General features: G+C 52.4%; 49 protein-coding genes (2 of these 49 cut by a window edge). 39 read left to right on the top strand and 10 right to left on the bottom strand.

From position 1 onward, the window contains the following. The 13 genes from HMPREF1141_RS16005 to HMPREF1141_RS15945 all read left to right on the top strand — a co-directional run. Positions 1 to 487 carry the 3' portion of a sugar ABC transporter ATP-binding protein gene (locus tag HMPREF1141_RS16005; RefSeq protein WP_009066395.1) on the top strand. It extends 1,091 nt beyond the left edge of the window, so only the last 487 of its 1,578 coding nucleotides appear in the window; its start codon lies off the left edge, out of view; the stop codon is at positions 485 to 487. Next, positions 474 to 1,733 (top strand): sugar ABC transporter permease, encoded by a 1,260-nt coding sequence (locus HMPREF1141_RS16000; RefSeq protein WP_035317314.1) that lies wholly within the window; start codon positions 474 to 476, stop codon positions 1,731 to 1,733. The genes HMPREF1141_RS16005 and HMPREF1141_RS16000 overlap by 14 nt, the downstream gene beginning before the upstream one ends. A gap of 56 nt (positions 1,734 to 1,789) precedes the next feature. Continuing rightward, positions 1,790 to 2,914, top strand: a complete 1,125-nt coding sequence (locus HMPREF1141_RS15995) for a sugar-binding protein (RefSeq protein WP_009066435.1) — start codon at positions 1,790 to 1,792, stop codon at positions 2,912 to 2,914. A 346-nt stretch (positions 2,915 to 3,260) separates the two neighbouring features. Next, positions 3,261 to 3,596, top strand: a complete 336-nt coding sequence (locus HMPREF1141_RS15990; protein ID WP_155863684.1) for a hypothetical protein — start codon at positions 3,261 to 3,263, stop codon at positions 3,594 to 3,596. After that, on the top strand, positions 3,584 to 4,546 hold the full coding sequence (locus tag HMPREF1141_RS15985; RefSeq protein ID WP_009066360.1) for a carbohydrate kinase: 963 nt from the start codon (positions 3,584 to 3,586) through the stop codon (positions 4,544 to 4,546). Before HMPREF1141_RS15990 ends, HMPREF1141_RS15985 begins: the two co-directional genes overlap by 13 nt. 2 nt (positions 4,547 to 4,548) lie before the next feature. Then, positions 4,549 to 5,232, top strand: a complete 684-nt coding sequence (locus tag HMPREF1141_RS15980; protein WP_009066339.1) for a D-lyxose/D-mannose family sugar isomerase — start codon at positions 4,549 to 4,551, stop codon at positions 5,230 to 5,232. 582 nt (positions 5,233 to 5,814) lie between these two features. Next, positions 5,815 to 6,339, top strand: a complete 525-nt coding sequence (locus tag HMPREF1141_RS15975; protein ID WP_155863682.1) for a hypothetical protein — start codon at positions 5,815 to 5,817, stop codon at positions 6,337 to 6,339. A gap of 171 nt (positions 6,340 to 6,510) precedes the next feature. Then, the gene (locus HMPREF1141_RS15970) at positions 6,511 to 7,680 is read left to right on the top strand and encodes a GGDEF domain-containing protein (RefSeq protein ID WP_009066385.1); all 1,170 of its coding nucleotides are present in this window, start codon (positions 6,511 to 6,513) and stop codon (positions 7,678 to 7,680) included. A gap of 507 nt (positions 7,681 to 8,187) precedes the next feature. Next, positions 8,188 to 8,889, top strand: coding sequence for a TetR/AcrR family transcriptional regulator (locus tag HMPREF1141_RS16950; protein ID WP_009066399.1), 702 nt, complete (start codon positions 8,188 to 8,190; stop codon positions 8,887 to 8,889). An 18-nt stretch (positions 8,890 to 8,907) separates the two neighbouring features. Beyond that, entirely contained in the window at positions 8,908 to 9,612 is a 705-nt protein-coding gene (locus HMPREF1141_RS15960; RefSeq protein WP_009066423.1) for an ABC transporter ATP-binding protein, read from the top strand. Then, positions 9,606 to 11,990: an ABC transporter permease gene (locus HMPREF1141_RS15955; RefSeq protein ID WP_242824622.1), complete on the top strand. Its 2,385-nt coding sequence runs from the start codon at positions 9,606 to 9,608 to the stop codon at positions 11,988 to 11,990. The genes HMPREF1141_RS15960 and HMPREF1141_RS15955 overlap by 7 nt, the downstream gene beginning before the upstream one ends. A gap of 40 nt (positions 11,991 to 12,030) precedes the next feature. Next, positions 12,031 to 13,278 carry an efflux RND transporter periplasmic adaptor subunit gene (locus tag HMPREF1141_RS15950; RefSeq protein ID WP_009066305.1) on the top strand — a complete coding sequence of 416 codons (1,248 nt, stop codon included), beginning with the start codon at positions 12,031 to 12,033 and terminating at the stop codon, positions 13,276 to 13,278. Between the two features lie 61 nt (positions 13,279 to 13,339). Beyond that, positions 13,340 to 14,371: a TolC family protein gene (locus HMPREF1141_RS15945; protein WP_009066412.1), complete on the top strand. Its 1,032-nt coding sequence runs from the start codon at positions 13,340 to 13,342 to the stop codon at positions 14,369 to 14,371. 200 nt (positions 14,372 to 14,571) lie between these two features. Here the strand turns inward: HMPREF1141_RS15945 and gltA are convergent, their stop codons facing one another. The 7 genes from gltA to HMPREF1141_RS15910 form a co-directional block, all read right to left on the bottom strand. Next, complete coding sequence (gltA, locus tag HMPREF1141_RS15940; protein WP_009066358.1) at positions 14,572 to 15,981, bottom strand: NADPH-dependent glutamate synthase; 1,410 nt, start codon at positions 15,979 to 15,981, stop codon at positions 14,572 to 14,574. 1 nt (position 15,982) lies between these two features. Next, positions 15,983 to 16,825, bottom strand: coding sequence for a sulfide/dihydroorotate dehydrogenase-like FAD/NAD-binding protein (locus HMPREF1141_RS15935; RefSeq protein WP_009066456.1), 843 nt, complete (start codon positions 16,823 to 16,825; stop codon positions 15,983 to 15,985). Positions 16,826 to 16,864: 39 nt separating this feature from the next. Then, entirely contained in the window at positions 16,865 to 18,298 is a 1,434-nt protein-coding gene (locus tag HMPREF1141_RS15930) for an amino acid adenylation domain-containing protein (protein ID WP_009066458.1), read from the bottom strand. 277 nt (positions 18,299 to 18,575) lie between these two features. After that, positions 18,576 to 19,598: an electron transfer flavoprotein subunit alpha/FixB family protein gene (locus HMPREF1141_RS15925; RefSeq protein WP_009066468.1), complete on the bottom strand. Its 1,023-nt coding sequence runs from the start codon at positions 19,596 to 19,598 to the stop codon at positions 18,576 to 18,578. A 13-nt stretch (positions 19,599 to 19,611) separates the two neighbouring features. Then, a complete protein-coding gene (gene etfB, locus HMPREF1141_RS15920) occupies positions 19,612 to 20,397 on the bottom strand; it encodes an electron transfer flavoprotein subunit beta (RefSeq protein WP_009066276.1) in 786 nt (261 codons plus the stop codon). 14 nt (positions 20,398 to 20,411) lie between these two features. Then, the gene (locus tag HMPREF1141_RS15915; RefSeq protein WP_009066433.1) at positions 20,412 to 21,545 is read right to left on the bottom strand and encodes an acyl-CoA dehydrogenase family protein; all 1,134 of its coding nucleotides are present in this window, start codon (positions 21,543 to 21,545) and stop codon (positions 20,412 to 20,414) included. Positions 21,546 to 21,874: 329 nt separating this feature from the next. Continuing rightward, on the bottom strand, positions 21,875 to 22,831 hold the full coding sequence (locus tag HMPREF1141_RS15910) for a nitronate monooxygenase (RefSeq protein WP_009066334.1): 957 nt from the start codon (positions 22,829 to 22,831) through the stop codon (positions 21,875 to 21,877). A gap of 243 nt (positions 22,832 to 23,074) precedes the next feature. On the opposite strand from HMPREF1141_RS15910, the gene HMPREF1141_RS15905 reads away from it, so the two are divergent. The 16 genes from HMPREF1141_RS15905 (at position 23,075) to HMPREF1141_RS15830 (ending at position 40,876) form a co-directional block, all read left to right on the top strand. Next, on the top strand, positions 23,075 to 23,866 hold the full coding sequence (locus tag HMPREF1141_RS15905; protein WP_009066316.1) for an SDR family oxidoreductase: 792 nt from the start codon (positions 23,075 to 23,077) through the stop codon (positions 23,864 to 23,866). A gap of 39 nt (positions 23,867 to 23,905) precedes the next feature. Next, positions 23,906 to 25,192, top strand: a complete 1,287-nt coding sequence (locus HMPREF1141_RS15900; RefSeq protein WP_009066377.1) for a CoA transferase — start codon at positions 23,906 to 23,908, stop codon at positions 25,190 to 25,192. Positions 25,193 to 25,217: 25 nt separating this feature from the next. After that, a complete protein-coding gene (locus HMPREF1141_RS15895) occupies positions 25,218 to 26,036 on the top strand; it encodes an SDR family NAD(P)-dependent oxidoreductase (protein ID WP_009066318.1) in 819 nt (272 codons plus the stop codon). 47 nt (positions 26,037 to 26,083) lie between these two features. Next, positions 26,084 to 27,034, top strand: a complete 951-nt coding sequence (locus HMPREF1141_RS15890) for a 3-hydroxyacyl-CoA dehydrogenase family protein (RefSeq protein WP_009066312.1) — start codon at positions 26,084 to 26,086, stop codon at positions 27,032 to 27,034. Positions 27,035 to 27,334: 300 nt separating this feature from the next. Continuing rightward, positions 27,335 to 28,729 carry a sigma-54-dependent Fis family transcriptional regulator gene (locus HMPREF1141_RS15885; protein WP_035317310.1) on the top strand — a complete coding sequence of 465 codons (1,395 nt, stop codon included), beginning with the start codon at positions 27,335 to 27,337 and terminating at the stop codon, positions 28,727 to 28,729. 418 nt (positions 28,730 to 29,147) lie between these two features. Continuing rightward, entirely contained in the window at positions 29,148 to 30,668 is a 1,521-nt protein-coding gene (locus tag HMPREF1141_RS15880) for a 4-hydroxyphenylacetate 3-hydroxylase N-terminal domain-containing protein (RefSeq protein WP_035317307.1), read from the top strand. A 74-nt stretch (positions 30,669 to 30,742) separates the two neighbouring features. Beyond that, on the top strand, positions 30,743 to 31,597 hold the full coding sequence (locus HMPREF1141_RS15875; RefSeq protein ID WP_009066393.1) for a 3-hydroxyacyl-CoA dehydrogenase NAD-binding domain-containing protein: 855 nt from the start codon (positions 30,743 to 30,745) through the stop codon (positions 31,595 to 31,597). Between the two features lie 12 nt (positions 31,598 to 31,609). Next, on the top strand, positions 31,610 to 32,398 hold the full coding sequence (locus HMPREF1141_RS15870) for an enoyl-CoA hydratase-related protein (protein WP_009066416.1): 789 nt from the start codon (positions 31,610 to 31,612) through the stop codon (positions 32,396 to 32,398). Positions 32,399 to 32,409: 11 nt separating this feature from the next. Beyond that, positions 32,410 to 33,993, top strand: a complete 1,584-nt coding sequence (locus HMPREF1141_RS15865) for an acyl CoA:acetate/3-ketoacid CoA transferase (protein WP_009066320.1) — start codon at positions 32,410 to 32,412, stop codon at positions 33,991 to 33,993. 9 nt (positions 33,994 to 34,002) lie between these two features. Further along, positions 34,003 to 34,938, top strand: a complete 936-nt coding sequence (locus HMPREF1141_RS15860; RefSeq protein WP_009066431.1) for a hypothetical protein — start codon at positions 34,003 to 34,005, stop codon at positions 34,936 to 34,938. Next, positions 34,935 to 36,110 (top strand): thiolase family protein, encoded by a 1,176-nt coding sequence (locus tag HMPREF1141_RS15855; RefSeq protein ID WP_009066438.1) that lies wholly within the window; start codon positions 34,935 to 34,937, stop codon positions 36,108 to 36,110. The genes HMPREF1141_RS15860 and HMPREF1141_RS15855 overlap by 4 nt, the downstream gene beginning before the upstream one ends. A gap of 68 nt (positions 36,111 to 36,178) precedes the next feature. Then, entirely contained in the window at positions 36,179 to 36,490 is a 312-nt protein-coding gene (locus HMPREF1141_RS15850; protein ID WP_009066337.1) for a NifU family protein, read from the top strand. A gap of 290 nt (positions 36,491 to 36,780) precedes the next feature. Then, complete coding sequence (locus HMPREF1141_RS15845; RefSeq protein WP_009066295.1) at positions 36,781 to 37,980, top strand: MFS transporter; 1,200 nt, start codon at positions 36,781 to 36,783, stop codon at positions 37,978 to 37,980. A gap of 194 nt (positions 37,981 to 38,174) precedes the next feature. Then, a complete protein-coding gene (locus tag HMPREF1141_RS15840; RefSeq protein WP_009066314.1) occupies positions 38,175 to 39,017 on the top strand; it encodes an N-acyl homoserine lactonase family protein in 843 nt (280 codons plus the stop codon). Between the two features lie 34 nt (positions 39,018 to 39,051). Next, complete coding sequence (locus tag HMPREF1141_RS15835) at positions 39,052 to 39,600, top strand: DUF1097 domain-containing protein (protein ID WP_009066389.1); 549 nt, start codon at positions 39,052 to 39,054, stop codon at positions 39,598 to 39,600. 490 nt (positions 39,601 to 40,090) lie between these two features. Then, the gene (locus tag HMPREF1141_RS15830; RefSeq protein ID WP_009066410.1) at positions 40,091 to 40,876 is read left to right on the top strand and encodes a hypothetical protein; all 786 of its coding nucleotides are present in this window, start codon (positions 40,091 to 40,093) and stop codon (positions 40,874 to 40,876) included. Positions 40,877 to 41,155: 279 nt separating this feature from the next. Here the strand turns inward: HMPREF1141_RS15830 and HMPREF1141_RS15825 are convergent, their stop codons facing one another. Next, positions 41,156 to 42,334 (bottom strand): ROK family transcriptional regulator, encoded by a 1,179-nt coding sequence (locus HMPREF1141_RS15825; RefSeq protein WP_009066328.1) that lies wholly within the window; start codon positions 42,332 to 42,334, stop codon positions 41,156 to 41,158. A gap of 313 nt (positions 42,335 to 42,647) precedes the next feature. On the opposite strand from HMPREF1141_RS15825, the gene HMPREF1141_RS15820 reads away from it, so the two are divergent. The 6 genes from HMPREF1141_RS15820 (at position 42,648) to HMPREF1141_RS15795 (ending at position 49,824) form a co-directional block, all read left to right on the top strand. Further along, complete coding sequence (locus HMPREF1141_RS15820) at positions 42,648 to 44,228, top strand: glutathione ABC transporter substrate-binding protein (RefSeq protein WP_009066322.1); 1,581 nt, start codon at positions 42,648 to 42,650, stop codon at positions 44,226 to 44,228. Between the two features lie 229 nt (positions 44,229 to 44,457). Beyond that, entirely contained in the window at positions 44,458 to 45,378 is a 921-nt protein-coding gene (locus HMPREF1141_RS15815) for an ABC transporter permease subunit (RefSeq protein WP_009066362.1), read from the top strand. 18 nt (positions 45,379 to 45,396) lie between these two features. Then, positions 45,397 to 46,299, top strand: a complete 903-nt coding sequence (locus tag HMPREF1141_RS15810) for an ABC transporter permease subunit (RefSeq protein WP_009066452.1) — start codon at positions 45,397 to 45,399, stop codon at positions 46,297 to 46,299. 79 nt (positions 46,300 to 46,378) lie between these two features. Then, positions 46,379 to 47,374 carry an ABC transporter ATP-binding protein gene (locus tag HMPREF1141_RS15805; RefSeq protein ID WP_009066470.1) on the top strand — a complete coding sequence of 332 codons (996 nt, stop codon included), beginning with the start codon at positions 46,379 to 46,381 and terminating at the stop codon, positions 47,372 to 47,374. Further along, complete coding sequence (locus tag HMPREF1141_RS15800) at positions 47,371 to 48,330, top strand: oligopeptide/dipeptide ABC transporter ATP-binding protein (protein ID WP_009066391.1); 960 nt, start codon at positions 47,371 to 47,373, stop codon at positions 48,328 to 48,330. Before HMPREF1141_RS15805 ends, HMPREF1141_RS15800 begins: the two co-directional genes overlap by 4 nt. A 66-nt stretch (positions 48,331 to 48,396) precedes the next feature. Further along, complete coding sequence (locus HMPREF1141_RS15795; protein ID WP_035317304.1) at positions 48,397 to 49,824, top strand: leucyl aminopeptidase family protein; 1,428 nt, start codon at positions 48,397 to 48,399, stop codon at positions 49,822 to 49,824. Positions 49,825 to 49,970: 146 nt separating this feature from the next. On the opposite strand, the gene HMPREF1141_RS15790 is transcribed toward HMPREF1141_RS15795, so the two are convergent. Both HMPREF1141_RS15790 and HMPREF1141_RS15785 read right to left on the bottom strand, forming a co-directional pair. Further along, entirely contained in the window at positions 49,971 to 52,499 is a 2,529-nt protein-coding gene (locus tag HMPREF1141_RS15790) for a transglutaminase domain-containing protein (RefSeq protein ID WP_009066345.1), read from the bottom strand. 29 nt (positions 52,500 to 52,528) lie between these two features. Beyond that, positions 52,529 to 53,275: a copper homeostasis protein CutC gene (locus tag HMPREF1141_RS15785; protein WP_009066301.1), complete on the bottom strand. Its 747-nt coding sequence runs from the start codon at positions 53,273 to 53,275 to the stop codon at positions 52,529 to 52,531. 354 nt (positions 53,276 to 53,629) lie between these two features. Here HMPREF1141_RS15785 and HMPREF1141_RS15780 point away from each other — a divergent pair, with 354 nt between their 5' ends. The 4 genes from HMPREF1141_RS15780 to HMPREF1141_RS15765 all read left to right on the top strand — a co-directional run. Continuing rightward, complete coding sequence (locus HMPREF1141_RS15780; protein ID WP_196795052.1) at positions 53,630 to 54,802, top strand: ROK family transcriptional regulator; 1,173 nt, start codon at positions 53,630 to 53,632, stop codon at positions 54,800 to 54,802. A gap of 131 nt (positions 54,803 to 54,933) precedes the next feature. After that, complete coding sequence (locus tag HMPREF1141_RS15775; RefSeq protein WP_009066439.1) at positions 54,934 to 55,893, top strand: ROK family protein; 960 nt, start codon at positions 54,934 to 54,936, stop codon at positions 55,891 to 55,893. 31 nt (positions 55,894 to 55,924) lie between these two features. Then, positions 55,925 to 56,686, top strand: coding sequence for a glucosamine-6-phosphate deaminase (gene nagB / locus HMPREF1141_RS15770; RefSeq protein ID WP_009066451.1), 762 nt, complete (start codon positions 55,925 to 55,927; stop codon positions 56,684 to 56,686). Continuing rightward, a protein-coding gene (locus HMPREF1141_RS15765) for an alpha-L-fucosidase (protein ID WP_009066364.1) crosses the window boundary here: on the top strand, positions 56,683 to 57,671 show its 5' portion. 304 nt of this gene lie beyond the right edge of the window; the window shows 989 of its 1,293 coding nt (coding positions 1-989); its start codon is at positions 56,683 to 56,685; its stop codon lies off the right edge, out of view. The genes nagB and HMPREF1141_RS15765 overlap by 4 nt, the downstream gene beginning before the upstream one ends.

Raw genomic sequence — 57,671 nt, 5'->3', positions numbered from 1 at the left:
CACCACCGTGTCGGCAAACCTAAGGGGCATTCTGCGCGGCAGACTCCTTGATTTGGATAAGGAATTTCAGGTTGCCGAACACTACCGCGACTCCTTAAATGTCAAGACGCACAGCGTGAACAGCGGCGTGACCACCTTGTCCGGCGGGAACCAGCAAAAGGTTGTTTTGGGCAAGTGGATGTTTACAGAGCCGGATGTTTTGATTCTTGACGAGCCTACCCGCGGGATCGACGTTGGCGCCAAGTACGAAATCTATCGCCTGATTCAGCATCTTGCGGATCAGGGGAAAGCAGTCATCATCATTTCCTCCGAGCTGCCTGAGCTGCTGGGTATATCGGACAGAATCTACACCGTCTTTGAGGGGAGCATCACAGGCGTGTTGGACCGTCAGGACGCCGATCAGGAAAAACTGATGAGAATGATGACAAATACCTCCAAATTGGAATCTAACGCGGAAAGGACAGAAATGCTTTATGAGGTATCTTAAGAAAGTACTTGGCGGCGGATTGCGGCAGTACAGCATGGTGATTGCCTTAGTGGCGCTTACCATCATCTTTAATATTGCTTCGGGAGGGAGAATGATCACCTCCTCCAACTTTCAGAACCTGATTTCCGGGAATGCGTATGTGCTGGTGCTGGCGATCGGAATGCTGATGGTGATCGTGATCGGACAGATCGATCTGTCCGTCGGTTCAGTGGCCGGATTCGCGGGAATGGTAATGGCCCTTTCCGCGCGGGATTTCGGCTTGCCGTGGTGGCTCGCGGTGCTCCTCGCACTCGCGATCGGTGCGGCCGCCGGCGCGTGGCAGGGGTTCTGGCTCGCGAAGCTCGGGATTCCCGGTTTTATTACAACACTCGGCGGCATGATGATTTTCCGCGGCGGCGTCATCTGGATTTCAAGGTCCATCTCGGTGCCGGCACCGCAGGAGCTCAAGGTGTTCGGTTCGGGATATTTGCCCGACTGGGGCCCTGCTACAGGAATAAATAACTCGACTCTGCTGCTGGGGATCATCGCGATCGTCGCTTTCGCCTTTGCGCAGCTGCGCGGGCGTACGCGTTCGGCCAACCTGACCGGAAAAACAGAGGAGCTTTGGCCGGTGGTGGTTCGGATTGTTCTGGTCGGTGTGATCATCGGTTACTTAACCTGGGTTTTCGGCACTGGCCGCCCCGGCACATCCTTCCCCGTACCGGGCCTGATTCTCGTGATTTTGATCATTATCTATCACACGATCACCCAGCGCACTAGATTTGGCCGGCATATCTATGCTGTCGGCGGCAACAAAACCTCGGCTGCATTGTCTGGCGTCAATGTCCAGAAAACCTATTTCCTCACGATGCTCAATATGTCCCTGCTTGCGGCTTTGGCCGGAATCATGTTTGTGGGCAGATCGACCGCAGCAGGTCCGTCGGATGGTACCGGATGGGAGCTCGACGCCATTGCGTCGGTCTTTATCGGCGGCGCGGCTGTTTCGGGTGGTGTCGGTACCGTTTTTGCCACAATGATCGGTGGACTGGTGATGGCCGTTCTCAACTCCGGGCTGATGCTCATGGGCGTTGGCGCTGACCGCACTCAGGTCATTAAGGGCCTGGTGCTGCTCGCTGCGGTTGCTTTCGATGTGTTCAACAAGCAGCAGGGCCGCCCCTCCATTACAGGAAGACTGTTTCCCACAAAGGAAGGCAAACTCCAGGATGGCGAACCTCAGAAAGGTACCCCTGCCAGCAGCGATTCCTGACAGACTGATGGCCGGGCCTTGCATATTAGTCGACGGACTTAAAACAGGAGGTTAATATGAAAACGAAAAAGCGTCTATCTCTGTTACTCGCAGCAGCACTTACCATGACAACAGCACTGACCGGCTGCGGCGGAACACAGCAAACTACTTCTTCCGCTGCGCCTGCACCCGCCTCTTCCACCCCCGCTGAATCCGGCGCCGCCGGATTCGCAGCAGACGCAACCATCGGCGTTGCACTGCCCTGGCTGGGCACCCAGAACTGGAAAGAAGCGGATGAGATGTTCCGGGCCCAGCTCGAAGCTGCGGGCTTCAAGGCAATCGTCCAGCACGCTGACAACAAGGTTCCCCAACAGCAGCAGCAAATCGAGTCTATGATTCAGAACGGCGCTAAAGTGATCGTCGTCGGCCCTGTCGACGGTTCTCAGCTCGGAGCGGTTCTGGAAGAAGCGAAGGCGGCCGGCATCAGCATCATCGGCTATGACCGCCTCATCGAGAACACCACCGGCATCGACGGCGTGGTGCAGTTCGGCAGCATCAAGACCGGCGAACTGCAGGGGCAGGCTCTGCTCGACGGACTGGCTGCTCAGAAGGGCAAGGGTCCTTACAACATCGAATTGTTCGGCGGCGGACCTGCCGACCCGAACGCTCCCAACTTCTTCAAAGGCGCTATGAAAGTCCTCCAGCCCAAGATCGACGACGGTACGCTGGTTGTCGTTTCCGGCCAGACCGATTTCACCCAGTGCGCTACCATGGATTGGGATAACTCTAAGGCCCAGGCCCGTATGGATTCCCTCCTCTCCGGCTTCTACTCCAATAAGGAAATCGACGGCGTTCTCTCTCCCAATGACGGAATCGCCCGCGCGATCATCACCGCATCCGAGCAGGCCGGCCAGAAGATTCCCGTTGTTTCGGGCCTTGACGCTGAGAACGAGTCTGTTGAGTGGATTTGGTCCGGCAAACAGTATTCTACCGTAGCCAAACCGACCGATGTTCTGGTAGGCAAAACGATTGAGATCATCAAGTCGCTGCAGGCTGGCAAAGGAATGCCCGCCCCCGATACAACCGTAGAAAATGGCAAGAAAGACGTCGGCGTCTATGAACTGGCTCCGATCGTTGTCACCAAGGAAAATGCAAAAGAAGTATTCGCGAATGATTCCGGCCGTATGGCTCTCCTGAAATAAGCAATCCGAAGAACCTGTATTGGCAAGTGAGAAATACCGCTAAGATGATTCTTTCAGGATACGAATACAGGTTCTGAGCTCTTGCAAAGGGGACGGCGGAGGATATTCCTTTGCCGTCCGATTTGCAGACGCGAAAATTCCTGCTGAATGGAACATTCATATGAAATTGTAGTTGATGTGAAATGACATTGCTTTGGACGCGGTGATGAAATCGCTGGAGAAAGCAGTGGGAACATAATTGAAATCAGCACTCCTTTTGTGCTAAAATAAGACAAGAATTTTCATTGGTAATTCGTATTTAAGAAGCTCGGCGGAAAATTCATCGCCAAAATGGTTGTTTCGAGCTGTGAAAGCAGGTTCTAAGCTTGGTGTTTATAATGCGGTAATCATGGCGTTCATGGAAAAGCCAGGGCAAACCAGCGACAAAATGTTCACACGCCACGCAAATATTGAGTGTAGCCTGAGAGCCATAGTCAAACAACTTAAAAATGAACATTCATTTTTCAAGCAGTGGGTTTTGTCCGAGGGCACGCAAGGCGTGCATTTGACGGTGCAGTCGGAGCAATGGCCGCTGCTTGTGGGCTTCTGTGGCGAAACCGCTGCAGACTTCAAAGAGACTGCTGCTTTTTTGAAGTTGCTCGACTACAAATTTTTTTCGGGAGTGATTGAATGTTCGATATAGTCGCGTTGGGTGAGCTACTGATTGACTTTACATACCACGGCAGAAGCGAAAACGGGATGCGCCTGTTTGAGCAGAACCCCGGCGGCGCGCCTGCGAACATGCTTTGTGCCGCTTCGAATTTAGGATCAAGCACTGCGTTTATCGGCAAGGTAGGCAGGGATATGCACGGGGATTATCTGCGCAGGGTGCTGGAAGAAAAGGGCGTCGATACCGGCGGACTGATCAGCGCGGAGGATGTGTTTACGACGCTTGCGTTTGTTGAGCTGTCTGAAACGGGCGAGCGCAAATTCTCGTTTGCACGCAAGCCCGGTGCAGACACCTGTCTTACAGCGTGCGAGGTGAAGCGTGAGTTGTTAGAGGGGTGCAGGATTTTCCATTTTGGTTCCCTCTCACTGACCGATGAGCCTTCGCGTTCTGCCACAATAGAAGCGGTGAAAGCCGCAAAAAAAGCCGGGGCAATCATCTCTTACGACCCGAACTACCGTGCGCCGCTCTGGAAAAGTGAGGACGAAGCCACCGAGATCATGCGAAGCGTCCTTCCTTTTGCGGACATTGTCAAAATCAGCGACGAGGAAGTCGGGCTGATCACGGGCGAATCTTCTCCCGAGGCTGCCGCCGGGTGCCTTTTTCAAAAAGGAATTTCCTGTGCGGTCGTCACGCTTGGCAGCAACGGCGCCTATACCGCAGTGGAAGGCGCGTCTGCGCTCGTTTCTGTTCCCGATGTTCCGGTGGTTGACACCACAGGCGCCGGGGATGCTTTCTGGGGTGGCTTCCTTTATCAGCTGGCCATGAGCGGGCTTCGCCCCAATGAGCTCGGCGAAGCACAGCTCCGGGATTTTACCGAATTTGCCAACGCGGTCGCCACACTGTGCGTTCAAAAGCGCGGGGGGATACCGGCGATGCCCACAATCAACATGGTCAGGGATTTTCTTGACCGAAAAGAGGGATGACGATGAAACGCAGCGAGATTAACAAAGTGCTGATGGAAATGGAGGCTTTCATAAAGGAATACCGCTTTGCCCTGCCGCCTTTCTGTCACTTTACGCTGGAGGACTGGAAGTCCAAAGGACATGACTACGACGAAATCCGCGACAACATGCTGGGCTGGGATATTACCGACTACGGTCTGGGCGACTTTGGCAAAGTCGGCTTTTCGCTGATTACCATCCGCAACGGCAATTTTGCCATGAAGGACAAATACGCCAAGACCTACGCCGAAAAGCTGCTCTATCTGCGGGAGGGCCAATATGCCCCTATGCACTTTCACTGGAGCAAGATGGAGGATATTATCAACCGCGGCGGCGGCAATGTTCTGATCCGCGTCTACAACTCCACCCCCGGCGAGGGGCTGGACGAGATCGGGGAAGTGCACGTCCACATGGATGGCCGGGAACTGACGGTCCCTGCGGGAACACAGGTGCGCCTGATGCCGGGCGAGAGCATCACCATACAGCCCTATTTATACCACGACTTTTCAGTGGAGGAAGGCACGGGACCGGTGCTGTTGGGCGAGGTGAGCCAATGCAACGATGACAATACCGACAACCGCTTTCTGAAGCCCATTGGCCGTTTTCCCGCCATTGAGGAAGACGAGCCGCCCTACCGTTTGCTCTGCAACGAATACCCAAAGCCGTAAGATCGAGGGAAAGATCAGTAATACAAGGGGCGCAGCATAAATGGAGCGGTCTCTTAAGAAGATCAATCCAAAAGAGTGAAACGTGGGAATTTGAATAGGAACGATACATACCGCAGCTATTGCAACAGTAGTTGCGGTTTTTCTGTTTGTATATGGTTTTGTTTTTTTAAAATATTTAAAGACATCGAAAAATGAGAATCATCATGTTATAATGAAAAAATAATTTTACAAAAAGGCCAAACTGAAGTGGAGGAACTTTTGAAAATATCCCCTTGCTTCAAGGGAAACCGGATGCCGTAGCGGTAAAAATTATAAATACTAGACATGCGGAATGCTGTAATGAAATTTCAGCCATTAGAATCTGGTTTCGAAATCAGTGCATGTATTACTCTAGATATAGCTATATGTTTGCAGCCTATGAGTCTTAAATAATATATTAATATGTTTGGTTTGACGGCATCATCAGGTTCAATCGGTATCTTTTTTGAATTCTCAGTGGATATGGAAATGCAGTACTTCTGCAACATTTTATATGAATAATTGAAGAGATATTATTATTTGGGGATTTTTGAGGTGCTACTTATGGAAAGCAAAGATTTACAAAAAGAAAAGAAAATAGTGTTTAGTGAAGAAATCGACAGTAAAATATCTGGATTTTCTTTAGTCCTTGCATTTTTATCAATTGGTATATTCCTACTTGTTTTTCCTGATTACTTTGGAAATACTCTTGCCTCTAGAATAATCCGATGGATATTTATTTGTATGGGTATACTCGGATTTGCTGTTGAATTTTCAAAATCGAAGCATACTGCAATCAAAGGATTTGACGATTTCATTCTAGGATGTGTTTTGATCGCTCTTTGGGTTTTACTGTTCCTTTGGGCTAATATATGGTGGGTAAATATTATAAGTTTCTTCATATTATTCATAGGAACTTATGGCCTATATCAAGGAGTTATGAAGATAATATATTCAGCCTCAATAGTAATTAAAGGAAAGCAGGAAAGTAAACGGGAGGTTTCTAGCAATATTATACTTTTCTTAACTAAATTGGCGAGCTTAGTATTGGTTGTGATTCAAATAATAAAAGCTGTAGGCGTTAGATAAAAACAAAAGTATAGATGACAAATCAAATGAAATATTCATTTTTACCCTGTATCACACAAAACCGCTCGTTTTACTTTTCTGGCGATTCAACTTATAGATACATGTATTACCGCAGTACACTTTAGAAACAAATTCTTTATCAAAACAAACCCAGAATTGCGGGGGATATGGATGATTCTTTCCAACATCAATATGGCGACAATTTTGATCGTTCTTGTGTTTGGCCATCTTTTAACGGGCGCGCTTATCATTGCTTATACCCATCAACAAAACAGAAGCAAAGCGGTCAATATGTTTTTGCTTTCCAAATTGCTGCAACCGGCCGCATGGGTCATGCTTGGCCTGAGAGGCATGATACCCAGCATGGTCTTAGTAGCTGTCGGCAATTCAACCTTATTTACAGGCGCGGCGCTGGAGCTGATTGCTCTTATGATCATCAAGAGAAATTACACCGAAAAAGTAAAAAGGCGTTATACTGCCCTGCTGATTTGCTGCATCGCCGTATTTATTGGGGCGACGGCTTATGGTTTTCCGGAGAACGTCAGGATCACATTTGCCTCCTCCATCACAGCGCTCTTAATGATATTTCCCGTGTATAAGCTTTTTACAGATCAGAAAGCTTCCACGCTGCAAAAGGTAATCGCCGCTCTTTACAGCCTTACCATACTGTTTTTGATATTCCGCGCAGTTGCGGCACTCACGACAGATTTGGATATGAACTTAGCATCGACAAGCATTTTCAACACCTGGCTGTTTTTGCTGCTCTACATTGTGATGCTTGCGGGAAGTACTGGGTTCATCCTTCTGGATAAAGAAAAGCAGGATCTTGAGCTGCTGAAAGCCGCCTCTTTTGACGGGCTGACAAACATACTGAACCGAAAGACTTTCATATCGCGTTCAAAAGAGCTGATTTCCCTATGCCTGAGGAAGCAGGAGAAAATCTCATTCTTACTGATTGATATTGACGACTTTAAAAAAATCAATGATAAGTATGGGCACTTTGTAGGCGATGCCGTATTACAGGATTTTGCAGATACCCTGAAAAAGCAATTGAGGGATTACGATCTGTTCGGCAGATATGGCGGAGAAGAATTTGCCATATTGCTTCCTGGGGCAGATGAAAAAGCGGTCCAAGAGGTTGCGGAGCGGCTGAGGTCGACGATAGAGAATTCGTCCGTAGATGCCGGCTCTAACATAAAGTACACGATAAGCGTAGGCTTTTTCAGCATCCTTCCGGGCGAAGAAACAGATATCGATATGCTCTATAAGCTTTGCGATCAGGCTCTTTATCTGGCAAAATCCCAGGGGAAAAATTGCTGCAGAAGCGCGGCAGAGATATGATATAAGATGACTTGAAAGATATCTTTGATTTCAATCATTCTTCTTTTACTAAAGTTTTTATGGTTACAATCTTAATAAAAGAAATACAGCGGGTAATGGAATGAATGTTCATTCCATTACCCGCTGTATTTTATAGGAAGGTTACTGAGAAAGTGAAAAAGACGATAAACAGACAGCCGCCCGGAAAGAAACGTCAGGATTCATTGGGGGGAGGAATTTCATACCACTCTATGTTTCAATTGATCTATACATAGTTCCCTTCTTTGAATATTCTCTGGCGAATCCCTGCCACAAAACGGGATAGCGCGAAAGCTCCTGATTATTAAATGATGTCTTCCTTGCATGAGGGAGTATGGGTAAGGGAACACAAGCGTTCAGTTTACGTATGCCATACCTGAAGTGATTTCATTGAAGATGTCCTGATTTAAAAAACAGAATAAATGGGATAGACATTTTTTTCCTTTTGAAATATATTTAACTAAATAGTTAATTAAGGAGCTGGAACGCATGCCCGGAAAAGAAAACAGTCAGGAAAGGCGGCAATGGATTCTCGATGCCGCTTTGGAGGTGTTCTACGAATTTGGGTTTGACGGCGCCCGAGTGGATGAAATCGCGAAAAGAGCGGGTGTGAACCAAGCTCTGATCTATTACTACTTTAAAAGCAAAGAAGAGCTTTATTTGGAGCTGATCAATCAGAACGTCGATGAGATGATTCAGGAAAAGAAAAACTCGGTCGGCGCAGCCAATACAGAAGAGTTATATAATATTGATATTTATAATGCGGACGTGATCAAAAGGCTTGTGGATCACGTAATGAGAATCGCAAAGGAAAAAGAAAAGATATTCAGCATCATTCTGGGGGAACTTTTCAGAAATTCTCGCCGCAAAAACAACAGCAGCGAAACATTTAAAATTTTGCTGCATTCCATCGACGTATCCAGGAAGGGGATGCGGGAGTTAGGGATCGACGAGACGCAGATTGAACGGCAACTTATCAAGGCCATATTTTTTGCGAGCCTGCCGGTACTCACCTATACTACCCTGGGGGATAGGCTGGCGGAGGATTATGGGCTGAAAAAGGAAATGATGCAGGAAGTTCTTACGGAGCAGATCTATCATTTTTCGAAAGAATACGTGGAATTCATCAAGGAGTACAACCAAGGGGCCAAAAGCGCCGGGAAACAGGGGCTTTCTTCTTCCGGCGGCTGATAAAGGGAGGAATCGCATTTGGAACCAATCATTTCCGTCAAGGACGTCGTAAAAGAGTATGTGATGGGGGAAGTGAAAATCCGGGCCGCAGACGGAGTTTCCTTTGAGGTGAACCGGGGGGAGCTGGTGATCGTTCTCGGGCCCAGCGGCGCCGGGAAAAGTACGGTTCTCAATATTTTGGGCGGCATGGATTTTCCCACCTCGGGGGAGGTATGGGTCAACGGAAAGGATATTTCAAAGTTCAATAAAAATGAGCTGACGATGTACCGGAGAAAGCATGTCGGCTTTGTGTTTCAGTTCTATAACCTGATGCCGAACCTTACCGCTCTGGAAAACGTTGAAATCGCCGCCCAAATCTGCGACGATCCCATGAATTCCACCACAGTGTTGACGGAAGTGGGGCTTGGGGAAAGAATGGCCAACTTTCCGGCGCAGCTTTCCGGCGGCGAGCAGCAGCGGGTTTCCATCGCAAGGGCGGTCGCCAAGAACCCCACGCTGCTTCTTTGCGACGAGCCTACCGGTGCGCTGGATTATATGACCGGAAAATCCATTTTAAAGCTGCTGCAGCATGTGAACCGCGAGTTTGAGAAAACCATAATGATCATCACCCACAACAGCGCGCTCGCCCCAATGGCGGATAAGGTGGTCAGAATCAAAAACGGGAAGGTAGAAGCGGTGGAAAGGAACGAAGCCCCGGTTCCGGTAGAAAGGATTGAATGGTAATGTGGATTTTTTTGAAAAAATTCTACCGCGATCTGGGGGAATCGAAGGGGCAGTTTCTGTCCGTTCTGGCCGTAGTCATGATCGGCGTCATGTTTTATACCGGGATGAATACCGCGCTGATGGGTGTTGAGGGAGCCGGGGAAAAATATTTTAGCGAATATCGGCTGGCGGATATCTGGAGCACCGTCATCCGCGCTCCGGAAGGGGCGGTGGATCGGATTCGGTCGATCCCCGGGGTGAAAACGGCACAGGGCAGAGTCGTGCGCGACGCGAGAATCGACATTCAGGACAGAAACGCGATCGTCAGGCTGATTTCCCTTCCCGAGCAAAGAGGGGAAATCCTCAATGATATCCTGCTGACCTCCGGCAGCTATTTCTCGCCGGAAGCCGGAAACCAGTGCATCGTATCAGAAAAATTTTTCAAGGCCAACGGTCTTGTGATGGGGCAGACGATCGAACCAATCATCAATGGCAGCCGCGTCAAGCTGCGGGTGGTGGGCACGGCGAAAAGCCCCGAATATACCTATGAGCTCCGGGAGGCTGGCGATCTGATTCCCGACCCCAAAAAATTCGGCCTGGTCTATGTGAAAAAGTCCTATCTTCAGACCGTGCTGGATATGCAGGGCACGGTTAACGACATCAATGTGCTGCTGGATCAGAACGGTGACGCAAAGGCCGTAAAGGAAAAAATGAAAGAGATGCTCAAACAGTATGGAGAGAGCAGCACAATAGAAAAAAAGGATCAGCTCAGCTACAGTATGTTCAGTTCCGATGTGGATGGACTCAAGTCGATGGGAACGAGCTTTCCCATGCTGTTTTTCATCGCGTCGGCGGTGATCATCTATATCACGATGACAAGAATGATCGAGAACCAGAGAACGCTGATGGGGGTTCTCAAAGCGCTTGGCTACAGCGATTGGGACATCATGCTCCACTACGAAACGTATCCTCTCATGGTCGGGCTCCTGGGGAGCGTGATCGGGTCGCTGATGGGGATTTTTGTGGTCGGCAGCGCCATGATGGATCTTTACAATACATACTACAATCTCCCGATCGGCGGTGCCGTGATCCACTGGGATCTGGTGCTGCCGGCCTCTTTGCTGGCCCTGTTTTTCTGCGTGGTAGCGGGCTACAACGCGTGCAGAAAAGAGCTGCGGCTGATGCCGGCCGAATCCATGAGGCCCAAAGCCCCCGCTTCCGGCAGAAAGATTCTTCTGGAAAATTGGAAGCTGTTCTGGAAGAGCATCAATTTCAGCTGGAAAATCATCATCCGGAACATTTTTCGGTATAAAAAGCGCTCCGCGATGGCCTCTGTAGGAATCATCTTTTCCACCGTGCTGATCCTGATGGCGATGGGCTTTCAGAATTCCGTCGATTACCTGATGGATATCCAGTTTCGGGAAATTCAAAAATTTGATCTAAAAGTCAGCTTTTCAAAAATATTGGATGCCAGCGCACTGAATGATGTGCGGAGCATCGACCACATCAAATCGGCAGAACCGGTTCTGGAAAGCGGGATGGAGATCACCAGCGGGTGGAGGAGAAAGGACATCGGCATCATTGCGCTGGACAGCGGGTCACAGCTGTATGGGGTTCTGGATGCCGAGGGGAGGCGGGCGGTCATTCCAAAGGAAGGGATTTTGCTGCCGAAGCGCCTGATGGATACGCTAGGAGTGAATGTTGGGGACAGGGTGTTCCTGCGCTCGTTTTACCCGGGCAAAAATGAGGAAATCGATAAACGGCCGGTGATCATCCGGGGAAACACCATGGAGCTGCTGGGACAAAGCGCGATCTGCAGCACGGAATATCTGGATTACCTGCTCCGCGAAGGGACTGTGATCAATGCGGCATATGTCCGGCTGGAGGATCTGGAGCATGAAAAAGAGGTTGTTCGGGAGTTAAAGGACAGGATGAATGTCAACACCGTGCAGTCAAAGGCGGAGATCGTTTCCAATATGGAGCAGACCATGGGTACCATGAACAGTATGATCCTCATCATGATCCTAGGTGCGGGCGTTCTGACCTTCGCGGTGATTTACAACATTACTAATATCAATATTTTTGAGCGCAGGCGCGAAATCGCGACACTTTCGGTCTTGGGCTTTACGACGGGCGAACTGAAAAGCCTGGTGTTTTATGAGAATTTCTTTCTCAGTGCTTTCGGCGTTCTCGTCGGTCTTTTGCCGGGGAAGCTGCTGACCCAAGCAGTCCTTAACATGTCGGCCACTGAAACGATGTGGTTTCCGGCGGTTTTGAATCCCTCCAGCTATTTCATCACCGCGCTGCTGGTCGGCATTTTTACACTGACGGCCAATTTACTGCTGGGGAAAAAGGTTCGGGATATCGATATGGTGGAATCGCTCAAGAGCGCGGAATAAATGGATGGGATCATCTCATTGTATAGGGGGTTGGGAAATCATGAAAAAGAAAAAATTATTACTGTTAGGGATCGGCGTTGTGGCGGCTGCAGCTTTGTCGACGCTGTATTTTTCCGATCAGGGCACCGAAGTACCTGTCGCAGTCGCTCAAAAAGCGGAGATCCGCAAATATGTGGAGGATATCGGCACCGTAAAATACAAGGAGCTTCGGAACGCCAGCGTCGAGGGGAGCGGCCTGATTCAGGAGATTCCCGTCGATGTGGGGCAGCAGGTCAAGCGGGGAGACCTGCTTTTGTCCATGGAGAAAGCGGATTTACAGCTTCAGCTCGAGAATCAGGACGCAAGGATCCAGGAAATAAAAGCTACCTTTCAGGGCAGAAGCGACGTAAAAAATTACGCGAGCAGCATTGAAAAGCTGAAGCTCGCGGTCACGGCGGCGGAGGATGCGTATGCGCTGGCGACAGACGACTATCATTATGCAAAGCTTCTTGCGGATCAGGGTGCGTTGAGCGCAAAGGAGCTGAAGGCGAAGGAAACGGCCATGAAGAGCGCGCAGGCTCAAATTGAGAGCGCCAAAATCGACCTGGAGCAGATGCAGGCGAATACCCCCGCAAGCGTAAAGGCGGTTTATAACGCGCAGCTGCAGCAGGCGGAGCTGAGCCGGGAAAGCCTATCCCGCAGTCTGGAAAAGCAGGAAATCAGATCGCCCATAGACGGGGTGATACTGGAAAAAAAGGTGGAAGTGAATACGGTCGGCGCCCCGGGAACCGTTGCGTTCGTGATTGCGAATGTAGATAAAATGGAGCTGGAGACCTATATTTTGGCAGATGATGCGGTCAATATCCAGCTGGGGGATGAGACCGAAATCATCGACAGATCAGAAAACAGGCAGACGACGACAGGCAAGGTGGCGGCAATCGCGCCGAGCGCCGTGGAGATGACCTCTTCTCTGGGCGTCAATCAGAAAAGAGTGAAGGTGACCATAGAACCGTCCGGCCCGCTCCCGCAGATGAAACAGGGGTACGAGGCGGATATCCGAATCATTACCCAAAAGAAAGACGATGTGCTGACAGTGCCGCTTGCTGCCGTATTCGACTATGAGGACAAAAGCTGCGTCTTTGCCATACAGGACGGGAAAACAGTGATCAGGGCGGTGAAAAAAGGAATTCAGGATCAGGAATCTGTGGAAATTCTGGAAGGGCTGAAGGAAGGGGAAACGGTGCTGTCGGAACCGGATGTCAGCATCAAAGAAGGGATGAAGGTAAAACCGAATCCATTTAAAACCTAAATGCTTTTGCAGAAACAGTGCCGAAAAGAAACGGCCAAAGTGATTTCGGGAGGGAAAATACATGAAAAAATGGATTGCATTTCTGCTGACAGCTGTTTTGGCAGCGAGTTTGCCGATCCCCGCTTTTGCGGAGGAAGCGACACCGGCCGCGCCGAACCCGGCGGCGGAGGTTTCCATGAATACGATTCAGACCATTATGGAGGACTACAGCCTGGAGCTGCAAAACCTGCTGAACAACCTCAAAATTGCCAAGGAGAAAAAAGAAGATCCAGATTACTACAACCTGTCGGAGGATGCCGCGAAGTACCAGTATAAATTGGCACAAAAAGAGTACGACAGTAAGGTGCAAAATACGGTGCTGAACGCAAAGCTGGCTTACCTTGCCTACTGCGCGGACAGCGAGCGCCTTACCGAGGCGCAGACGGCCGCGGACAACGCCCAAAAAGCATGGGGGACCGCATTGCAGGCGTTTTCTTTGGGCTATACTTCGCAGAAGGAGGTCGACTCTCTTCGGCAGCAGGCGGATCAGGCGAAGAGCACGCTGACCCAGCTGAGCGATCAGCTCACGCAGAAAAAAGCGGTCCTGCGCATGCTGCTGAATCTGCCGAGGGATATTCCGATGAATGTCAGTCCGCTTTCGGCCACGGATTTGGATTTTAACGAGATTGCGGCCGTTGATTATGGCGCAGACGTGATCGAGATGTGGAGAAACAGCGAGAAAATCAAGGCGGCAAGGCTGACCTATGATTATACAGAGGAAAATTACGATACGGATTATGAGCTGGACAACGCGGAGATCGCGCTCCAGCAGGTGCGGGCCTCCGAGCAGGTGACATTTCAAAAGCTGTACGATGCACTGAAAAATTCCTACACGGTTTATCAGCAGAATCTCATCAGTGTACAGCAGAAGGGAAACGAACTTGCGCTGGAACAGCAGGCCTTTTTGCTGGGTTACTCCAGCCAGAAGGCGTTGGACGGAAAGACACAGGAATTAAGGGTGCTCCGCAGTGCTCTTGCTGATAGCCTGAGCGCGATGCTTTCCAATTATTTGAGCTATACCAATATGAAAAACGGCTATTCAGCGGGAAGCTGAACTCATAAAGCCAAGGCAGGAAAAATGGAAAGGTGTCACAGGCGGCATATGATCTCCTGTGGCACCTTTTGGGCAAAAAGAAAGACATCCGGATTTGTTGGCCCGGATGTCTTTCTTTTTCTATAGAGGAGATAAGATGGCGAAATCTGTTTTGTCTCATCAACACAAAGAATACAAATGCACCCGGCAAAGCGTATCGCTCAATTCAGGCTGTTTGATTCCACGGGATTCTGCTGTATGTATTGGTCCATTGCTTCCGCCGCTTTTCTTCCGGCACCCATAGCGAGAATGACCGTGGCAGCGCCGGTAACCGCATCCCCTCCCGCGTAAACACCCTTTCGGCTTGTTTCACCCGTTTCTTCCTGAGTGATGATGCAGCCGTGCCTGTTTACCTCAAGACCATCCGTCGTTTTTCTAATTAGGGGATTTGGAGAGGTTCCCACCGCAATGATCGCAGTGTCGATGTCGAGGAAAAACTCGCTTCCCTTCTGCGCGACAGGCCGGCGGCGGCCGGATGCGTCGGGTTCCCCAAGCTCCATTTTGACACACTCCACACCCCTTAGCCAGCCGTTTTCATCCCCGATAAAACGAATCGGATTGGTCAGCAGATTGAACTGTACACCTTCTTCCATGGCGTGCTCCACTTCTTCCTGCCGGGCCGGCATTTCTTCCATACTGCGGCGGTAAATGATCGATACGGACTCCGCGCCGATTCTCAGCGCGCTTCTCGCGGCATCCATCGCGACATTGCCGCCGCCCACGACAGCCACGGATTTTCCTTTCAGAATGGGAGTCCCATAATCCGGAAGATAAGCCTTCATCAGATTGATTCTGGTCAGGTACTCGTTGGCGGAATATACTCCGTTCAGGCTTTCTCCCTCGATCTGCATAAAAGAGGGCAGCCCTGCCCCAGAACCGATGAACACCGCCCGCATTCCCTGCACAAACAGCTCATCCACAGAGATCGTTTTGCCAATGACAATATCTGTCTGAATCTTTACTCCCAATTTCTTCAGATTTTCAATCTCGTACGCCACGATCTTTTTCGGGAGCCGAAACTCGGGGATGCCGTAAATCAGTACGCCGCCCGGCTGGTGAAGCGCCTCGAATACCGTGACCTCATATCCTCTTTTTGCCAGTTCACCGGCACAGGTCAGGCCGGAAGGCCCCGCCCCCACAACAGCTACCGGAATGCCGTTCGACTCTACGGCTTCTGTTTCTTCTGAAAAGTGCTGCATGTGGTAATCTGCCGCAAACCGTTCCAAACGCCCGATCGCGACCGGTTCCCCTTTGATGCCCCGCACACATTTTGCTTCACATTGCGACTCCTGAGGGCAGACCCTGCCGCAGACAGCGGGGAGCGCGTTTGTCTCGCGAATGGTCTGATAGGCGGCCTCGTATTCGCTGCTTTTCAACTGACTGATAAATTCAGGGATCTTGACGCCGACGGGACAGCCGGCAATGCATGGCTTGTGTTTGCAGTTCAGGCATCTCTGCGCTTCTTCCAGGGCCATTTCTACGGTGTATCCCAAAGCGACCTGTTCAAAATTGTTTTTCCGGATATCCGGGGCCTGAACAGGCATCTCTGTTTTTTTTATTGTGACCGGCATCTTACTGAACTCCTTTCATCAGACGGCATTCCATCGCATGCGACCGTTCCTTTTCCTCGCCGGAATACAGCTTGCTGCGGCGGATCGCCTCGTCAAAGTCCACCAGATGCCCATCAAAGTCGGGGCCGTCCACACAAGCGAACTTCGTTTGGCCGTCCACCGCGATCCTGCATCCGCCGCACATGCCGGTGCCGTCGATCATGATCGGGTTCATGCTGACGATGGTTTTGATGTGATATGGCCCTGTGACGGCACATATCGCCTTCATCATGACCAGGGGGCCAATGGCGATCACGGCATCATACTGATTTCTTTCCTCGATCAGCCGACTGAGCACATCGGATACAAATCCTTTTGTTCCATTGGAACCATCATCTGTTGTACAGAAATATCTGGTGCTGGCCTTTTTGAACTCCTCTTCCAAAATAATGAGCTCTTTGCTGCGAAAGCCGGTCACCACATCCACATGGGCCCCCAGCCCGAACAGCTTTTTTGCCTGAGGATAAGCAATCGCGCAGCCGACACCGCCGCCGATGACCGCGACTTTTCCCAGACCCTCCAGATGAGACGCGGTGCCAAGGGGACCTACGAAATCCGCCAGATGCTCGCCCTCCTGCTTCTGTGCGAGGAGTTTGGTGGTAGCCCCTACGATCTGGAAAATGATCGTGACCGTACCCAACTCCCGATCATAATCCGCTATGGTCAACGGGATGCGTTCTCCCGTGTCGTCTACTCTCAAAATGATAAACTGCCCGGGCTGTGCTTTCTTTGCCACCAATGGAGCATCGATGACCAAAAGTACCACAGTAGGATTTAACACCTGCTTTTTGACAATTTGATGCATGGGTATTCCTCCAATGACTGTAACAGTGATTTGCGGTAATCAATTGATTTCCGGCAAAAGACTCTTGTCTGTTTTATTGTTATGATTGCGCGGGAAGCTGTCCAGCTGCAGCATTTTTAAAGGGACCATATAGTAGGGCAGATGTTTTTTCAGAAATGCTTTCAGGTCCTCTATTTCTATTTTGCAATTTGCGGTAAAATATCCACATAGGATATTGGTTCCGCCGCAATCGGTACACGCGGTAACGGCCGCTTCGGTGATCCCGGGATATTTCAGCATCGACAGCTCTACTTCATGGGATTCCACGCAATAGCCCCTGATTTTCAGCATCCAGTCTTTGCGGCATACAAATTGGAGATTACCGTCCGGAAGCTGTTTGACCAGGTCATTTGTTTTATACAGAATTCGATAGGGTCCTTCCTGAGTAAACGGATTTTGAATGAACTGCTCCGCGGTTTTTTCGGGATCGTTCAAATACCCTCTGGAAACCTGGGGGCCGGAAATACAGAGCTCTCCCGTTTCTCCTTCGGCGACCTCCTGATTGTTCTGATCCATCACATAGTACTTTAAGGAGCTTTTGATTTTTCCGATCGGGTAGCACACAGCTTCTTCCGTGATCACATAGCTGGAAACAAAGCTGCACAATTCGGAGGAGGCGTAGATGTTCCGTATCTGATACCGCCGCGGCTGAAGGTTGCGCGCCGCCTCGCTGCCCACAAGCAGGGTTTTCAGCGTCGTGTTGTCGGCGTCCAATTTTATGTATTTTGCCGCCATATGGGGCGGTAAAAAGGTGATGGTGATTTGATGCTCGATATAATATTTTGCCAATGCCCGAATGTCTTTCCGAATCTCGCCCGGAACAATGTCTACGGTGGCCCCCAGCGCCAAAGGGGTAAAAATATCATTCAGAGCGGCCACAAAGCAAAAGTTTGCAAAGGCCCCGAAAATATCATTTTCATCCATTTCCAGTTCCGCGTAGCTGTTGATTAAGGCGGCCAGATTTTTGTGCTCGATCATAACCCCTTTTGGATTTCCCGTTGAACCGGAGGTATAGATGATCACCGCCAGGTCTTCCGAGGTGTGAGGCGGCGGGACACGGTGCTCCATGGCATCCAGGCGATCCATAAAATCTTCGGTGAGGATCAGGGGACATCGACAGTGCTCCGTTATGTATTCCAATCTTTCCGCCGGGTATAAGGAATCCAAAAACACAAAGGCGGCGCCGGCTTTTAAGACGCCGATCATAGCGGCGATGGAATCAATGGAACGTCCCATTTGAATCGCTACGATATCTTCATGGCCCACGCCTTTTCCTGCAATACACTGTGCAACCAGAGTGGATTTCTCATCCAGCTCCCGATAGGTCAGGGCTTGTTCCTTCCACACAACGGCTGTTTTATTCCTGTGTCTGGTTACCGCATCTTGAAACAGCTCACAAAACATCGGATCGCTTTTGTAATAAAAAGCTCCCAATTCTAATCTTCCTTTCTGTTTCAAATTTTGCGGGTCAGGCATGTCACCCGGACATGCCCGTTTTGTTCCCCGCAGTTCACCTGAGAGCAGCATCTTGAAAAAGTGCCGGAAATATCGTTTGATATAAAGTCCTGTATCCCTTTGAGCAATCCGTTTGCAATATTTCCGTCCCTGCCAGCCTTTTGTGCGGAAAAGCGTCGTCGCCCCGGCACAAAAGAAAGGGGGGCAGAGGGCTGTCTGATTTTATTTTACATATCTGTCGGCGGCAAGAAAAGCCTTAAGCAAATTCTTTTTCCTCGTTGTATTGCGTAAAGGCCTCAATCAGCATGGGAACCACTTCGTTTACGTCGCCGACAATACCGTAATCTGCGATGTCGAAGATCGGGGCCATCGGATTTTTATTGATCGCGATGATGATATCGGATTCGGACATGCCGGCCAGATGCTGAATCGCACCGGATATTCCGCAGGCAAAATAGATGGTGGGCTTGACCGTTGTTCCCGTTTGCCCGACCTGGTTGGCGTGGTCGATCCAGCCGGCGTCCACGGCTGCTCTGGAAGCGCCTACCGTGCCGCCCAGAACCTCCGCTAGCTGCCGGAGCATGGCAAAGCCGTCCGCGCAGCCCAATCCTTTTCCGCCGGAAACGATAAAGTTGGCGTCTACTAAAGAAACCATGTCTTTTTTATGCTTTACGATCTCGATGACCTCGGTTCTGATATCGGCCGGTTCCAATTGCATGTCGACCTGAATGATGGAACCCCTGTTATCGCTGTTTCTGGCGGCCTTTTCCATGACTCCCGGCCTTACGGTGGACATCTGCGGTCTGTGATCCGGGCAGACAATGGTTGCCATCAGGTTTCCGCCGAAAGCGGGACGCGTCTGCATTAATTTTTTATCCTCCGGGTCCACTTCCAGCTTTGTGCAGTCTGCGGTCAGCCCGGTATTGACTCTGGCCGCGATTCTCGGCGCAAGGTCTCTTCCGATGTGGGTCGCGCCATAAAGCACGATTTCGGGCTTGTATTCCTTGATCGCATCGGACAGCACTTTCGCATATCCGTCGGTTGTATAATACTCCAACAACGGACTTTCCGCCAGGTATACTTTTTCGGCGCCGTATTCGATCAGCTCGCTGGCCAGCGAAGCCACATTGCTGCCGATCAGAAAAGCACAGAGCTCAGAGCCGGTCTTTTCAGCGATCTTTTTGCCTTCGCCCAACAGCTCATAAACAACGGGAGTGATCGCGCCTTGCCTTTGTTCCGCGTATACCCATACATTTCGGTACTCATTTCTGTTTTCCATACGTAAGCCTCCGCTATATAATGTGTTGTTTCTGCAGGTTGTTGATCAGGTTGGCAACCTTTTCCCTGGCTGGGCCCTCAAGCATGACGCCTTTTCCCTTCGGGGCGGGAGTAAAGGACCGAAATACCTTCGTCGGGGATGCCTTGAGACCGACAATTTCTTTCTCTACCGGGGTGTCGTCGACGCCCCATACGGGAATCTCTTTTTTGTAGGCGTCGTAAATCCCTTTTACATTCATGTACCGGGGCTGATTCAATTCTTTCACCGCAGTGAGAAGCACGGGGGTTTTGACCCGAATCACCTCGTATCCATTCTCCAGCTGCCGTTGAACAGTCACGGTGTTTCCATCAATCTCAAAGCTCTGTACGTATGTAATCTGCGGCAATCCCAGCTTTTCAGCGATTTGAGGACCTACCTGTGCGGTGTCTCCATCGATCGCCTGACGCCCGGCAAAGATGATATCAAAGCTGCCCGCTTTTTTGATCGCCGCGGAAATGGTGTTAGAGGTTGCCCAGGTATCGGCGCCGCCAAAAGCCCTGTCGCTGACGAGAACAGCTTCATCCGCCCCCATGGCAAGGCATTCCCTGAGCATGTCGTCGGCCTGGGGAGGCCCCATGGACAAAACCGTCACTTTGACGTCCTCGTATTGATCCTTGAGCCGGAGCGCCTCTTCCAGCGCGTTGGCGTCGTCCGGATTCAGAATGCTCTCCACGCCTTCCCGAATCAGAGTCCCTTTCACCGGGTCGATTTTGACCTCGTTCGTATTGGGCACCTGCTTTGCGCAAACTAATATATTCATGTCGTTCCTCCTGTTTATTTCCCTAAAATATGCCCTGAAATAACCACCTTCTGGATTTCGGACGTGCCCTCATAGATCGATACGATTCTTGCGTCGCGGTACATTCTTTCAATATCGTAATCCTTGATGAATCCATATCCACCGTGCAGCTGCAGGGCCCTGTAAGTCACATCATTACACAAATCCCCGCAGTAATATTTGGCCATGGCCGCTTCCTGGGAATAAGGCTTTCCCGAATCCTTTTTCAGGGCGGCGTCATAGACCAGCAGTCGTCCGCATTGGATTTTGGTGGCCATGTCGGCAATCTCAAACTGCGTGTTCTGCAGACGGGAAATCGGCTTTCCGAATTGGATTCTTTCCTTTGTAAACTTTACGGCCTCATCGAGCGCTCCCTGGGCGATCCCCAGCCCCTGCGAGGCAACGGTGATTCTTCCTGAATCAAGGGTGGCCATGCAGATTTTAAAGCCCTGGCCCTCTCTACCCAGAAGGTTTTCTTTGGGGACCCTGACGTTCTCGAGAACGATGTCACAGGTTTTTGAGCCCCTGATCCCCAGCTTATCCTCAACCTTGCCCCGGGAAAAACCCTCCCAGGCTGCTTCTACGATGAAAGCGCTGATTCCGCTGACGCCTTTCGCTTTGGTATCGGTTTTTGCAAATACGGTAATGAAGTCGCAGACAGGGCCATTGGTGATGAAGCATTTTCTGCCGTTTAAAATATAATCATCGCCGTCCTTTTCCGCCGTGGTCACGATCGATGCGGTGTCGGACCCCGCCCCTGGCTCTGTGATGCCAAAGGAGCCGATCATGGTTCCTTCCGCCATGCCTCTCAAGTATTTCTGCTTTTGCTGTTCATTGCCGAACAGCATCAAAGGTGTGCCGGAAAGCGAGTTCGGCATAATCTGTGACACAGAAGAAGCGCATACCCTTGCAATTTCTTCTGTTACGATCGCATTGGATCTTGTGTCGCCGCCGCATCCGCCGTACGCTTCCGGAATGGTGACGCAATGAAACTTGCACTCAATGATTTTTTTCGCAAGTTCTTCGGGATAATGGCCCGTTTGGTCAATTTCTTTTGCGTAAGGAGCAATTTCATTTACGGCAAATTCCCTGACTAATTTTCTGAGCAGCTCGTGCTTTTTTTCAAACATATCCTTTCCTCCGTCCCGAATTCGCTGATTTTTGAAGCTGTGTGTACCTTGTTTCGAGCATTGTGTTTTCCTCCGTACCTTGTTGTGATAAATTCCCCTCGGTTGGATCAATCTCTTTTATTAGCAATAGATGTGCCAAATGGAAAACACGCTGAAACAGGCCGGAATCCCTGTTTTTGGGAGGAGCTAGAAAAGGGTTGTATATTACATACACATTAAACCGGACGCATCTTTCGAAAACTATATATTAAGTATACACGAAAGTGCCCTGCCCGTATATGTAACTGTGAGACAGCGTGCCGGGTTGTCCCGCGGCAAAAAATTTGTTGTCAAGGTTTAAGCTTTTTGAGACAAGCCTCATACTGGATGATGACGGTATCGATCAATTCCTTGCAGGAAACGATGCGGTCGATCAACCCGCTCGCCTGGCCGATCGGGATCAGAATGTGGTCCGCGTCGCCTTCCCGGTAGCCGTTTCTGGTGTGGGATTTTTTTTGATTCTCAAAAATGACTTCGGGAGGAGCGTTGTTTTTTTCAAGCTCCATGATTTCAACGGCGAAGTCGTTTTTCAGGCAGCGAAAGGCATTTCTGACCGACTTGAACAGCACCACAGTGTCTGTTGCACTGGCCTGCAGGATTTTGTTTTTGATATTCGGATGGTAAGGGGATTCTTCTGTCATCGCAAAGGCGGTGCCCATCAAAATTCCCTCTGCCCCCAGCAGAAAAGCGGCGGCCATGCCCTCTCCCGTGCAGATTCCGCCCGCGGCAATCACGGGGATCTTTACGGCACGTACTGTTTCGGGTAAATTGACAAACAGCCCCACTTCTTCCATGCCGGGGTGCCCGCCCGCCGCGTACCCCACCAGTATAATGCCGTCGGCTCCCGCTGCTTCCGCTTTTTTTGCGTGCCTGGCGGTCACCGCTTTATGGAGCACCGTGACCTTTGCTTCTTTCAGCCGCTTGATATATTCCGCCGGGTTATTCCCGGCAGTTTCCACAACGGGGACCTTTTCCTCCACGATGACGTCGATGTAATTGTGGGTGAAATTTGTTTTGGATTCCGCCAGAAGAGAAATGTTTACGCCAAAGGGCTGGTTTGTCAGCTTTTTTGTCTGCCGGATCTGTTCCCGAAGGGCCTCTTTACTCCCCAGATGATTGGAAGATAAAAAGGCGAAACCGCCCGCGTTGCACACGGCGGAAACAAGCTCCGCCTCAGAAAGGCCATACAGGCCGCCGCAAAGGATCGGGTATTTGCTCCCCAGCATTTCCGTGATTTTTGTTTCCATAAAAGCACCTCCTGTTGTTTCTGTGCTTTGTATATAGCAAAAACCGTACCATGCTGAAATGGGATAGGAACCAGACCGTTTTTTCACAAAATAAGGGAGCCGAAAACAAGTGCTTCCGGGAGGCGTTTTGAAAAGGGAAAGGGAGATAGGTTGGCATGAATTTTGCTACATCATCCGAGTGAAAAAGGTTCCCCTCGGTAAGTTTCGTTGTACTAAAATTGATTCATTAAAGGAGGTATACAAATGAACGAAAATGCAAAACTGCCGTTTCCAATGCCCAATTACGATCTAACCGGAAAGGTGGCCATTGTAACAGGCGGCACAAAGGGACTTGGATACGGCGTCGTAATGGCACTGGCGTACTACGGCGCGAAGGTAGTCATTACCAGCAGGCACCAGGATGACTGCGACAGGGTGGCAAAAGAGGTTACAGAGCTGGGCGGCGAAGCGATCGGCATCAAAACAGATGTTCAGGTGAAGGAAGAGATCGATTCGCTGGTGGCAAAGACAGTTGAAACCTATGGAAAACTGGATATTATGGTGAACAACGCGGGTGTGGCCATCACCAAGCCAATGCTGGAGATGAGCGAGGCGGAGTATAGTACCGTGATGGATTCCAACCTGAAAAGCGTGTTTTTCGGTTCCGCCGCCGCCGCAAAGGAAATGATCAAACAGGGCACCGGCGGAAGGATCATCAACATGGCTTCCATCGGCGGGCTGATCGGCACCAAGAACATTTCTACATACGGAGCCTCGAAGGCCGCTGTTTTGAACCTGACAAAGGGCATGGCAATTGAATTCGGTAAATACGACATCACGGTGAATTCTGTTTGCCCCGGCTATGTGAAAACGGCGCTGAACGCAGAAGCGCTCGATAATCCACAGTATCAGGAAAAGATGTTTAAAAAAATCCCGCTCAGAAGATGGGGAAAAGTGGAAGAGGTTGCGGCCATCGTGCTGTTCCTCGCGTCGGATTTCTCAGGGATCATGACGGGCTCCTATATCGTGGCAGATATGGGCACCACCAGCGGCTGATTGTTTTTTCTATTTTAAAATATAGGGAGGATTTCGATTGTGAGCAGATGGGAAAAAATCGAACGCAAGCCCGCACCGCTTCTGATCCCCACGTTTGGGCCGCTGAGCGGAATTCGGGTTTTACTCAACGGAACCGTGGTGGCGGCGCCTTTTTCCGCCACGATGATGAGCGATTTCGGGGCGGAAGTGATCGCTCTGGAGCGGCCGAAGGTGGGCGGAGACCCGGCAAGACATCAAAAGCCGCAGATCACGTATGGGGACAAATCCATCAGCGGCTCCTGGATGCAGAACGCAAGAAACAAGCTCAGCGTCTCACTGGAAACGAATTTGAATGTTCCCGAATCCAAAGAGATCTTTTTGTCCCTGATCAAAAACTCGGATGTCTGGATCGAGAATATGGTCTGGCTGAATAAGCTGGGGATCAGCGATGAGATATTGCTTGAGGTGAACCCCAAGCTGGTCATCTGCCATATCAGCGGGTTCGGCACCTCCGGCTTTGGCGGCGAGGAAAAGCACATCAACCGGCCGGGCTATGATCCCCTGGGACAGGCCGAATCCGGGTGGAGCCTGCTGCAGGGCTGGCCGGATCGGGAGCCGTATTACGCCCAGCAGTATGTAGGGGATTATTTGAACGGACTGTTTGCGGTCAACGGTATTTTAATGGCATACATGAACGCCCAGAGAACCGGCAAAGGCCAAAGCGTTGAGGTCAGCCTCACAGAAGGCTGGATGAGGGTAATGGACGACAACTTTACCCTCTGGACGGAGAAGAAGCTCCTGAAGCAGCGGCAGGGGATCAAGCAGACCACCTACCAGCCCGGCGGCATCTTCCCGACCAAGGACGGCAAATACATCAATCTGGGGTCTTATGGCAAGGCCGCGTATGAGAAGGTTTTGAAGGGCTTTGGCATCGACACCGAGAAATTCAGCTACGAAAAGGCGGGCGGCAACGCCGAAGCGGTAGCCAGTCCGCTGGGGCAGGAGCTGGACGCCACGTTCCAGAAATTTTTCCTGGAGCATACCGCCGACGAAGCGCTGGAAATCTGTATCGCCAATAAAATCGGCGCGGCTGTCGTGCGGGATGCCGGGGATGTGTACGAACAGACCCATTGGCGCGAGAGAGGGGATTGGATCAAGTACACAGACCAGACGCTGCAAAAGGAAATCGAAGCGTTTGGCTTTGTGCCGAAATTCTCTGAAACGCCGGGGCAGGTATGGCGCGGCGCGCCCGCTTTGGGGCAGGACACGGAACTGGTTCTCAGGCAGCTTCTGGATTACAGCGAAGAGGAAATAGCGGCTCTGAAGGGAAAAGGCGTTATCGACTGAAATTCATGGATTAGGAGGAAAGGTCATGGGAAAATTATCGGGCAAAAATGCAATCGTAACGGGCGCGGCAAGAGGGCTCGGCAGGGAATACGCATTGCGGCTTGCGTCCCTGGGTGCCAATGTAGGGGTTATCGATATCAATCTGAAATCCTTTGAGGAATACACGGCGGAAAAAGAACTGCTCACAGCAGATACCGTGATGGATGAAATCAAAGCGCTGGGGGTCAATTCGGTCGGAGCGGTGGCCGATATCGGAAACCGAGAGCAGGTTTTCGCGGCGGTCGAAACGATCGCAAGAGAGCTGGGGGATATCTCTATCCTGGTCAGCAATGCCGGCGGCGGAATGGGCCCGATGGATGGGAACAAAGCCTCTCAGCTCAATTGGGAGCAGTTTCACGCCGTTGTGGAGAGAAACTTTTTTGGGACCGTCTACACCTGTAACGCCGTTGCCCCCATCATGAAAAAGCTTGGGTACGGAAAAATAGTGAACGTGGCCTCCGTGGGCGGGCTGATGGCAAACAGTGACGGCAGCTATTCTCACTATGCTTCTTCCAAGGCTGCCATTATCCATTACACCAAATTGCTGGCACAGGAGCTTGGCCCGTACAATGTCACCTGTAATGTCGTCGCTCCCGGATTTATTTCAACAGCGCGCCTGGTGGCGGGATATCAGGCCGTAGGCGAAGAAAAATTCACCCGCAATATCGCTCTGGGCAGATTCGGCACCCCTGAGGAATGCGCCAATGCCGTCGAGTTCTTGGCGACGGATTTATCCTCCTACGTCAGCGGGGCGGTTTTGGAGGTAACGGGCGGCACCGTGGGCCGGATTCTGATGAATCAGTGACCGAAAAAGAACAGGATAGAATGGCAGTTCGCCGAAAGGAGTAAAACATGGAAAATCGCTGGAATATTTTGATGGTAGGCGCAGGTACGATGGGGCGCGGAATTGCCGAGGTATTTGCCTCCAAGGGGATTCCGATCACCCTTTACGATGCCTTTCCCGAGCAGCTGCCCAAGGCAAAAAAGCTGATTGAAACCGATATGCAGTATTATCAGGAGGAGGGCCTTGTCACACCGGAAGAGATCGAGAATACCAGGAGTCTGGTGTTTTATGAGGAGGATTTGGAAAAAATCGCTCCCAAGGTCAACCTGGTGATCGAAGGCGTGTTTGAAAAGGCCGAGATCAAGCGGGATATTTTCAATAAGCTCGATCAGCTCTGCCCGCCGGACTGTATTTTCTGCAGCAATACCTCTGCCTCTAATATTTTTGAAATCGCACAGATCAAAAACCCGGAGCGCCTGCTGATCACTCATTTCTTCAATCCGCCTTATGTCATGCCCCTGGTCGAAGTGGTTCTGGGGCCGAAAACATCTACTGAAACCGCAGAGCAGGTGCGGCAGCTGCTGATTTCAGTAGGCAAAGAGCCTGCGGTCATCAAGCATTACATCCCCGGCTTTATTGTAAATCGTCTCGACAACGTACTCTGCCGGGAAATCGGGTACATGATCAAACAGGGCTGGACCACCGCGGAGGATGTGGAGCGGGCCATCCGCTATACAAGCGGAACCAGGTATTCCTTTGAAGGGCCGTTGTCCCTGCATGATGTGGTTGGATGGGACCTGACGAACACCGTTTCCGGCGATGTCTACAAAACCCTTTGCAATGATACCGGAGAGGATCAATTTGGGAAGGAACTGGTGGAAAAAGGAAACCTGGGCATCAAAACCGGAAAAGGCTGCTACGACTACAGCGGAATCGATATTCCGAAATTTATGAACAAAAGGTCCCATCGGATCATCAAAATGTTAAAGGCAATTCGAGCTCTGGACGATCCCGAATAAATCCGAACATAAATTTTTGGCATCGTGGGTTCGGCTTCTGCCGTATTCCATAAAAGGCGTCCCAAATGTTGTGATGGATTCAACATTTGGGGCGTCTTTGTGATTGCCGGGGGAAATCGAGAGGTCCGGATCACCTGCTCTGTTCTGAGTGCAAGCGATTGTTTCCTTTCTGCACTATGGGCGAAAAAACTGAATAAATTTTTTGGATCAATAAAATAAAAAGTAGACACAATATACTTGTTGGTGAAGATAGCCCGTGATACAATGTATATATAATATACATAAGGGGTAACTGTGATTATGGAGAAACATAAAGCAATTACGACCAAAACAATTCAAAATTGGGACAAGGAATTTCTGTTTGATATTTTAGAGAATATCTCGGACGCGGTGATGATAAACGACGCGGATACCACCATCGTTTACGTAAACCACGCTTATGAAGTGATCCTTGGCATACCTGCGGAAAAAGCCGTCGGCAAAAGGCTGAGGGATATTGAACCGGATGCGATCGCGATCAAGGTGATCGAGACGGGGAAGCCGTCCCACAACATTGTGGATTATCTGCGGACCGTGAACATCCACGCGGTCGGGATGAGCTTCCCTATTTATAAAAATGATGTAGTTTCCGGCGCCGTCTCTATTTTTAACGATGTGTCGGAGATCGATAAGCTGACAAAGGAATTGCAGAGAACGCGGGAAATCAACAAGTATTTTCAGCAGGAGCTGGAAAAGAAGCATTTGCCCCAGTCGTTTTCAGAATACATTTATTCCAACAATAACATTAAAGACATGCTGTTCCTTGCCTCTAAGGTGGCGAAAACAGACGCTACCGTTTTGATCCGGGGAGAAAGCGGCGTGGGAAAAGAAGTGCTGGCCCGGGCCGTTTATAAAGAAAGCAAGCGGAACAAAATGCCCTTTATCAAAGTGAACTGCGCCTCTATCCCGGAAAATCTTCTGGAAAGCGAATTGTTCGGCTATGAGGACGGAGCCTTTACAGGGGCAAAGCGGGGCGGGAAAATCGGCAAATTCGAGCTTGCCCAGGGCGGAACGATCTTTCTGGATGAAATCGGCGATATGGCGTTCAGCATGCAGGCCAAGATCCTGCGGGTACTTCAGGAGAGGGAGATCGAACGGGTGGGCGGCACAAAAACCATCGCTTTGGATGTAAGGGTCATCGCGGCGACAAACAAGAATCTGGAAGAGATGATCGAGCAGGGAACCTTCCGAAGCGATCTGTATTACCGGCTGAATGTGGTTCCTCTCAACATTCCTCCTCTGAGAGAGCGGAAGGATGACATCATATTGCTTTCCAGAAGCCTGCTGGAAAGGCTGAATAAAAACAGCGAAGAGAAGGTGTCCCTGTCCTCAGACGTGATCAAGGTGCTGCAAAAATACAACTGGCCCGGCAACATCAGAGAGCTGCAGAATGTGCTGGAGCACGCGAATATCATCAGGACAGGCAATCAGGTCGAAGTAAAAGATCTGCCGAAGTATATCGTTCCAAAAGAATACAAGCTGGATGTGAAGCATTTGGAAACATTCAACCTGAAGTCCAATATTGAAATGATGGAAAAGGAGCTGATCCGGGAATCTCTGCTGAGAAATCATAACAATAAAAGCAGGGCGATCACCGAGCTTGGCATATCGAGAAGGACTTTCTATGAGAAGCTGAGCAAATATGGATTTGAATAAAGGGCGGAAGAGGTCATTCCCCGAAAAGAACCGGCAAGCGGTGCTTGCCGGTTCTTTTCGTCTCCGGACGCCCGGATGCCGTTATTACAAACAATTGGTCTCTTCGTCGTCGGCTTTTTTGAAAGTATAGAATCTATACAATCTTTTTCAGGCTGCGGCGAAATGTTATTTATACTTTATACACCGTCCGGCGCCGCGTTCCCAAGAAAGGATTCGCGGTGCCGGATTTGCCTTTTTAAGGTCTTTTCTCTGTTCACGATATGGAACAGGCGCTGCATTTGTCCGGTTCATGGCGGAAAAACGACAAAGGGCTGGGAATCATTGTCTTTTCCGGGCCGGTTGGCACGCCAATTGCTTATCTATCCATTGAACGATGGGGAACAAAGCCTTTATTACAGAATCGAAAGGAGTAAATAAAATGCCAGTAGGAACATTTGAGCAATACCACGAAAGGCTGTTAAAAATGCGGCCTAACATTTATGTAGGGGGGAAAGTGATCGACCGTTCCAGTCCGCTGATTGATTCGGGCCTGTATGTGATGCGGCAGACCTTTGATTGTGCCCATGACGAGAGGTACAGGGAGTTTTGCACCGCTACCTCTCATCTGACAGGGGAAACGATCAATCGGTTTACCCATATTCACCAGACCGAGGACGACCTGTTAAAGAAGCAGAAGATGACAAAGCTTTTGTCACACAGAGTGGGCGGATGTATTCAGCGGTGCATGGGGATCGATGCCCTGAACGCATTGTCTGTTGTTACTTACGAGATGGATCAGGCTCTGGGAACCACATACAACGAGAACTTTTTAAAGTATCTGGCATGGTGTCAGGAGCATGATATCGTCGCCAACTGCGCCCAGACGGATGTGAAGGGCGACAGAATGAAACGGCCCTCCGAACAGGCGGACCCGGATATGTACCTGCGCATTGTGGAAACAAGACCGGACGGGATCATTGTCAGAGGAGCCAAATCTTGTAACTCTTCAGCTCCCTATGTGGATGAGATCATCGTAACGCCCACCCGTTTCATGGGGCCCTCCGATAAGGACTACGCGGTATCCTTTGCGATTCCCGCGGACTGGGAGGGGGTCAAACTGGCGGCTCTGCCGGGTGTGAGACACAAGAGAAACCATATCGATGCGCCGATCGCGCATGTCGGCGATATGGAATCGCTCACCATCTTTGACGATGTTTTCGTTCCGAACGATCGAATCTTCATGAACGGCCATGCAGACCCCAGGCAGACGCCCTACGCCGGATTTTTGGCGCTGATGTTCGCGCATTTCCACCGGCATTCCTATACGGGCTGCAAGCCCGCCACTTCAGAGGTGTTGGCCAGCATGTCCGCGCTGGTGGCCGAGTACAACGGGATCGAAAAGCAGTCCCATGTCAAAGGAAAGCTGGCGCACATTATCGGCATCGCAGAGGTGGTTTTTGCCTGCGGAATCGCAAGCGCCATCAAGGGCCAGAAATCGCCCTCCGGAACCTATATCCCCGATGAAATCCTGACGAATGCCGGCAGAAAGCTTGCCGGTGAAGAGATTTACAACGAGAATAAAATCCTCGCGGATCTGGCCGGCGGCCTGATCGCGACGATCCCGATGGAAGCGGAGTACTATTCCGATGAGGTCGGCGAGCTCCTGAACAAATATATTATGAGAAATCCCAATATCTCTGCGGAAAATGTCCACAGATGCTTCCGGATGATCGAGGATCAGATGCTCTCCGAATTCGGCGGCGGCATGATCGTCGCGGGTCTGCACGGCGGCGGGTCCCCCGTAATGGAAGAAGTGGCGATGATGTCCAGATATCCGCTGGAGGAACTGAAAGGCATCGCGAAGTACCTTGCGGGCATCGAGCCGGAAATTCCTGTGTTTGACAGGCAGTATGTGACACCCAGAAAAATGCTGGAGAAATTTGCGAAGTATACCAAGTAAGCCAAATGAAATGAGATTGTTTTGAGCGATATATAAAGTCTTTATATATCGCTCAAGCACTATGGAGGCAACGTATGGAAATGAAAACGATAGGAGTCGTTGGCGCCGGCACCATGGGGACCGGGATTGCCCAGACAGCGGCTGTCATGGGTTATCACGTCATCCTGAGAGATATTGAAATGGAGTTCGTCAACGCTTCTGTAAATAGAATGGATCAATATTTTACGAAATCGGTCGCAAAGGGCCGGATGACCGCCGAGCAGAAGGAAGAGGCGTTGGGGCGGCTTACCAAGACCGACCGGCTGCAGGATCTGGAAGAGGCCGATCTGGTGATTGAAGCGGTACTGGAGAATATGGAGCTGAAAAAAAGCGTCTTCCAGGAGCTGAATCAAATCTGCAAAAAGGAAACGATCTTTGCGTCGAATACCTCCTCTATGTCGATCACGGAAATCGGGAAAGAATCGGGGCGTCCAGACCGGTTCTGCGGAATCCACTTTTTCAATCCGGTTCCCGTGATGAAGCTGGTAGAGGTGATCCGCGGACTCAATACGTCCGATGAAACGATGGAAACCGCGCTGTATTTCGCGTTGTCCCTGGGGAAGACCCCGGTGGAAGTCAAAAAGGATTCCCCGGGCTTTATCGTCAACCGGCTTTTGCTGCCTTATTTGAATGAAGCTGCCAAAATGCTGTCGGAGGGGGTGGCGACCGTCGAGGATATAGATACCGCGGTCCGGCTGGGGCTGAATTATCCGATGGGCCCCTTCCAGATGATCGACTTTGGCGGGATGCAGCTGACGGTGGATGTTCTGAATTATTTCAAAGAGGAATTCAACGACAATTCTTATGCTCCGCAGCCCCTTTTAAGGCAAATGGTCCGTGCGGGAAAGCTGGGGCCGAAAGCGGGAGAAGGCTTTTACAAATACGAATAGGGGCGAACTGTCATGCAAAAAAAATTTGAGAATGTGATTTTGAACCTCGATGAGGGGATCGCCACCATCATGCTGAATCGCCCGCAGGCAATGAACGCCTTGTGTGATGCCCTGAATACGGATCTGCTGGAAGCAATCCGTTCTGTCTATGCGGACGGCATGGTAAGAGCATTGATCATCACCGGCAGCGGCAAAGCGTTTGCGGCCGGCGCCGACATCAAAGAAATGATGAACGCAAATCAGTTCGATGCGGAGCGAACGGCGAGAAAGGCCCATTCGATCAACGATATTTTGGAGGCTCTCCCCATCCCGGTGATTGCCGCGGTGAACGGGCCCGCACTGGGGGGCGGCTGTGAAATCGCGCTGTCCTGTGATTTTCGGGTCGCGGGCGAAAGCTCGGCGTTTGGCCTGCCCGAGGTGGGCCTTGGGATCATCCCCGGGGCCGGCGGGACGCAGCGCCTGACCAAAATCGTCGGCCCTGTCAAGGCAAAAGAAATCATAATGGCCGGCAAAGTCGTGAAGGGGAAAGAAGCGTATGAAATCGGCCTGGTGACAAAATGTGTTCCCGATGAAAAGGTTCTGGAGGAGGCCTTCGCACTGGCGGAAAAAATCAGTCAGAAACCGGCAGCCGCCCTTCAGTATGCCAAGTCGGCGATCAACTACGCGGTGGATAACAATGTCCATACGGGCAGCCAATACGAAAAATCCTTATTCTCTCTCTGTTTTGAAACGGAGGATCAGAAGGAAGGAATGAAAGCGTTTGTCGAAAAAAGAAAACCCGATTTTACCAATAGAAGATGAGGGGAATCAGGATGAAACAGATCATTCAGTCCAGCGAAATCAAGAATTATGTCAAAGACGGAGACACGCTGTTTATTACCGGTATCACCCTTGGGGGATATGCGGATGAGGCGGTCAAGGAAATCGAAAAAAGCTTTTTGGAAACGGGGCACCCGAGAGATTTAACGGCATATTGGACTTCGTCGATCGGGGACAGAGATACCACCGGAATGGCACACCTGGCCCACGAGGGACTTTTGAAAAGGGGAGTCGGGGGCCATTTAAAGGGTTGCGGGCGCAATATGGTAAACCTGACGGCCTCGAATAAAGCGGAAATCTTCAATTTCCCCCAAAGCGTTACCGCGACGATGGCGAGATATATCTCCGCCAAAAAACCCGGCGTTATCACCAAAATCGGCTTAGGCACGATGATGGACCCCCGCATGGAGGGCGGCGCGATGAACGACAGGGCGAAAAATGCCGAGCCGCAGGTGGAGCTGATTGACATTCATGGTGAGGAATGGCTGCTTTACAAGCTCCCAAAAGTGAATGTCACCTTGATCCGGGGCAGCATTGCGGATGAAAAGGGCAATATCTCTATCTATCGGGAGGGCTACAAGCTCAACCAGCTTTCCGCCGCTTCGGCGGCAAAAGCCTGCGGCGGCATCGTGATCGTTCAGGTGGAAAGAATCGTGAAGGCCGGGAGCATCGCGCCAAAAGATGTGGCGGTTCCGGGCGTCATGGTGGATTACATATTTTGCGCCAAACCGGAAAACCACTGGCAGACGGGAAAATCGTACTATAACCCGTCGTTCAGCGGGGAACTCAGGGTACCGCTGGAAAGTGTGGAAAAAGAAATGCTGAGCGCGCGCAAGGTCATTGCCAGAAGAGCCGCGATGCTGATGCGCAGGGGGGATGTCTGCAATTTGGGGGTGGGAATCCCGGAGGCCGTGTCTTCCGTTGCTGCGGAAGAAGGTGTGCTGGACGAAATCACCCTTACCACGGAAGCCGGGAATATGGGCGGCATGCCGGCAAACAAGCACGACTTCGGCTGCTGCTGGAATCCGGAAGCGACCATAGAAATGGCGGATAATTTTGATTATTACGACGGCGGCTGTCTCGATTACGGCTGCCTTGGAATTCTGCAGATAGATGCCGACGGGAACGTCAACGCCAGTAAATTAAATGGCGGTGGAATCGGCGTGGGCGGGTTTATGGATGTTGCGGCCGGCTCCAAAACGATTGTCTTTACCACCATCTTTGTCGGTGGAGTAGAGGTCGAGATCAAAGATGGAAAACTGAAAATCCTGAAAGAAGGGAATATTCGAAAATTCCTGTACAACATCGAACAAATTTCCTTCAATGGGGAGCTGGCCCTAAAAGATGATAAACAGGTTTATTACGTCACGGAAAGAGCCGTGTTCCGGCTGATGCGGGAAGGGCTTGAGCTGATCGAAATCGCTCCGGGGATCGATCTGCAGCGCGATATTCTGAACCAAATGGATTTTGAACCGATCATGAGAAATGTTCAGATGATGCCGTCAGAGCTGTTCAACGAGCAATGGGGCGGGCTTGCCGAAAGTATGGAAGGCAGCCATCAGAAAAAGGAAGGGTGAGAAAAACAGATGCATCAGGACAAATGGAAGGAGAACTATCCTGTTCTTGCCCAAAGCGAGGGGGCCTTTTTGCTCGATTTGGGGGATGGGATCGCCGCTCTCGGCTTTGCAGGACAGGACGACCGGATCTGTTCCGAAACAGCGGGATGGGCGGCAGGAATTTTAAAGGAAGTAGAAGCAGAATGCAGCGGCGTCGTGGTATTTGGTGCCGGTGAGAACCTTTGCTGTGGGAATACCGCGGAATCGGCTGAAAATTTAGCCGATATTTCAGGGGCCTTTCAAAGCCTGACGACAACGATCCGGCATTATGGCAAGCCGGTCGTCACATTGCTGACGGGCCAATCCGTCGGCTTTGGCTATGAAATTGCGCTGAACAGTCATGCCGTTATCGCGAGCCCTGCCGTCACCAGGTTCGGGTATGATTTCTCCCAGGGCCTGCCGCCCATGGGCGGCGGCCTGACGGCGCAGATTTTAGATGTCTATTCCATCGGGGACAACGTCCCCGGGCACGATATCATACCGTTTTTAAAAGCTTTGCTGAATACGGTATATGTCCCTAAAAAATACGAGAATCTATTCGAAGCGAAGGCAAAGGGACTCCTTCCCCAAAACGCCGCGATCCTTGCGGAGGGGGAAGATATTCTGGAAAAAGGGAAGCAGAAGGCGCTCCATCTGTATCAGGAAGGATTCTGCAAAACAGAAGAAAAGCTTGTGGCCGTTTCCGGAACCACCGGCCGGGCCGCCATGGAAATCACCATCGTGAACGGCTATGAAGGACTGTTCGTATCTCAGCAGATGTACCCGATCGCTCTGAAAATAGCGGGGATCATAGGGGGCGGGAATGTTCCCAAAAAGACTTTCGTTGCGGAAAAGCAGTTTCTGGAGCTGGAAACGAGGGCTTTTGTTGAAATGGCGCAGCAGAAGAGAAACGGGGGAAGCATATGAGAGAAGCAGTCATTGTCAGTTACGCGCGCTCTGCGGTCGGGAAAGCGCCGAAAGGAAGCCTGAAAAACACAAGGCCCGAAGATTTGGCGGCTCAGACCCTGCGCGGACTGATGGCCAGAACGCCGCAGGTTTCTTACGGGGATGTGGAAGACATCATCATGGGGAACGCGTTCTCTGAGGCGGAGCAGGGCCTGAATATCGGCAGAACGGCCTCCGGGCTTGCGGATTTTCCAAACGAGGTTCCCGCGCAGACGGTCAACCGGTTTTGTTCCTCAGGGGTTCAGACCATTGCGACGGCCAGCAACGCCATACTGGCCGGCAACATCGATATCGCCATCGCGGGCGGAGTCGAGAGCATGAGTACCATTCCCGGCGGCGGAAATATGCATTTTCCCGAACCGAATTTGTTGTGGTCCAACCCGGGACATTATCTTTCCATGGGGATCACGGCCGAAAAGGTGGCGGAAAAATTTCAGATCAGCCGCGAAAAGCAAGACAAACTTGCTTTGAGAAGCCACCATCTGGCGGAAGCCGCACAGAAAAACGGGTATTTCGCCGAGCAGATCGTAGGGATTCAGGCGACCAGGGCGCTGGAGGACGGTACGGGTCAGGAGACCTTTTTGTTTGATCAGGACGAAGGAATCCGATACGGGCAAACCATCGAAGCTTTGCAGGGCCTGAAGCCTGTCTTTAAAAAGAACGGTACGGTAACGGCGGGCAATTCCTCCCAGACCAGTGACGCGGCGGCGTTTTTGCTGCTGATGACAAAAGAAAAGGCAAAAGAGTTTGGGCTCAGGCCGATCGCGAAGGTCAGGGGGTTCACGGCTGTGGGCGTGGCGCCGGAAATTATGGGGATTGGGCCTATGTTTGCGATTCCCAAGGTATTGAGGCAGACGAATCTGACCATCAGGGATATGGATTTGATCGAACTGAACGAGGCGTTTGCCTCACAGGCGATTGCGTGTATGGAAGGGCTGAATTTGCCGGAGGAAATCGTCAATGTCAACGGCGGAGCCATTGCGTTAGGTCATCCGTTGGGCGGGAGCGGGGCATTTTTGACCTGCAAAATGCTCAGTGAACTCAGGAGGAGGAAACAGACGCTGGGATTGGTCAGCATGTGTATCGGCGGGGGCATGGGGGCGGCCATTGTATACGAAATGCTGGAATCATAGAATGGGCCTTTTCAAAGCCGAAAGCAGAAAAGAAAAACAGTGATACTATTACGAAAGGAGGGGGTGTTATGGCTGAAATGGGACGCGAGCCGTCAGAAGAAATGGAAGAACAGGTGCGCAGCGTGATCAAAAATACGATCAATCCGGAGCTGTTAAAGCACAATGGGTGGATTGAACTGGTACAGGTCACGGGGGATACTGTCTGCGTCAGGTTTCGGGGGGCGTGCAGCGGGTGTCTGTCTATTTATGAGACGCTGGATGCGATCGTGAAACCGAAGCTTATGGAGAAGGTGAAGGGAATACGGGATGTGATGGTTTCAGATGAAGTCAGCGAGGAACTCATTGAATTTTCCCGCAGTCTATTTACTCATCAGAAATGATCTGCAGAAAGACCGGTTCCGTTTTAGGACCTTTATGCTCAGAGCGCCGCGGGCGGCGCATCAGAAGACGGTGTGCCTCATTTCAGATGGCCTTTCAGACATGCGGAAAGAATCGCCGGCCCATGCAGCGGGCCGGGCCCAAATGTGTTCTGCGTTCAGCAGACGGCAAGCAATCACCGCTCTTTCCGGATCTGTGGCTTTGGTTCCCATTCGGTACAAACCGACAGCGCATTCATTGCTTTCAGGTAAAACATTCAGTCAACAAATCGTAATGAGGAGGAGAGTTATTCATGGATGTTAAGGAAAAAAGGGCCAATCGAATCGCAATTGTATCCGGCTCGGTCATGCTGATGTCGTCGCTGATCATTTCTTCGATTTTGGCAGATATTGCAGAGGTTTACCCCAATGCAAGCGTCGACTCCGTTCAGATGGTGCTAACGATTCCAAGCCTTATGGGGATGCTGTTTGCTTTTATTGCGGGACCCTTGTCCATCAAGTTTGCTCAAAAAAATCTGCTGCTGGGGGGAATGTTCCTGGGCCTGATCGGCGGCGTGATCGCGTTCTTTTTCGGCGCAAAAAGCCTGACCATTTTATACATATCCAGCCTGCTGATCGGAATCAATCAGGGAATGAACGGAGCATTGACAAAATCACTGGTCTCGGAATTTTTCGACGGGCAGGAGAGAAACGACATGATGGGCTATCAGGCTTCCTCCTCCACCGGAGGCAGCATGGTCATTACATTTTTTGCCGCAATCCTCGCCGGAATCGCCTGGAATTATTCTTATCTGATTCTGCTGCTGTTTATCCCCGCGCTGATTCTCGTGAACAAAAACCTGACCTATGTCGCTCCCACACCGCTGCAAAAGGATGACAGGACGGGCACGAAAGACAGACTCAACGGTGCGGTGTACTTTACCGCCGCAATCATCTTTTTTACGTATTTGTTCCTTTATACCTATCAGCTGAATATCGCCATGTTTATTAAATCTACCGGGCTGGGCAATGCCACTGTCAGTGGATATGTCAACACCGTTTTCCCGATCACGGGGATGCTGACGGGCTTTGTCTTTGGCAAATTCAGAAAAGTTCTGGGGTATAAAACCATACAGCTGGGGCTGCTGGTGCTGGCGGCAGGCTTTATGGCGCTGAATATTTTCGGAACTCTTCCCGCGGCATTTTTCGCCAGCTTCTGTACGGGCGTCGCGCAGGCGTTCCTGATCTCGAGCTGCATGCTTGCCACATCGGAGTATGCTCCCGCCTCCCTGAGAGCGACGGGCATTTCCCTCGCGATGGGGATGCTCAATTTGGGAATGTTCTGTTCTCCGCTGGTCATCAACAGAATCTTCAACGCGTTCGGCGCAAGCGAGGTTGCGTTCAAATTTATGATTTCGGCAGTCGGACTGATTTTATTGGCGGTTGCTTATACGGTGCTGAGTCCTGTATTCTATAAAAAGAAGAAGGAAAACACAGAAAATGCACCCGCGTAAATTTACCGCTTGGTTTTCGATTTTCGAATTGTTTTTACAGGAAGCCGATTGGCACGATAGTTCCGTTTATCGCTTGCTTGCGGAAATACAGTCGAATACAAAGGGGTGCATGCGGGCCTGCGGCTGACCGGCCTTCCCGGCAAATGAATCAAAATAACGGTTCTCCCCAAAATCAGGATTAGGAGGCTTTTCTTATGAATCGGTATTCCATTCAAATTTTAGAGTATGCAAACACAGACAGCGCTCCTGTTTCCGGCCAAATCGCAAGCGCCCACAATGGCGGCTTTATGAATTTAACCATGTCTTATCAGTTGATTGAGGGCAACGGCCATAAGATATTGGTTGATTGCGGCGTGAATTACGAAGAGCCCGCTTCAAAGGCCATTTGCGAAGCCTACGCGTTTCAGAATACGAAAATGCCGAAAGAGGTCTTAGCGCGGGTCGGCCTGACGCCGGAAGACATTGATACGGTTATCGTAACCCATTGCCATTTCGACCATATGGGCGGGCTGAAGCTTTTCCCCAACGCGCATTTTTATATTCAGAAGGATGAATTGCTGAACTCGCTGGCAGCGTTATCCCTGCCGAAAAAATTCAATCGGGCAAAAAATGCGTTTCTGCCCTGTGACATCAAGACCGCCTGCGAATACGTCTGCGACGGCAGAATGACCTTACTCGACGGTGATCAGCAAATATTTGACGGCATACGGGTGGTCGCTCTTCCCATGGGCCATTCCTACTGCGGCCAAATCATATTGGTAGAGGTGGAAGAGGACGGCAGGAAAGTCGAGAAAATTTTAAGCGGCGATGTTGCCTACGTTCAGGAAAACGTACTCGGCCTGAATAACGACGGCGTTTATGTCCCGTTTACGGCGGTAGGCTCCCCTGTCACGGTCGTCGAGCAGATCGACAAAGCGTATGCCTTGGCCGGGTATGACATCAAGAACCTGATTTTTAACCACGAGGTACGAAACTATAAGACATATGAATCCACAACGTATGAAGATGGACTCCATGTCGCAACTGTCGTCCGTTAAATCATCCGGAGTATATAGGAAATGAGGTTTTGATATGGGAAAGGCATTGTGGCTGTTCAGCCTTTGGGTTTCGTTTACCTGTGCCGTTTTCTTTTTCCTTTATGGTTTCACAGGCCTTCAAATCGGCTGGATGAGTTTTGTCATATTGGCTGTCTTTTTTGGAATGGGAGCGAAAACAAAAGATGTACCGGCGATTTTTTGCAGCATTCTGGCAGGCCTGATTTGGGGACAGCTGAATTTCGCTTTCCTAAATTGGGAGACCGCGATCGGTATTCCCGCCCAAGCCGCCATGTTCATCGCAATTACGCTGCTGACGACTGTTACAATGGGACTGCACCTCACGGTGCTCGGCAAGACTCTGTTTAACAGACTGCCGTTCATTTTTGCCGGCGTCGCGTTGACCTTCTCTCAAGGGGGAGAAAATGAGCTCGGGCTGGCGTTTACTCTCGTAGCCGGTTTGTTGTTGGCCTTTGTTTGCGGCTTGGGAGAAACCTTTATATTCGCACACTTTGCAAAACAGCAGCCCACGGAAGCTCCGAAAACACAGGAAGAGGCCGAAAAGCCCCTGGAGTATGTGGAGTAACAACATGTAAATTCCCTGCCGTTCCGTCGGATGGGTAACGGGCGAAGAGATCGATTCATTACAATGCCCGGAATGCGATCCCATGGGATCGCACCTCAAAATTTGCGAGAACCCCTGAGTCATAAAAAGATCAAAGGCGTCGGAAGTTTGATTCCGGTGCCTTTGATCTTTTCTAATTTTTAAAAATTTTAACATCGCTGCTGCCAGGCCGATTCCCCTGCCCGGAATGCTCGCGTTTACGCCGCGGCATCGCAGCACCGCAGAACAAGGCAATCTTCCAAGGTCCGTCGCAGTCAAATGTTTTTCTGGGGAAGTCCCTGCGGCCGCATGGTCTGTTCGGTATCAATATGACAGAGGCGTGCAGAAGCGCTTGTTTCCGGTTGACTGATACGGTATACTGGATTCATTCGATCATTTCAAACTGAGACTGCACAGGGAAGTGTACTGTTAAGGCAGTAAAACTGACAGTGGGAAAGGTGGTTTTGAGAATATGAAGGTAGAAAGAGACGGCGAGGTTATCCGCTATCAGGATGATCAGGAAAACATAGCGGGAGTGATTGCACCGCTTGTTGCTGTACAAACAATAGATGAAGAAATGCTGGATCATTACTGGGAGTATTGCACCGGCATCATCAAGCCCGGCGGGCATTCCATTCAGGACGCAATCAAGTGGCTTGAGGAAAACTGGGATTTGGAGCCCCTGTCATTCGATGATAGGCAAATGACTGTCCAGCGGGCCAATATAGCGGCAAACAAATTTCCAGATCAATATGGAACTCCGGACATCTTTCAGGAAATGGAGGATGAGGAAGTAGAACAGCGGATCAGGGAGGGACATATCCGGCAAAAAGCGGCGGAAGAAACAACAGATGAGCAGTTGGGGATTCGGCTGCGTGGATATCACATTCCGTATACGGTGCGCAACCAGTCGTTCTATGATGAGGGTTATGCGGAATTTGAAAAGCGTATGTCAGAGCATCGTCGTTGGATGCAGAAGAATCATCCGGATCACAGTACTCCGCCTCTGCCAAGCGCAGATCGAGAGAAGCGCAAGGCGAATGCCTACCTGTTCATCGAGGAAACACAAGCGCACATATTCGGCAGCGGAGTGGGCGCGGAGCCACTGTGCAGGAAGCTGGGAAAATATATCGGCATCTCAAAAGAGGACATTGAAACCCGTTCGCATCGATTCATGGGCTATGTGCATTGCATGGCCGAGGAAGGTGAACTCCCCACGTTGCAGGAGTTTTGCGCCACAAATTCCCCCGATAAATGAATCTCCATGATATGGGTTCTCAGCATAATTTCAGCTTTCTCAAAGATCGCGCGCTGATGATGGAACGAGTCTTTACGCTCCATTTTTAAAATTAAATACTGAAAATTTGAAATCAGCTAAGAAAGTGTTCGATTTCCCTTAGCGGGCTTCCTTTTCTATAAACACAGAACTGCAAACAAGGACCGTCATTTTAAAAAATGACGGTCCTTGTTTATTTTATAATTGTGAAAAAGAATTGAAATGTAAGCGGCGTGCAGCCTTTCCCGATGCTGAAACCCTTTACGTACTGACTGCAAGACGATCCAGAATCGCCTCGCAGGAAAGGGAAAGCAGCCCCTGCAGGGCGGCGTCCTTCCCCAGCGAAGAACCGACAACGGGGACGGGATCGAAGGCTTCTTGCAGAAGAATCCTGCGCAGGATGTCCAGAATCTGCGTCTGGAAAACCAGATATTCCCCGCCGAACACCACCCGTTCGCTGTTCAGCACGGATACCAGTGCGGCTGCCATTTTGCCCAGCGCGACCGCAATATCGCGGATGCAGCTGCGCGTGAACGGGTCCCCGGCCCGCCAAAGCCGGACGACATCCTCAAAATTCAACTGCTCGGCGGGTTTCCAGAGCGCGCGCCGGGTCGCCTCGGGTGCCTGGGTCCGTATTTTCTGCAGCAGGGCGTTCATTTCCACGCGGGTCCGCAGGGGATCGCTGATTCCCGGAATCGGTACCCGGGCAATTTCACCCGCACTGCCGGAGGTTCCCGAATAAAGCCGGCCGTTCAGAACGATTCCTGCGCCCACGCCGACTCCGCAGCTGAGATAAACTATGTTGCGAAAGCCCCTCGCTGCGCCCTGGTGCAGTTCCCCCAGTGTTGCGGCTTTTACATCGTTGATCATCATGACCTCGGTTTCAAAACACGTGGCCAGATCCTCCCGCAGATGGGAAAAATCCCAATCCTCAAATTCGGGATTCAAAAGATAGACCCCTTCGTGTCTGCTGTAAGCGCCCGGCGAAGCCAGCGCGATCACCGCCAGACGATCCCGGCCGATTCCTCCGCGCTGTAAAAGCTCGTCGATTTTCTCGCATACCGCTTTCAGGCGCTCGGTGTAAGAGGCGTCTTCGGCAACGGAGAGCGTCAGTCTGTGCAGAATGCGCCCCTCCAGGTCCGCCAGCGCAAAAAGCGGCGCCCGAAAGCCAAGCTCAATCGCGACAATGTAGCTGTACGCTCCGTTGAGCTTGAGCAGAACCGGGGGCCTGCCTCCCAATGACTGCGAAAGGCCCACCCCAACCTCCTGCACAATGCCTTCGCGGAGCAGGGGGGTAATATTGTCTGTTACGGTCGATTTGCTCAGGTGCAGTTCCTGTGCGAGCTGCACCCGGGAAACAGGGCTTTCCTGCCGGATTTTTTCCAGCAGCGCCCGCCGGTTCGATTCGCGGATCCACTCATCAGCACCACAGTTTTGCATTGTACCTCCTTGTGATTTTGCCAGATATTTTTCACCTCCGCAACTGCTTGCAGGGGGCTTGTCTTGTGATTTATCATAGCATGGATAATGGATGAATTCAACAAAAAATTAGAAAAAGCGAGAGGATTTGTTTTGAAATCGATGAAATTTTATTGACAACCCACAAAGCGAATGCTATACTAATTCTAAATTTCAGACGTAGGTTCGGCGGCAGAACAAACCTGCTTCCAAAGCAAATTCACTCTTGCCATCGGCCCTGATCTGATTCTGTTTTCGGGATTCAACATAAAGAAAAGGGAGGAATTCTTGTCGTATGAAAAAGAAAATCATCGCGTTGTTTCTTGCTGCGGCGATGTCCCTGTCGCTGGCGGCCTGTGGAGGCAATGCTCCCGCATCATCTGCTGCGCAGGAGGGGAGCGCGGCATCCGGGCAGACGCAGACCGCTGCGCCGGATCAGGACCTTGTGGTCGGCTTTAACCTGGATATCCAGTCTCTGGATCCGCATCAGGTTTCCGACACGCTGTCCATGTCTGTACTTGGCACCATGTACGAGCAGCTCGTGACATTTGATGAAAATCAGAAGATCGTTCCAATGCTTGCGGAAAGCTGGAAAGTCGATCCGGATAACCTCACCTATACCTTTACCCTTCGCAAGGGAGTCAAATTCCACGACGGAAGCGAATTCAACTCGGCCGCCTTCAAAGCGAATTACGACCGCTGCATGAAGGATGAGAAGCTGCGCCAGTACCGCACCGTTTCCAAATGGGAGTCGGTAGAGACGCCGGACGATTCCACTGTGGTCATTAAATTAAAGACCCCCAACGTTACCTTTATCAATAAGGTGGCCTTATTCTCCATCGTGAGCCCGAAAGCGCTTGAGCAGGGTGCCGCTGCTCTGGTAAAGAATCCGGACGGTACGGGCGCTTACCAGTTTAAAGAGAGAGTGGAAGGCGATCATGTGACGGTCGTTCCCTTCGCCGATTACTGGAACGGCAAACCCTCCGTCAACAGCGTTACCTTTAAAGCGGTGCCGGAGGACGGCGCGCGCGTCGCAATGCTGCAGACCGGCGAAGCCGATTACATTTATCCCATGCCGGCCACACAGGCTCCCACCGTTGACGGAACGAAGGACATCAAGGTCGTTACCGCTCCTTCCGCCATCATGCGCTATGTGACCCTGAACACCAACCTGCCCCCGCTCAAAGACGCGCGGGTGCGCCAGGCTATGAACTACGCGATCGATAAAAAAGCCTACATCAAAACGATCTTTAACGGCTACGCGAGCGAGGTGCATTCCTGCTACCCGTCCACCGTACAGTATTACAGCGAGCAGACCCCTTATGATTTCAATCTGGAAAAGGCAAAGTCCCTGATGAAGGAAGCCGGCTTTGAAAACGGCTTTGAGCTTACCCTTTGGGGCGACAACACCACCAACGAAATGAAGGGCATGCAGTTTGTCCAGCAGCAGCTGGCACAGATCGGCATCAAGGTTGAGGTTGTGCCCATGGAGCCCAACACGCTGAGCGGCATGATCTATGTGGAGCCGGATAAGGCGAAGATCAACATGTGGTATGTCAACTGGTCTCCTTCCTCCTTTGATGCGGACGGTGCTGTGCGCAATATTCTTTCTTATCCCATGATTCCGCCCACCTCCGCCAATACTGCGTACTACAACAATCCGGAATTTGACAAGGCTTTGGATGAAGCTCTTGTCACAACCGATACCGCCAAGCTGACCGAACTCTACGCAAAAGCGCAGAAGATGGTTTGGGAGGATTCCCCGTGGCTGTTCCTTGGCAGCGACCAGGTGATCGCCGGTGAAAAGACCTATGTCGGCGGCATCTACCTTGGCCCGGACGGCAAGCTGGATCTGACGAAGGTAAAGCTGTCCTGATGCTCTGTTGTTTCCTTGCGGAGTCTGCAGAAGAAAAACGGGCTGCCGCTCTGAAACGGAGCTGAATCAAAATAGTGCAGGCGGATCCGGCAACAGCCAGGCTGCTGCCGGATCTTGTTATCAAAACCGGTTTTATCACAGCTTTTTACCAGATCCGGATTCTGAACTTCACGTGGAAACTGTTTTAGCATAAGGGAATTGTTTCCTCGCGGCAAAGGAGGCTGAAATTTTGGGCCGTTATTTTGTAAAGCGGGTATTGGGTACCATCCCGATGATGTTCGTCGTTTCGATTCTGATTTTTTTGTTTCTCCACATGATCCCCGGCGACCCCGCGCGGCAGATGGCGGGAAAGGAAGCCACCGAGCAGGAGCTGGTGCAGATCAGGCAGGAGCTTGGCCTGAACGATCCGCTGCCCAACCAGTACATAAATTACATGGATGATCTATTCCATGGTGACCTCGGCACCTCCTACAAGACGGGCCTGCCGGTATCGGAGATGCTGCTGGGGCGGCTGAAACCGACGATCCAGCTGATGTTCAGCGCGATGATATGGTCGGTGCTGCTCGGGATCGCCATCGGTGTTCTGTCTGCCGTCAAGCGAGGGAAGGTTGCCGATTACGTGGGAATGTTCCTTGCCATTTCAGGCATCTCGATCCCGGGGTTCTGGCTCGGGCTTGTGCTGATCCAGATTTTTTCCGTCAACCTGGGGCTTTTGCCCACCGGGGGACTGGACAGCTGGCAGAGCTATATTCTGCCGTCGCTGACGCTGGGGTGCGGCATCATGGCGGTGCTGGCGCGCTTTTCCCGATCCTCCATGCTCGAAACCATGCGGGAGGATTATGTGCGAACGGCCCGTGCGAAAGGGCAGCGAGAGTGGCTGGTGGTACTGCGGCACGCGTTCCGCAACTCGCTCGTGCAGGTGGTGACGGTGGCGGGCCTGCAGATCGGCGGCCTGCTGGCGGGCTCCGTGCTGGTGGAAACCGTCTTTTCCATTCCGGGAATGGGTCGGCTGCTGGTGGATTCCATTGCGTTCCGCGATTACAAGGTGATTCAGGCGGAGCTGCTGTTTTTCTCTTTGGAATACATCGTCATCAATTTGATTGTCGATCTCCTTTACGGAGTGTTGAACCCCAAAATACGCTATCAGTGAGAGGAGTGGAGTTTACATATGCCGGAATGGAAAGAGACGGTGCGCGCGCCGGAAGAAGAGGCGGAAGGCCCCGTTGTTCAGGCGCAGAGCAAATCAAAGGCATTCTTCAAAAAATTCATGCAGCGAAGGACTGCGGTTGCGGCCGCTGTGTTTCTGCTGATTCTGCTGATTATCACAGTCGTTGGCCCGGAGCTGGCGCCCTATGACCCGGCCGCGCCCGATTATGACAACCTGCTGAGCGGCCCAAGCCCGGCGCATGTGCTCGGAACCGATGAGTATGGCCGTGATGTGCTGAGCCGGCTGATGGCCGGCAGCCGCCTGACGCTCGGCGTTTCCTTAAGCTCGGTGATCATCGGCGCGGCGATCGGCACCTTTTTGGGCGTTCTGGCCGGCTACTACGGCGGCATTCTCGAAACCCTCGTGATGCGCGGTTCCGATGTGCTGTTTGCTTTCCCGGATATTCTGCTCGCCATCGCCATCGTCGCAATGATCGGCCCCGGCATCATCAATGTTGTGATCGCGGTGGCTGTTTTCACGGTACCCTCGTTTGCGCGCATCATGCGCAGCGCGACCCTGTCTGTAAAGGAATCTCTTTATGTGGAGGTTGCGCGGTCCATCGGGTGCAAAAACGGTCGGATTCTGAGCATGTATATCTTTCCGGGAACGATGCAGGCGATGATCGTCAACTTTACCATGCGCGTCGGCACCGCGATTTTGGCGGCGGCTTCGCTGAGCTTTCTCGGCTTCGGCGCCAACGTGACCGAGCCGGACTGGGGGGCGATGCTCTCTTCCGGGCGCAACTATATCGGCGTCGCATCCCACCTTGTGTACTTTCCGGGGCTTTTGATTTTCCTTACTGTGCTGGCCTTTAACCTTTTGGGCGACGGCCTGCGGGACACGCTGGACCCGAAAATCAAATAGGGTTCGGCCTGTATTTCGATCTTTTATTTTCATACGACAGAATTCCCAAAGGGGTTCGATCGAAAAGGAGGGTATCAAAATGCCTGAGAAACTGCTCCTTGACGTGCGCCATCTGCGCACGGAGTTTACACAGGGGAAAAAGGGTTCGGTAGTGGCTGTGAATGACGTCACATTTCAAATTGAAAAAGGAGAGATTCTGGGGCTGGTGGGGGAGTCGGGCTGCGGGAAATCCGTGACGGCGCTTTCCATCATGAGCCTGCTGAAGGATACTCCGGGCAAGATCACGGACGGAGAGGTTTACCTGGAGGGCAATAATCTGCTCCGGTGTTCCGAAGAGGAAATGCGAAAAATCCGGGGAGAAAACGTCTCGATGATTTTTCAGGAGGCCATGTCGTCCCTGAATCCGGCAATGCGCGTCAACGCCCAGCTGGTGGAGGCGATCCTCCTGCATACGGACAAAACCAAGCGCGAGGCGGAGGAGCATGCCCTGAAAATGCTGGGGCAGGTCGGTATTCCCGACCCCGCGCGCGTGGGCCGCAGCTATCCCCATCAGCTTTCGGGCGGCATGAGCCAGCGGGTGATGATCGCGATGGCAATGTCGTGCGATCCGCATCTGCTGATTGCAGATGAGCCGACGACCGCGCTGGATGTCACCATTCAGGCGCAGATTCTCGATTTGATGCGGAAAATCCAGCGGGAGATTCACACCGGGATTCTGCTGATTACGCACGATCTTGGCGTTGTGGCGGAAATGTGTTCCCGGGTCATTGTGATGTATGCCGGCCGGATTGTGGAAGAAGCGCCGGTGCAGCACCTGTTTTATGAGCCGATGCACCCGTATACCAAAGGGCTGATCGCCTCTGTACCGAAGCTCGGTTCGGGGGTGACGAGCCTTCCGTCCATCCCCGGCAGCGTGCCCGATCTTTCGATGATGCCGCCCGGGTGCAAATTCGCGCCGCGGTGCCGCTATGCGCAGGACCGCTGCCGCGAGGAGGAGCCGCCGCTTGTGGAACTGAGCGGAGGACGAAAATGCCGCTGTGTGCTGGTACAAGACAAGGAGGCGACTGTGGAATGAGCCCGTTGGTGCAGGTCAAAAATGTAACCAAAACCTTCTCCGCGGGGAAGAAGCTGCTCGGGAAAAAGAGTGTGGTGCACGCGGTCAACCGTATCTCGTTTGACATGGTTCAAGGGGAGACCTTTTCGATCGTGGGGGAATCCGGGTGCGGAAAATCCACCACGGCGCGTCTGGTCAACCATCTTCTCACGCCGGGCAGCGGCGAAATCTGGTTTGACGGAAAACAGATTTCCGCGATGAATGAAAATCAAATGCGCCCGCTGCGTGGGGATATGCAGATGATCTTTCAGGACCCGAACGGTTCTTTGAACCCCAGAATGCGGGTAGAGGATTTGGTTGCCGAGCCGCTGCTGGTACATACAAATTTTTCCGCAGAAGAAAGGCTGCGGCAGGCCCGCGAACTGCTGGAGATCGTCGGCCTGAGCGCGAAACACGCGCGCCGCTACCCGCACGAGTTTTCCGGCGGGCAGCGCCAGCGCATCGGCATTGCGCGCGCGCTGACGGTGCGGCCGAAGTTGATCATTGCCGATGAGCCTGTTTCGTCGCTCGATGTATCGATTCAGGCGCAGGTGCTGAACCTGATGCAGCGTCTTCAGGCAGAGTTCCAGCTCACTTACCTTTTTATTTCACACGACCTGAGCGTTGTGGAAATGATCTCGGACCGCATCGCGGTGATGTATCTTGGCTGTATCGCGGAAATCGCGCCCAAAGCGGAGCTGTACAGCAATCCGCGGCACCCATATACAAAAGCGCTGCTTTCCGCCGTTCCGGTTCCGGACCCCGCCGCCAAGCGGGAGCGCGTGCTGCTGCAGGGCGATATTCCAAGCGCCGTCCATCTGCCCGAGGGGTGTCTGTTTCACGCCCGCTGCCCCCTCTGCACGGATATCTGCCGTCAGCAGATCCCAGAGCCGCAGGACCTTGGGGGCGGGCATGTGGTCGCCTGTCATCATATCTGATCCCGCGGGAATGCCTCCGGCCAACTGCCGGGGCGTTCCCGTTTGTCTGAAAAGGAGTATTTTCTGATGAATATCTGTGTTTCAAACGGGGAAGCCGTTCAGTTCGAGCTTCGCTTTGCATGGGAGGGGGAAGTGCAGGAAAACGTTCCCTTTACAGGTGAATTCCTCTCCAAATGGATTACAGTTCAGAACGGAACGCCGGTTTTATTGATGGGACTTGGAAAGCGCGCCGAGCTGGACCGCAAACGCGCGCGCCGCGCTGCCGCAAAGGGGGTAAGCACCCTTATAGAGATGGAGGTTTCCTCCATTGGGATTGATGTTTCTCTTATCCTGGGTGTGTTGGGGAAAGGGAGTCTGCGGGCGGTTGCCGAAAGCGCGCTGCTTGCCCTGTATCGGCTGCCCGGCTGGCATTTTGAGGAAAAAACCCAGCGGGAAACTGAGCTTTTCATCAAGGGGGCAGAAGAGACCGCGAACGCGCAGGAACAGTTGGAAGAAGCCCAGCGGCTGGCAGAGCAGGTGTGCCGCGCGCGCGATTTGGTCAACGCGCCCTCCAATCTGCTTTACCCGCAGACAATGGCGGAGGAAATGGTCCGCCTTGGCCAAAAAGTTGGCCTTTCCATGTCGGTGCTGGATGAAAAACAGGCAGCGGAATTGGGCATGGAAGCCTTTCTGACCGTCGGGAAGGACGCCGCCCAGCCGCCGCGCCTGATCGTTGCCCGCTATGACGGCGACCCGGAGAGTTCGGAGCGGATCGCGCTGGTCGGCAAGGGGATTACCTGCGACACCGGCGGCTACTGCCTGAAGCCCGCCTCCTCCATGGGCGGGATCAAGGGGGATATGGCCGGTGCGGCGGCCGTGTTCTGCGCTTTGTGCGCGTTGGCCGAAAATGGGGCCAGGGTAAACGCCACGGTGGTGATTCCCGCGGCGGAAAATCGCATTGCCCCCGGCAGCTTTCTGCCCGGGGACATCATCGGCTCAATGTCCGGTAAAAAAATCGAGATCGGCAACACCGACGCAGAGGGGCGTCTTGTTCTGGCCGATGCGGTGACTTACGCCATTCGCCGGGAGCACGCCACCGCTGTTTTGGATATTGCGACCCTGACCGGTGCCGTCGTCAGCATGTTCGGCTTTACCACTGCCGGTCTGCTCTGCGACGATGAGGAAATGTGCGCTGATTTCCTGTGGGCGGCAGAGCTTTCGGATGAACAGTACTGGCGGCTGCCGATTTTCCCCGAGTACGAAAGGATGATCGACGGCAAGCTCTCCGACGTCAGCAACGTCAGCACGGACGGGTGCGGTACCATTACTGCGGGGCTTTTTATCCGCCGGTTTGCCGAGGGGCTGCCCTGGATGCACCTGGATATTGCCGGAACCGCCTGGACCGATCCGCCGCGCTGGGAATATCAATCCAAAGGGGCCACGGGCGCGGGCGTCACGACGATCTATCATTTTTGCAGGCGATGGGGTGAGGCGCACAGAAACAGCGCGCAATAAGGTGCCGGGAACTGAAATCGGTATTGCTTGAATTCTGCCGCCACTTGCCGGTTGTTTTGTTCTGTCCGTCCACTGCTTTGCAAAACGGGGTATGAAAAAACCGGAAGACACTGCCTTCCGGTTTTCTGATATTTTGCATGCGGCTGTCAGCAGTCCGCGATTTGCAGAAGCAGCCCCGCTGTACCGACATTGTAATTGGAAAACGCGAATCTTGCGTGCATGCTCTTCTCCAGTACGGCGGCAAGCGGAAGCCTGCGGTCACCGAGCTGTAAATCGGCGCAGAGCCGTTCCTCGAATTCCCGCTCATCGCAGGTAAACAGCCGAATCGAAGGGATTGCCTTCAGGGTGTGCCGAAGCGTCGGATTATTTACACCAGGGGAAGGAACGATCAGGATTGTATTTTTGTCCCGGTAAGAATCGCGAAGCTCGATCATCTCATTGAGCAGGTGCTCGGTCGGCTCGGTGCCGGGCTGCAGTACCGCAAGAATCGTTGCGGGAGTCTGCACCGCGAGAGCACTGAGCGGAACATGCCCGCCATCCGGGGCCGTGAGCAGATATTCCCCAACCGGCATATGCCGCAGGCGGGAGGCGATCTGGCTTTCGCGCAGGCGCACAGTTTTTTCTGCGGTTTCGTTTGCAGAAAGCCGCACTGTTTCTGCCCGCAGCAGAACGGAGCCGTCGATCTGCCGGTTCGCGGTCAGAATGCGGTATTCGCCGGGTGGAAGCTCCATCCGCAGCGCTTTGCCAGTCCAGTTCGCGCCGCATTGAAGCGTTTGATAAACGCCGCCGCACAGCCTTGCCACGGTGAAATGTTCGCCGTAGCGGAGCGGTTTGCCGCCCGCGCTCTTTAGCAGCAGTACGGCGCTGGCGTTGTTTTCAGACTGGCCCCGGTGGGAATCGGCCCAGACAGAGCCGGTGTAGAACTGGGGCTGACCGAAGACCGGATCAAGCCGCGCGGGGATGCCGAGCGTGCGGCAAATAGCGACAAAAAGAATGCTTTTGGAACGCTCGGAGCCAAAGCCCATCTGCAGCAGACCGCGCGGGTCTGCGGAAAGCGCGCCGTAATCCCAATCGCAGTCGTTGATTCGCTCGTCGATCGCCTTTTGAATCAGCGCGGGGCTGCGGCGGAATTCCTCTTTGGTTTCGGTGCTGAAAAAGTCCGTGAGAAACGCCCGGTAGGGGACGATCTGTTCGTTTTCAATTCGCGGGCAGAGGACATAACGCCGGAAGAGTTCAGCGTCGGTTTCCCGCTCAAATGGTTCCGCATAGCGCAGGTGTTCGTTCAGCGTGTCGACGTTTAGGTCGGCCAAATCCTTTTCGCTCAGTGTTTCGAGCATGCGGACTTTTTGTTCCGACGGCTCGCCATCACGCAGAAAGCGTTCTACCTCCTGCCGGTTGCCCCCTGCCTTTTGCAGAAAATCGAGGATTTCATTCTGAAATAAGGGATACATCCGCGCGGTTTCTTCCGCTTTTTCGCGGACGAAATAGCATGCACATCTGCTTTCCCGCACGGCGGCGGCCTTCTTCAGCTTTGCCTGATGAATCCTGTCCGTTTCTTCAGACAGTAAGGGTTCCGGGCGAATCATCCCCTCCGGCGGGAAGAAGTCGGCTTCCCATTCCTTTGGCAAATCGTCGGTGGGCCGCAGGGTGACAGTTACGCTGCCGCTGGAACGCAGGTCTGCCCGCTTCCAGCCGAACAGGCCGCCGCGGCTCGCGAACACCATCAGGCAGCCTTTCCCGGTCGTGAAAAATACCCGGCCGCTGTCGTCAGTGGAAAGAGTGGCAATCGGGTAAAGTTCCGCGCCGTTTGGAACCTGAAACTGCACCTGAGCGCCTGCAGCAGGCTGGCCGTTCTCGTCGAGTACCGTAACGGTTAGAGGTGTTGTTTCCGCATAGGAGGCCAGGTGATTGATTTCCGTTACGCAGCCGCTGCGCCCCGTGATTTCCCCGCCGGAAAGCAGGGGAGAAAACACCCGGGAATGAACCAGCATTGCCTTGCTGGCCGCGTAGGTGAACCAGCCTTTGTTCAGCACGGGCTCCGGTTCGCACGCACCGAGATAATGCCAGCGCCCGTCCACCCAGATTTCCACCCAGGCATGGTTGTCGTCGCAGTGCGACCATCGCGGTACATAGCATTGCCGCGCGGGAATCCCGGCACTGCGAAAGGCGGTGACAGCCAGGGTCGATTCTTCCCCGCAGCGTCCGAAGCACCTGCGCACTACGGTCGAGGGCGAGGCCGTGCGGTCATCTGTCGGGCGGTAGGTCGCCTGTTCAAAGCACCAGTAGTTGATTTCCAGCGCGGCCTCGGCCATGGATTTTCCGGAGATTCTCTCTTGCAGCTCGCGGTAAAATTCCTCCCGGCAGAATTCAATCGCCTCGTTATTAACGCGATAAGACAGTATGTAGTTCAAAAACAAATCGTCCGGAATCTGCTTTCCCCACGGTGTGTTTTCTCGCAGGAACAGCGCGTGCCGCACAAATTTCAGCAGCAGAGTGCTGTCATAGCTTGCGATATCGCTGGCAGGCAGCGACGCGGCCAGAAACTTCATGCAGAAGAGTTCGTCTCCGCTCAGAGTTTCCATCGGCCCTAAAAAGGCGTCCGCTCTCTTTCCCATCCGCTGGGTTGCCTGATGAAACGCCTGCTCGATAAAAGCTTGCTCCGCTTGATTCAGCATGGATTTTTCCTCTTTTCCTTCCGATTCGTTCAGTCCGCGCAGGCAAGGCTGCGCATCTTTTCAAATTCATCCGCATCAAGGATTTGGTAGCGGTCCTCATGCGAGCCGGGCAGGCCGAAATGGATTTCTGGGTTCCCCAAAGCGGAGGGATCAAGGCAAACCCGATGAGGGGAAATGTGAATTTGGGTACAGCCGGTTTTGGAGACGATTTCCTGCACGTTGTGCGTGCGAATCCCGCCCCCGGGCAGGATTTCGATTCTGCCGTGCGCGTAGCGGATCATCTCGGCCACCGTGGCCGCTCCGTCAAAGACGGATGCGCGCTGCCCGCTGGTCAGAATCCTTGTTACGCCAAGCTCGCAGAGCAGATCAATTGCCGCCCGCCAGTCGGGCACGACATCGATGGCGCGGTGAAATACGGTCTGGCTTTTGCCCGCAAGGCGCAACATCTCCCGGCAGCGGCCTGCATCGACCGTGCCGTCTGAGTTCAGAAAGCCGAATACGATTCCGTCTGCGCCGTTTGCCAGCAGCGCCTCCGCGTCCAGCAGTGCAGTGCGAAATTCGGCGGCGGTGTAAAGAAAAGCGGACTCCCGCGGGCGAACCATCGCCATGATGGGAAGCCCCGTCTCTGCCTTTGCAGCCTTCAACGTGCCGAGGGAGGGAGTCAGCCCGCCCAAAGAGAGGTTGGAGTTCAGCTCCACGCGGTGTGCGCCCGCTTTCTGCGCCTCAATCACGTCGTCTGCAGAGCCGCAGCAGGCTTCTACGATTAGTTTGGGCATGGAATATCCATCCTTTCCGTCTTGTTATGAATGGAACAGTACCGTCCCCACAGTTCGGGAAGCGAAAACGGTACGGCCCGCTTTTTCGCCCGATCTTTCCTTTTTGGTTGACTTTACCGCCCATATCTGCTATAACGAAATTATTAACATAAGTATAGTGAATTGGAAGTAAATCATAATGATTCTATCGAAAAAACGGAAATAAATTTCTAATAAAGGAATTTAATTTCTGAAATCACTTGATTTCAATCACATGATGTTAATAATGAAAAGATAAAAATCATCTGCCTGTTTGGGTAGCAGATAAAACAGTGGATTGATGGTATGATTTCCAATGGAGAGAAAGGCGAATCGATGGCAAACACGAGCGGCAAGCTGGATAAATTTATTATGAAACGGCTGAACCAACGTCTGGTTTTTTCCATTATTCTGCGCGGCGGCTCCGTTTCGCGGCAGCAGATTGCGGCGCAGAGCCGTATGAGCCAGATGTCGGTCGGGCGGATCATAGAGGAGCTGGAGAAGCTCGGAATTGTGGCGGAAGAAAATGGCGATGAACCGGATGCGGGGCCAGGCCGCAGGGCGAAACGGCTTCGGGTTTCTTCCAATGTTTTCCTATGCGTCGGGGTCGAGATGCACCGCGACGGTATCAATGTCGGTATTATCAACCTTCACGGCCGGGTTCTGCGGCAGATTCAGCACAGAAAGGATCTGAGCGCCTGTCCGCCCGGGGAAGTGATCACTCTTATCGGCACTTTGATCGGCCGAATTCTTTCCGAAAATGCAGACCTGTCTGTGGAGCCTTTTGTGGGCATCGCGTGCCCGGGGCTGATTGCGGACGGAGTGATCCGTTTTTCGTCGCAGCTGAAATGGAAAAATGTAGAGATTCTTCCGGCGCTGCAAAAGCAGACCGGAATCCGGAATATCTTTATTGAAAACGAGGTCAAAGCCCGCGCGGTGGCAGAAGACCTGTTCGGGGCCGGCAGGGATTATGAGCGCAGCATTGTGCTGAGCATCGGTTCCGGTGTCGGTTCGGCGGCCGTATTCTGCCACGAGCTGTACCGCGGCAAGCTGAATATGGCCGGTGAAATCGGGCATATCTGCGTCAGCCCCGGGGGAAATATGTGCGAATGCGGGCGCAGAGGATGTCTTCAAACCTACATTGCCGACTGGGCGATCCTGCGGGAAGCCAGAACGGTGCGCGAAGACATCACGATGCAGGGCCTGCTTGAGGCGAACGCGAACGGGGAGCCCTGGGCGATCAATCTGATGAACCGGGTTCTGGAATACGTTTCGATCGCCATCAGCATTCTGGCAAACACATACGCTCCGGATGTCATCATCCTGTGCGGAAGGCTCATTGAAGAGTACAGTACACTGAGGGACCTGATTCTGAAAAATTACAAAAGGGAGATCAGCGATTATGTGCTGAGTTCCTTTGATTTAAAAGCCTCTGATTTCGATTCGGACGGCACTTTGGTAGGGGCAGGCACGCTTGCCGCCTATCGGCTGCTCGACGAGATTTTGTAGGCATTTCCCCGGCGAGCCGGGGCGCGGGGCGTCACGCCCCTGAACAAATAAACAGCCGGGGCCAATGGCGGTGACCGAAGAGAGTTTTCTGGGAGAAAAGCGCCGTTTGTCCTGTGGAAAAGGTGGATGCGATGTATTATCTTGGAATCGATCTTGGAGGCACAAACATCGCGGCGGGCGTTGTTGATAGCGACGCCCGGCTGATTGCGAAGGCCAGCCGAAAGACACAGGTTTTGCTCGGCCCGGAAGGAATTTGCCGGCAGATGGCCGAGGCCGCCGGTGAAGCGATGGAAAAGGCCGGTGTTTCGGAGCAGGATGTTTGCGGAATCGGCGTCGGGACGCCCGGCACAGTAGAGCGGGATTCCGGAATCGTACGGTTTTCGAGCAACCTGAACTTTAAAGATGTCAATCTGCGGGAGCTGATGGAACGGCAGACGGGAAAACCCGTCCGTGTTGAGAACGACGCGAATGCGGCGGCGTATGGGGAATACCGTGCCGGGGTCCTGAAAGGGGCGAAAAACGCCATCGCCATCACACTGGGAACGGGAATCGGCAGCGGCATTCTCATCGGCGGGAAAATCTATGCGGCAAGCAACTCGGCCGGCGGGGAATTCGGGCACACGGTTATCGCGTTTGGCGGTCGCCCGTGCCCCTGCGGGCGGTGCGGCTGCTGGGAAACCTATGCTTCCGCAACCGGGTTGATCCTTACGACAAAAGAGATGATGCGCGAGGGCAGCCGGTATTCCCTTTTGTGGCAGCTTGCCGACGGGAATCTGGAAAACGTAAACAGCCGGATGGCCTTTACCGCGATGCGCGCGGGGGATGCCCTGGGGAAAGCGGTTGTAGATCGGTATATCGCGCATTTGGGGTGCGGGCTTGTCAACTGCATCAATATTTTTCAGCCGGATATCCTGTGCATCGGCGGTGGGGTCAGCGGCGAGGGGGAAGCCCTGCTGCGGCCCCTGACGGAATATGTGGACAAAGAAGCAAACCCGATGAATGTGGGAAACAAAACGCTGCTCTGCCTCGCAAAGCTCGGCAACGACGCCGGAATCATCGGCGCAGCGCTGACAGGGGAGCAGGAACCGTAACAGAACATCAGCAAACGGAGGGACAGTAGCCTTGAAAATTCTGCAAACATCCAATTATGAAGAGATGAGCCGCAAAGCGGCAAACATTCTGGCGGCGCAGGTGACCCTGTTTCCGCAGAGTGTGCTGGGGCTTGCGACAGGCGCTACCCCGCTTGGCATCTACCGGGAGCTTCTTCGCCGGTATGAAACGGGGGAACTCGATTTTTCCGGGGTTCGCAGCGTCAATCTGGATGAATACTGCGGGCTTTCCGCCGAGGACCCAAACAGCTACCGGGAATACATGAGAAAGAATCTGTTCAGCCATATCAATATCCGGCCGGAAAACGTACATATTCCAGACGGAATGGCCGCGGATGCACAAGCGGAATGCCGGCGCTATGACGAGTTGATCTTCGCGCTGGGCGGGATCGACCTGCAGCTTCTCGGCCTTGGGATGACTGGGCACATCGGCTTTAACGAGCCGAATGATTCCTTTGACCGGCACACGCACAAGGTGCGCCTCAGCGAAAGGACGATCGCGGCGAACGCCCGCCAGTTCCGCAGCATCGACGAGGTGCCGCGCACGGCGTTTACGATGGGGATCGGAGCAATCACGCAGGCGAAAAGAATCCTGCTGGTGGTCAGCGGCAGACACAAGGCGGCCATTCTGAAAGAGGCGCTGTTTGGCCCGGTTACGCCGAGGGTGCCGGCGTCGATTCTGCAGTTCCATCCGGACGTCACCGTTGTGGCGGATGAGGAGGCGCTGAGTTTTTCGGTCGGGTTGTGGAACGGGCAGAAGGAGGAAGTGCTGTGACGGCACCGGATCGGCTGACGGGATTTTTAAACGACCGCTTCGGCCTGTTCCTCCATTTCGGGCTGTACTCGATTCCCGCGCGCGGCGAATGGGTGCAAAGCAACGAGCGGATCACCGCCGAGGAGTACCGCCGGTATTTCGAGCAGTTCAACCCTAGGGAATACTGCCCGCAGGAATGGGTAAAGCTCGCTAAAGAATGCGGCATGCGGTACGCGGTGATGACTGCGAAGCACCACGATGGATTCTGCCTGTTCGATTCCAGGCTGACCGATTTCAAATCCACAAACACCCCCGCCGGGCGCGATTTGATCCGCGAATATGTAGAGGCGTTCCGCGCGGAAGGCATCCGGGTGGGGCTGTATTACTCCCTGCTTGACTGGCATCATCCGGATTACCCTGCCTACGGCGATAAACAGCACCCGATGCGGGATGAGGAAGCATACCGCGGAATCCCGCAGGATTTTTCGAACTATCTGCGGTACTTTCACGGGCAGGTGCGCGAGCTGCTGACGAATTATGGGAAAATAGATTTGATGTGGTTTGATTTTTCCTATCAGGATTCTGTCAACGACATGACGGGCGAGAAGTGGGGCGCGACGGAATTGATCCGGATGATTCGCTCGCTCCAGCCGGATATCGTGCTGAACGACCGCATGGGCGGGCACACCGGCTCGATCCACCCCACCCTGCAGTACGGCGATTTCGTTTCGCCGGAGCAGTACCTGCCCCCAAAGGGGATGACGGATGAAAACGGCAGCCCGATTCCATGGGAAGCGTGTGTTACCCTGAACGATCACTGGGGCTACTGCTCGGCGGATCGGAATTACAAGCAGCCAAAGGAAATCATCCGCGCGCTCGTGGAATGCGTCAGCAAAAACGGAAACCTGATCGTGAACGTGGGTCCGGATGCACTGGGCGTGATCCCGGAGCCTGCCGCTGACATTCTCCGCAGGGTCGGAGCGTGGATGCGGAAAAACGGAGAAAG

The organism is Clostridium sp. MSTE9 (assembly GCF_000277625.1).
GTDB lineage: Bacteria > Bacillota > Clostridia > Oscillospirales > Acutalibacteraceae > Faecalispora > Faecalispora jeddahensis.
The sequence above is the reverse complement of the archived record's forward strand: the minus strand, read 5'-3'. Positions and strand labels throughout refer to the sequence as shown.

Excerpts from the sequence above, each read along its gene's own strand:
- HMPREF1141_RS16000 (WP_035317314.1), top strand. The coding sequence starts at position 474 with ATGAGGTATCTTAAGAAAGTACTTGGCGGCGGATTGCGGCAGTACAGC.
- HMPREF1141_RS15995 (WP_009066435.1), top strand. The coding sequence starts at position 1,790 with ATGAAAACGAAAAAGCGTCTATCTCTGTTACTCGCAGCAGCACTTACC.
- HMPREF1141_RS15985 (WP_009066360.1), top strand. The coding sequence starts at position 3,584 with ATGTTCGATATAGTCGCGTTGGGTGAGCTACTGATTGACTTTACATAC.
- HMPREF1141_RS15980 (WP_009066339.1), top strand. The coding sequence starts at position 4,549 with ATGAAACGCAGCGAGATTAACAAAGTGCTGATGGAAATGGAGGCTTTC.
- HMPREF1141_RS15975 (WP_155863682.1), top strand. The coding sequence starts at position 5,815 with ATGGAAAGCAAAGATTTACAAAAAGAAAAGAAAATAGTGTTTAGTGAA.
- HMPREF1141_RS15970 (WP_009066385.1), top strand. The coding sequence starts at position 6,511 with ATGATTCTTTCCAACATCAATATGGCGACAATTTTGATCGTTCTTGTG.
- HMPREF1141_RS16950 (WP_009066399.1), top strand. The coding sequence starts at position 8,188 with ATGCCCGGAAAAGAAAACAGTCAGGAAAGGCGGCAATGGATTCTCGAT.
- HMPREF1141_RS15955 (WP_242824622.1), top strand. The coding sequence starts at position 9,606 with ATGGTAATGTGGATTTTTTTGAAAAAATTCTACCGCGATCTGGGGGAA.
- HMPREF1141_RS15950 (WP_009066305.1), top strand. The coding sequence starts at position 12,031 with ATGAAAAAGAAAAAATTATTACTGTTAGGGATCGGCGTTGTGGCGGCT.
- HMPREF1141_RS15945 (WP_009066412.1), top strand. The coding sequence starts at position 13,340 with ATGAAAAAATGGATTGCATTTCTGCTGACAGCTGTTTTGGCAGCGAGT.
- gltA (WP_009066358.1), bottom strand. The coding sequence starts at position 15,981 with ATGCCGGTCACAATAAAAAAAACAGAGATGCCTGTTCAGGCCCCGGAT.
- HMPREF1141_RS15935 (WP_009066456.1), bottom strand. The coding sequence starts at position 16,825 with ATGCATCAAATTGTCAAAAAGCAGGTGTTAAATCCTACTGTGGTACTT.
- HMPREF1141_RS15925 (WP_009066468.1), bottom strand. The coding sequence starts at position 19,598 with ATGGAAAACAGAAATGAGTACCGAAATGTATGGGTATACGCGGAACAA.
- etfB (WP_009066276.1), bottom strand. The coding sequence starts at position 20,397 with ATGAATATATTAGTTTGCGCAAAGCAGGTGCCCAATACGAACGAGGTC.
- HMPREF1141_RS15915 (WP_009066433.1), bottom strand. The coding sequence starts at position 21,545 with ATGTTTGAAAAAAAGCACGAGCTGCTCAGAAAATTAGTCAGGGAATTT.
- HMPREF1141_RS15910 (WP_009066334.1), bottom strand. The coding sequence starts at position 22,831 with ATGGAAACAAAAATCACGGAAATGCTGGGGAGCAAATACCCGATCCTT.
- HMPREF1141_RS15905 (WP_009066316.1), top strand. The coding sequence starts at position 23,075 with ATGAACGAAAATGCAAAACTGCCGTTTCCAATGCCCAATTACGATCTA.
- HMPREF1141_RS15895 (WP_009066318.1), top strand. The coding sequence starts at position 25,218 with ATGGGAAAATTATCGGGCAAAAATGCAATCGTAACGGGCGCGGCAAGA.
- HMPREF1141_RS15890 (WP_009066312.1), top strand. The coding sequence starts at position 26,084 with ATGGAAAATCGCTGGAATATTTTGATGGTAGGCGCAGGTACGATGGGG.
- HMPREF1141_RS15885 (WP_035317310.1), top strand. The coding sequence starts at position 27,335 with ATGGAGAAACATAAAGCAATTACGACCAAAACAATTCAAAATTGGGAC.
- HMPREF1141_RS15880 (WP_035317307.1), top strand. The coding sequence starts at position 29,148 with ATGCCAGTAGGAACATTTGAGCAATACCACGAAAGGCTGTTAAAAATG.
- HMPREF1141_RS15875 (WP_009066393.1), top strand. The coding sequence starts at position 30,743 with ATGGAAATGAAAACGATAGGAGTCGTTGGCGCCGGCACCATGGGGACC.
- HMPREF1141_RS15870 (WP_009066416.1), top strand. The coding sequence starts at position 31,610 with ATGCAAAAAAAATTTGAGAATGTGATTTTGAACCTCGATGAGGGGATC.
- HMPREF1141_RS15865 (WP_009066320.1), top strand. The coding sequence starts at position 32,410 with ATGAAACAGATCATTCAGTCCAGCGAAATCAAGAATTATGTCAAAGAC.
- HMPREF1141_RS15860 (WP_009066431.1), top strand. The coding sequence starts at position 34,003 with ATGCATCAGGACAAATGGAAGGAGAACTATCCTGTTCTTGCCCAAAGC.
- HMPREF1141_RS15855 (WP_009066438.1), top strand. The coding sequence starts at position 34,935 with ATGAGAGAAGCAGTCATTGTCAGTTACGCGCGCTCTGCGGTCGGGAAA.
- HMPREF1141_RS15850 (WP_009066337.1), top strand. The coding sequence starts at position 36,179 with ATGGCTGAAATGGGACGCGAGCCGTCAGAAGAAATGGAAGAACAGGTG.
- HMPREF1141_RS15845 (WP_009066295.1), top strand. The coding sequence starts at position 36,781 with ATGGATGTTAAGGAAAAAAGGGCCAATCGAATCGCAATTGTATCCGGC.
- HMPREF1141_RS15840 (WP_009066314.1), top strand. The coding sequence starts at position 38,175 with ATGAATCGGTATTCCATTCAAATTTTAGAGTATGCAAACACAGACAGC.
- HMPREF1141_RS15835 (WP_009066389.1), top strand. The coding sequence starts at position 39,052 with ATGGGAAAGGCATTGTGGCTGTTCAGCCTTTGGGTTTCGTTTACCTGT.
- HMPREF1141_RS15830 (WP_009066410.1), top strand. The coding sequence starts at position 40,091 with ATGAAGGTAGAAAGAGACGGCGAGGTTATCCGCTATCAGGATGATCAG.
- HMPREF1141_RS15825 (WP_009066328.1), bottom strand. The coding sequence starts at position 42,334 with ATGCAAAACTGTGGTGCTGATGAGTGGATCCGCGAATCGAACCGGCGG.
- HMPREF1141_RS15820 (WP_009066322.1), top strand. The coding sequence starts at position 42,648 with ATGAAAAAGAAAATCATCGCGTTGTTTCTTGCTGCGGCGATGTCCCTG.
- HMPREF1141_RS15810 (WP_009066452.1), top strand. The coding sequence starts at position 45,397 with ATGCCGGAATGGAAAGAGACGGTGCGCGCGCCGGAAGAAGAGGCGGAA.
- HMPREF1141_RS15805 (WP_009066470.1), top strand. The coding sequence starts at position 46,379 with ATGCCTGAGAAACTGCTCCTTGACGTGCGCCATCTGCGCACGGAGTTT.
- HMPREF1141_RS15800 (WP_009066391.1), top strand. The coding sequence starts at position 47,371 with ATGAGCCCGTTGGTGCAGGTCAAAAATGTAACCAAAACCTTCTCCGCG.
- HMPREF1141_RS15795 (WP_035317304.1), top strand. The coding sequence starts at position 48,397 with ATGAATATCTGTGTTTCAAACGGGGAAGCCGTTCAGTTCGAGCTTCGC.
- HMPREF1141_RS15790 (WP_009066345.1), bottom strand. The coding sequence starts at position 52,499 with ATGCTGAATCAAGCGGAGCAAGCTTTTATCGAGCAGGCGTTTCATCAG.
- HMPREF1141_RS15785 (WP_009066301.1), bottom strand. The coding sequence starts at position 53,275 with ATGCCCAAACTAATCGTAGAAGCCTGCTGCGGCTCTGCAGACGACGTG.
- HMPREF1141_RS15780 (WP_196795052.1), top strand. The coding sequence starts at position 53,630 with ATGGCAAACACGAGCGGCAAGCTGGATAAATTTATTATGAAACGGCTG.
- HMPREF1141_RS15775 (WP_009066439.1), top strand. The coding sequence starts at position 54,934 with ATGTATTATCTTGGAATCGATCTTGGAGGCACAAACATCGCGGCGGGC.